This window comes from Vibrio sp. YQ_11 (assembly GCF_043103065.1).
Classification (GTDB): Bacteria; Pseudomonadota; Gammaproteobacteria; order Enterobacterales; family Vibrionaceae; genus Vibrio; species Vibrio parahaemolyticus.
Genome location: NZ_JBICJM010000005.1, coordinates 288358 through 346028, shown reverse-complemented (window position 1 = coordinate 346028; position 57671 = coordinate 288358). Strand labels below are relative to the sequence as shown.

Genomic DNA, 57671 nt, shown 5'->3' with positions numbered 1-57671 from the left:
TAAATAGCTATATATTTATCCGGCAAATCGATTGAATTTTGCCTTTTCGTAACGCTGCGCCGAGAAGTAAGGAAGTCTCTATGAATCTAACCATAAGAAAGCGACTGTATATTCTTTCCATCATTCCAGTGCTCACCATTGCACTAGGTATGATGTGGTTCACCTACCTGCAAACTAACGCTTATAACCAACAGCAAATTGATCAGACCCACACCACCATGATGGCGATGAAAAAAGCCGAGCTGAAAAACTATGTTCAGATGGCTCGCTCGGCGATTGAACCGCTACTCAAGAAAAATGCGACATTAGAAGAAGCTCTTCCCGTTTTACGAGAGCTGGAATTTGGTGAGACGGGCTACATCTTCGGTTACAACTCCAAAGGCGTCCGTGTTGTGGTCGGCAAGAACGACAAAGGCATCGGTGAAAACTTCTATAACCTGCAAGACAAGAAAGGTAATTACCTGATTCAAGATTTGCTGAAAAACGCCAAAACGGGTGAATTCACTACCTATTACTTCCCGAAACTAGGACAAACAGAGGCGCTACCGAAATTGAGCTACTCAATGTTCATTCCTGAGTGGGATTTAATGATCGGTACCGGCTTTTACACCGATGACATTGATGCCGTCATTGCAGAAATGGAAGCTTCAGCCCATGACGCGCTCAACACGACTCTAGTGGCCATTGCGCTGTTCTGTGTTTCTATCGCTGCCGTGGTTGCTATCTTCGCCGTGTTTGTGAATCGTAGCATCATGCGACCAATCGAACAGTTTGATGCCTCGATCCAATCCTTCGCGCAAGGCGATGCCGACCTTACGGCGCGCATGCACGAGTCCAACGTACCTGAGTTCAAACAGTTAGCGCACAACTTCAATATCTTTGTTGAAAGCCTACAGGGCATCATCAAGAGCGTGACTCAAGTCGGTGAAGAAGTCGTCGCAGAAACCAACAACATGTCGCAACGCGCCTCTCAAGTCGACGAACTCGCTGGCGGTCAACGTGAAGAAACCGAGCAAGTTGCCGCAGCGATGACGGAAATGACAGCCACCGCGCATGAGATTTCGAACAACGCCAACCAAGCAGCAGAATCAGCGCGACACGCCGATGAAAACGCTCAACAAGCGAAACACATCGTCGATTCCGCTGCGAATTCTGTCGAAGAGCTGGCAAGCGAAGTTTCAGAGGCGAGCACTGTGATTGCCCGTTTAGAAAGCGACGTTCAAAACATCTCATCGTCTTTAGAAGTGATTCAAGATATTGCCGAGCAAACTAATTTGCTTGCGCTAAACGCCGCGATTGAAGCTGCGCGAGCTGGCGATCAAGGACGTGGATTCGCGGTAGTAGCAGATGAAGTCCGCAAGCTGGCAAGCCGCACTCAAGACAGTACAGGCGATATCCATAAAATGATTGAGCAACTAAAATCTGGCTCAGATGCCGCTGTACGTGCGATGGAATCAAGCCAAGCGCGCGGTGAAGCAACGGTAGAAGAGGCGCGCGCCGCCTCGGTTGCGTTGCAAGACATTCAAGCAGCGATTGCCAACATTATGGACATGAACACGCTGATCGCCACTGCAACCGAAGAACAGAGCCAAGTGGGACAAGAAATCTCTCAACGTGTTGAGGTCATTTCGCAACAAAGTAGTCAATCGGCAAGCCTTGCCAACCAAAACCGCTCGGGAAGCCAAAACCTCAATCACAAAGCCAACGAGCTCTACGACTTGGTTGGTCGTTTCACGGTTTAATCCAACAGGCTAACCGACAAATAAAAACAGCGACGTCATAGCGTCGCTGTTTTTGTTACGGCCTAGAAACGACTTCGCTATAATGCCGCCAACTTAGCACCCACAAGGGCAAATCGACATGATTATTATGACCACCAATTTCGGTGACATCGAAATTGAACTGAACTTGGAACGAGCGCCAGTGAGCTCAAAAAACTTCAAAAAATACTGTGAAGAGGGCTTCTACAACGGCACGATTTTCCACCGCGTTATCGACGGTTTTATGATTCAAGGTGGCGGTCACACTGAGGACATGACAGAAAAACCAACCCGCGCATCAATCGCAAACGAAGCGAACCGTGGCCTAAAAAACACCGTCGGCACAATTGCGATGGCACGTACCGACGCGCCGCACTCAGCAACTGCGCAGTTCTTCATTAACTTGGAAGACAATGATTTCTTAGATCACACCGCCACCACCAACTTGGGTTGGGGCTACGCGGTATTTGGAAAAGTGACAGCGGGCATGGATGTGGTTAATCGCATCGCGAAAGTGAAAACGACATCAAAGCAGGGTCACGATGATGTGCCATGCGAACCTATCATTATTGAAAGAGTGACGATCAGCGAATAGTCGCCTCTATCCGCTCCAAGATAAGAAAAAGCGCCTAACCTCTTCTGAATTAGGCGCTTTTTTTGTGTTGATGATTAGTAGGAATTCTTGGATTAGATAGAATTATTGATAGAAAATCTCGGCTTTGGCACCGACCAAATCGAGTTCAGAACCATGAAAATTAGCTAGGTATTCCGCGACTAGGTTATACCCCACCCAATACCCCATGTACTTCGGCCAACGGCTTTCATCGCTTCCCAAAAAGTAAGCATCAAAGTTGTAATCCAAGCTCGTTAACTTATCTTTCATCTCTGTGTAAAACGGCCGCCAGTCGCGGTCTTTTATCAACTCAAACAAACTCGGAATGATGCCGCCGTTGACCTGACGTTCAAAATGGCAAGCCAAGCCTTCCATGATCAACACCTCTCCCAGAGTGAGCCCATTTTCTCCCGATCGCATCCGAAACAGATGATGCAATTCATGCGCGAGCACTACAGCTAGTTCGTTTTCAATGACGGTTTTAATATCCGTACGCTGGGTGTCTAGCAAGACTTCGACTCGGTAAGGGCTTAAGCAGTAACCACCAATGCCACTTTGCGGCGCATCACCATGACCAAATGGACTGATGGTGACATCAATATTGGTCAGTTCAAAATGATCGGCGAGTTGCAGACTCAGGCTATTCAGCTGTTCATACAAATAGTCAGCAACAAGAGACAACGCTCCCGTCGCATTCAATAAAGTCACACGATAACTCATTTATCTTCCTTGATAATTTAGATGATGAGGGGCGAGTTTACAGTGTAAAGAGTGAGCAGTAACGGATTAGGGAAAAGTTACATGCCTTTAAACAAACTTTGAGAAGCGCGGCTCACTGGCAACTTAGTTTCACCAACATAAACAAACATTCTTCCTGCAAAGTCTTTGTTTACTTTATTGATTTTAGACACTTGCACCACGCTTGAGCGATGCACTTGCCAAAACTGCTCTGGGTTTAGCTGCCCAATCAACTCTTTGAGCGATGTGCGGATCAAATATTCTTGCACTTCCCCCAGCCCTTGCTGCGCATACACCGAAACGTATTTTTCTTCCGCTTTGAAATACAGCACATCAGATGTCGCGATGAGATGAATATCGTCACCTTGCGTGGCTTTAATCCACTGTAAGTATTGCGGTGTTTGAGGCGCAGACAACTGTTGAAGTTGTTCCAACAAACTATTCATCTGAACATGGCTGTTGTCGCTTCCTCGTTGGCTGAGTCGTGCTTTGACTCGTTCACAGGTCGTCTGCAAACGAGCGTCGGAAATGGGTTTGAGCAGGTAATCTGCCGCGTTTTGCTCAAACGCTTTAATGGCATAGTCATCATAAGCAGTAACAAACACGATCAAAGGCGGGTTGGCCAAACGATTGAGTTTTTGCGCCAAACTCATGCCATCTAACACGGGCATACGAATATCGAGAAAGGCAATATCAGGTTGGCTTTGCTCAATGGCGAGCAAGGCTTGTTCGCCATCAGCTACCTTGGCAACGATGTCCAACTCCGGCCACACTTCCGCGAGGCTTTTGTCGAGATGATGCCGCAATAACGGCTCATCATCGGCGATAATGGCAGTAAACCCTGTATTCATTTCACTGTTCCTTACTTGTCATTGGCCAACTCAAACGCACACTCACACCACCTTCGGAAGATTCACTGATCGACACCTGACCTTTGCCTGAAAATAAGGCATCCATGCGCTGTTTAAGGTTACTCAGCCCAATCCCCGAACCAGAGTGATTGCTGACGTGACTCAACCCCACGCCAGTGTCTTTCACTTCAATTTGCAACAGCTGTTTCTCTTGCTTTATCAGCAATTGGACTTCACCACCTTCACGTTTTGGCTCGATGCCGTGAATAATGGCGTTCTCTACCAAAGGTTGTAGCATCATCGGAGGCAACTCTGTATTTCCTAACCCTTCTTGCACCTCGATTGTGTAGCTTAATCGCTCGCCTAAACGAATTTTTTGAATACCCAGATAAGCGTCAATCAAGGCGATTTCATTCTCAACCGTGGTGTGCTCTTCACGCGAGTTTTTTAGCGTTGCACGCAATAACGCCGTGAGTTGATCCAACATTTGTTTGGCTTTATCGACGTCTTGCGACATCAACGCGCTGATATTGGCAAGCGTATTAAACAGAAAATGCGGCTCAATTTGGCTTTGCATCTGCTTGAGCTGGCTGAGTAAAAGGGCTCGTTCTTGTTCGGCATTTTCACGTTTGATGCTCTCTAGCTCACGCTGTGCAATGGCTTCTTTTTCGCGTGAATGGAAATAAAAATAACACATACCGCTAAACAGCAGGCCCATCAGCAAGACAGGCAACATGCCCGAAATACCGAAGTATTCACCGAGCCAAAACTGCGCATTAATTACACCAAACAACAAACACGCGGTCAGTGAAAGCGCAATTTCTAGCATGCGTGGGATGGTCGGAAACAACTTGTCGATCAACCACGAGAAGAACAGCGCAGAGTAGCCAAAACCAAAGCTCACCAGCACATGCACGTAGTACGGACCGCCCCAAACTGAGAGCGTCATTCCCGAGATAAACAAACAAAACAACGTGGTGACAACCACACTGCGCTGCCATCCACTTGCTACCATTGACTTAGCTGAACACATTTAAAATTTCCCTTTGATGTTAAATACAATCATATGCTTATCGTTGATTTGTGCGTAAGCAGAATGGTCGTCTCCGGTTAAAAAGCGTGCGGCAACTTCCACTTCTACACTTTGATCACCAGTGTCAATCCATTGATAATTCAGCCATTGCGTCACAATCACACCGCCATCTTGCGGCGAGTACATGACGTCCAACGTTGGAGTGACATTGCTAAGCAACTCCAAATCCGATCTTCCGCGCCACGCAGTCCACGCTTCAAGATCCCAGCGCCAATGCAACATGAGATTGTGCTGAACAATATTGGCGTGTTGAAACCCTTGGACGTAGCTAGTAGCAAGTAGAGTCGTATCCGACGATTGGGAGAGCCATTCTCCACGTGCGATTGCTTGCTCCCATTGGCTTTTCGACCATGCTCGGCTGTCATACCAATATTCGGCGATCACATTGTGTCCGGCTTGGTTCGCCCAGTTCAATCCCACCAACGCTTGGAAAGCGTTGCCCTGTTCTTCCACCGTCACGGGTTGATAACGATCGCTCGGCTGCCCTTCATTTTTAAACTGATAGCCAACGCTCTGCTTTTGCCACAGCAACGAGCTGTGCATGGCTAAAGATTCATCCAACACGGCAATGGCACTCACACCCAACAAGCCCCGACGCACATCATCGTAATAGCCTATGAGTTGGTACTCCGTATCGCGCACCAGCGCATAACGGCGAATCCCAAACCCACGCTGTTCTACGGCTTGATCAAGCGCGCTTTGATCCTGTTGTCCCCAACTTGAGTCTGTTGCAATCACCGTCCATACACCTGACATGTCGTAATACGAAAGTGAAAACACACCCGCTCCCTCCTCTGCCACCAAGCCGACCGGATTTTGTCGATATGGTTTGAACAGATCTAAGGGTCGATAGCCATAACCTACGCCCCAATCAACGCGCAACTTGCCTGCGCTGACATCCAAAGTGGTATCACCAACTTGCCATTCGCCCTGCCACGCCAGTTCTCGGATAAGAAGTTGATTATCCGCCTCACCCCACCATTCATGCTCATCTTGCTGATTGAGATACAAACCTTGGCTGTACAAGGTGAATAAGCCACTGATGTTTTGATAATTCACTTGCACATCAAGTAGAGCATTGAGCGAGTCACGCGCGCTTCCTTGCGCCTCCATAAACGCGCTATCTCGCAGCTTGGCAGTTTCGTAACTTACCGCCCAATCCCATTCAAAACTCCACTCATCATTGGCCGCAACAGGTGCAACCATCCAGAATGAAGCGGCAATGAAGCTAATCGCAACGCTGTTTACATTAATGATGGCGTTAAAGAATCGCACTTTCATAAAACATCCTTGATGGCGTTAATAACCTTAAATTACAGCTCCGATGTATTGGCTTTCGGCAAATAACTCGGGTTGTAGAATTTGTTATCCAACTGCCACGGGACGATTTCTTGATACTCAATCACCGTCTTTTTGCTCGGTTGAATGCTGTCGAGCAGGGTCATCTCACTGACGTAATCTTCGCCGCGGTTGGTCGCTCGTCCGTATTGCGCTTGCTTGGCAAGCTTGCCCGAACGCAAATAAAGATCCGCTTTGATCGGGAACGCATCTTGCTCAGACAACCACAAATCGATCTTCTGATAACTCGCCCCCTTGGTCTTGGCCGTTAGGGCAAGGCGATAAACCGCGATGCTCTGTCCATTTATCGTGAGGGTTTCCGTCGCTTTCCACTCGCCTTGGTAATCCTGGCTCCACGTCAACGTTGAAATATCACCAATTGAGGCTTCACCAAGCAGCTTTTGCATTGGCGTAATACGAATTGGGCGGCGGCTCTTTGGCATTTGCAGCCAGTAGTTATCGCCCATCATCAGCATCTTCTGCCCCGCTTCGACCGCCGATTTGAACACCACCAGCGATTCACGGTTTGGCCGCGTGTACACATGGTAGAGACGCGTTTTATCCAACTCTTGGTCTTGATACAAACGCACCAGCGACACCACTTTAGAAGAATCATCTTGCAAGCGGTAGCTGTCGGCTTTCTCAATCAATTGCGCGACTTGTTGTGCATCCAGCGCTTGTTCAGCAGCACTCGCAACGCTGCTGACAACCAATAGTGTGATGGTTAGCAATGGTTTGAAATTAAACATAAATCAGTGCCTCCGTAATTGGCTTGTTCACGCCTTTACGCGCCGAGAAAAACGCCGCGACCAAACAAATCAGCAATACTGATAACCCCGCAGCAGCCACCAGCTCCCAAGAAAAGTAAATCGTCAATGGATAGCCTTCTGTGCGTCCTGGCGGTGGCGGCATTTGTACGTCCACCACCATCAAAAAAATGGTCACCAGCGCGGTAAACAAGGCGCCGATTAAACTGCCAATCACCGCGAGTAAACCCGCTTCGCGTAAAAATCCGGCGATGATTTCTCGGGGATAACTGCCCAATGCGGACAAGGTGCCGATTTCACGAGTACGCTCGGTCACAGACATAGTCATGGTGTTGAACAACGCGACAAACACGACCAGAGCCATTACGGCGCCCATAATGCCGAAAATACGGTCGTACAAATCTTTCACTTTTAGATAGAAGAACGCACGCACTTGCCAAGGCGTAATTTCAACCTCTTGATCGCCAAAGCTCGGTTTTTGTTTGTTTAGAATCGTCGCGACTTGCTGTTCAACCTTGTTGGTTAAGCTGGTGTCGAACAGAAATACTGACAGCGCACTGACTTTGTCCGCCCCCAGCAGAGACTGAGCACTGTTGATGTGTACGTAAAGTTGGCGTTTATCCAGCTCAGGAACGCCAGTTGAGTAGATACCGCGAACTTTAAAGTCGTAAGCGTTCAAAGCGCCATCTGTCGTAGTAGCAAGTAAGGTAATCCAATCACCCACGTTGACGCTCAGATTATTGGCAAGATCCACCCCAAGCATCACTTCTGGCTCAGAAGCGTCGTAGCGAGAGGCATGAATGTTGGAAAGCGTCTGCCCATCACGCACGTCCAAAAACGGCCCTTTCATATCGAACTCGCGTTCGTTAACGCCGATGCCAATAAAAATCGAGGACTTGCTGCCGTTAGAGATCAAACCGCTGAATTCCACTCGAGGCTGTACGCCTCGCACCTCTCTCAAGCCAATCAACTGTTTGGTGATCGCATCGGCATGGCTCAAACCATTGCTCAATGGCATCTCTTCTTCTTTAGCGAAATAGCCCGGCGTGGTTAATGTCAGATGCCCCGTGTCACGCGCTGTGGATTCTTTCAAGCTGTCGTAGGTATAAAGGCCAAAACCACCTGCGCTGGTCAGCGCAAAAACTGCAATGGCGATGATCAGCATCGACAACAAACTGCGTCGGCGATTACGTTGTAGGTTCAGCCAAGCAAGGCGAACCGAAACGGGGATTAGCTTGCCCATGAAACCTCCTCCACACTGGCGTGCGTTTGGATGATTTTGCCGTCCACCAGCTCGATGGTGCGATCGCAGCGTGATGCCATGCGAGGGTCGTGAGTAGCGACAATGAAGGTGGTACCAAACTCGTGCCCAAGCCCTTTCATGATATCGATGACTTTGTTTGCGGTTTGGCTATCGAGGCTTGCTGTTGGCTCGTCGGCAATCACTAATGCAGGTTTGTGAACCAAAGCGCGAGCAATCGCTACCCGTTGCTGCTGACCACCAGACAAGTTATCGGGCATGTGATGGATAAATTCGCCCAGCCCCACATGTTCCAGCATTTGTGAGGCAAGTTCGGTTTGTTCAGTTTTTGAAAAACCGTTGAGATGCAGCGGATAAGCGACGTTCTCCAAAGCCGTCATCACTGGCACCAAGTTGAATTTTTGAAATATAAAACCCAGCTTTTCACGGCGCATTTTCGCAGCCTGCATTTGTCCACTCGGGTAAGGTTGACCAGCAAACGTTACCTGACCTTGATATTGAGAATCCAACATGCCAAGCACATTGAGTAAGGTACTTTTTCCTGAGCCGGAAGGCCCACACAGCGCCACCATTTCACCGGCAAACACCTCACCAGAGACTTCTTGCAACGCGCGTACGGTCTGGCTGCCAAGAGTGTAATCGCGACTAAGTTGACTGAAAACGATCATGACGCCTCCTTAATGTTTAGCCAGTAACGCTTTGGCTGTTTGCGTTTCTAAGTGAGTGCTATCGAAACTTTCCATTTTCGCCAACCATTTCTGCGCTTGCTCCATGTCCTCTGCACGCAGCGCTGCTTCAATGGCGTAAAGGTAAACCCAAGCCGTTGCCGCGAACGGTTGTTGATTGAAGCTCGGGTCATCAAGCAGAGTCAGGTACAGCTCGTACCCACGCTCAAAGTGATTAAACATATCCGGAAGCGAAGTGTAAGTGGTGGCCGCCATCGCAGTAGCCAATTGATATTCTGGTAGCCCTTGTAAACGCTGCTGCTCTTGAATCGGCATAGGTTGATTCGCCATTAAATCCAAACCTTTCTGAATGGTGGCAAGCCCGCGCTCAGTGAACTTCATCTTGTTCCATGGCATAAACGCATCGCGCCCTTGCAAGGTTTCACTGCTGCCAAGGTAAACCAATGTCACAGGCGTAGCGCCTTGCTTTTGAACTAATTGTGAAAGCTCGTCATGTACAGTATCCACCAAACCCGTGTCGCCCTGTGCGGCTTGGTTAAAGCGAGTTAGTAACTGCTCAGTAGGGTTTGCCAACGCCAAGCTGCTACTCAAGGTAAACGCTGCCAATGCCGCGCCGAGCAAGGTTGTGGCTCTGGATAAATGAAGATTGAAAACCATCATGGTGACTGTCCTTAGTTGAACGTGATTTGATGGTTTCAGATTACGCCATCGCTTCATAGCCAACTGTAGGATGCGACCAATGGTATTTTTAGGGAGTAAATAGGCGTGAGTGGCGATAAATGGTTTTGAGTGAAAACACAATAACATCCGAGCGAGTTATCAATTATTGCTGGATTCAACACTAAGTACGATAAAAAGAGTGGCGAAAATATCAAGGCTGGTGTATTTATCCTCTTCACAACATTCCCAGTCGACGTACCACAACAGATGATGCTGCACCTCCTTTCTCGCACTCCTTTGCGCCGCATCTGTGAACAGGCCTGTTGTGCTTTCACTTTCAACAAATCTAAGAAAGCCAACATACCCGACCTATTGGATTCTTAGCATCGGAATAGTTTGAACTCTCTTGAGTTCTGGTTGTTTTCGCTCTTTTGAGAGCGTTTTTAGGTTGTAGTAAATGAACAAGCGTTTCTTTCCAAGAATCGATTTGCCACTTTTGATGGCGATAATTCCGATCATGTTATTGAGCTCGCTGACGCTATGGAGCGCCAGTGGCTTCGATGAATCCATGCTCTTTAAACACTTAGCCCGCTGCGCACTGACACTGATGTGTATTCTGGTGATGTCATCCATTCCAGCAGCCAGTTATCAACGCTCGGCACCGTACTTGTATTTTGTCGCCGTGTCGTTACTGCTGGCCGTCGCGCTGTTTGGTGACAGCACTAACGGTTCACAACGATGGCTAGATGTCGGCTTTTTTCGTTTTCAACCTTCGGAATTAATTAAGCTGTCGATTCCGCTCATGATCGCTTGGATGCTGCACCTGGAAGGCGGCAGACCTGACTTTCGTAAAATCGCGCTTTGTTTGATGATTACCTTGGTTCCCGCAGGGTTGATCGCTCTGCAACCCGATCTGGATGGTGCGATCTTTACCGTGATCTACGCACTATTCGTGTTATTTTTCGCGGGTATGAGCTGGAAAATCATTGGCGGATTTGTGGTGAGCGTTCTAACGCTCGCACCAATTCTGTGGTTTTTCGTGATGGAAGCCTACCAAAAAAGCCGTGTGACTCAGTTCTTACACCCAGAATCTGACCCACTTGGCTCTGGTTACCAAATCATTCAGTCGCTGATTGCGATTGGTTCGGGCGGTATGAAAGGCAAAGGTTGGATGAATGCCACACAAGGAACACTGGGCTTTATTCCAGAAAGTCATACCGACTTTATCTTTTCAACCTATGCGGAGGAATGGGGGTTCATTGGCTGTGTGGTATTGCTGACGCTATACCTATTTATTACAGCACGGGTGATGTTGCTAGCATGCCAATCTGAGCACTTTTTTAGTCGCTTAGTCAGTGGCACCTTGGCGATGAGCTTCTTCCTCTACGCCTTTATTAATACTGGAATGGTGAGTGGATTGTTGCCAGTGATGGGAAGCCCGCTTCCATTTTTTAGTTACGGCGGAACGGCCATGCTGACACAGGGCATCTGCTTTGGCGTAATCATGTCTCTGTGTTACTCCAAATACCGTAATACTTAGCGCTGCTCGCAACCATCAGCACGATCAAAAAAGGCTTCCCTCGGGAAGCCTTTTTTACAACAACGAAAGCTAAAAATTATAGCTCAGCGTTGTGGTATACCTGCTGAACGTCGTCGCAGTCATCTAGAAGGTCTAGGAACTTCTGGAATTTCTCTGCGTCTTCACCCGCTACTGGCGTTTGAGTTTGAGGAACGAAAGTGATTTCTTCCACATCAATTGTCAGATCAGGGAATGCTGCGTTTAGCGCTGTTTTCGTTTTGAAGAACTCAGTGTGAGGAGCAAATACTGTGATCACACCATCTTCTAGTTCAACGTCAGTTACGTCTACGTCTTCCATCATTAGCGTTTCAAGAATCACTTCATCGTCTTCGCCTTTGAATTGGAATACCGCTTGGTGATCGAACATGTGAGACACAGAACCTTCCACACCAATTTTCGCGCCAACTTTTACAAAGCATTGGCGAACATCTTGGAAAGTACGGTTGCCGTTGTCTGTTAGACAGTCGACGATCACGCTTGTGCCACCAGGACCAAAGCCTTCGTAACGTGCAGGTACGTAGTCTTCACCACCGCCGCCGTTTGCTTTGTCTAGTGCTTTTTCAATAACGTGCGCAGGAACCTGGTCTTTTTTCGCTTTTGCGATTAGGTGTTTCAGAGACAAGTTCATGTCTGGGTCACTACCACCGTTTTTCGCACACATGTAAATTTCTTTACCGTATTTGGAATAAACTTTAATTTTTGCGCCTGCAGTTTTCGCCATAGAGGCTTTGCGCACTTCAAAACTTCTTCCCATCGGGATGTCTCTCTAAGTTCAAATTTAATGCGAAGGATTTTAGCAAAGAGTGAAACATTGTCCATTTCACTCTGCAAAGGAATGGGGAGGAAACCTCATTCGCCGCTACGGTTTACACCGAGCCACGGTTCGCATCATGCGACACCCATTACTCGTTTATACTTTTCGACTGCCTGTTGAAAAAAGACTTTTTCATCAGCATCGTTAATCTTAGACAGCTGTTCTTCTATTGCTTCAGGGCCAGATTTGGCCTCTCTGAGTTTCCAAACCAAAAACGACGCTTGTTTATCCAGTTCGATCTTGTTTTTTTCATCAGGCGGCAACAGGGATAGATTAAACGACATTCACAGCCTCAAGGTACTTTAAATACTAGCCGCGCACTATAGCATACAGAGTTACAATTGCAGAATAGAAACGCACTTAACTTGATCAATTTCAAGTTACTCGCTTGGGTGTGGCGATATTTTTGAGGGCTTTTGGCAAATATTGTTCAAAGATTTGCTGTAATCGCGCCTTCGTCACAGGCTTAGCAACAAACGCGTTCATGCCCGCTTCAAAGCAACGCTGCTGATCTTCTTTCACTACATTGGCAGTTAATGCGATGATCGGCACGTGAGCGCCCCACTCATTCATGTTACGGATCTGCTCTGTCGCAATAAACCCATCCATCACTGGCATTTGGCAATCCATAAAGATGAGATCAAAGGCGTGCTCGCGGCATAACTGCAACGCTTCTTCACCATGGCTCGCGACACTGACTTTAAGCCCTAGCACCTCCAGCATAATGCGAACAACCCTCTGATTCACTTCCGTATCTTCGACAATCAAAACCCACGGCTTATCTGGATTTTTGTTCGTTGCCTCATTCGCCTCTGTTCGAGGAAAATCGAGCACATTGAGCGGATCGGTATATGTTGGAAGACCGCTCACCACCGTTAAAGGAATGGTGAAATCGAAACAGCTTCCCAAGCCAAGTTCACTGGTTAGCTTGATGTCTCCACCCATGATGTGGACGAGTTGGGCACAAATCGCCAAACCTAACCCTGTACCACCATATTTGCGAGTTGTACTGCCATCGGCTTGTTGAAAGCGTTCAAACACCGCTTGCTGGTGCTCTTTGGCAATACCTATCCCCGAGTCCACAACGCGAAAGCGAACTAGGGCGATATCGTTGTTTTGCTCGTGCAATGAGACAAGTAATTTGACATGACCACGCTCGGTGAATTTGACCGCGTTGCTAAGTAAGTTATTGAGCACCTGCTTCAGACGTCCTTCATCTCCTTGTACTTCAGCGGGCAACTTAGGGTCGATATCACTGAGCAATTGCAAATTCTTTTGCTGTGCTTTTACGGTGTGTAAGCTGATCACATCATCCAATAACTGACGAAAATGATACGTCTCGCTGGCGAGTTCCACCTTCCCCGCTTCAACTTTGGAGAAATCGAGGATGTCATCAATAATGGTCATGAGCGATTGCGATGAGTTATCGATGATCTCCACAAATTCTTTTTGCTGCGGATCGAGCTTAGTATCACTAAGCAGCGACGCCACACCAATAATGCCATTCATAGGGGTGCGGATCTCGTGGCTCATGGTCGCGAGAAACTCACTTTTCTTGCGATTGGCGACTTCCGCCTTATCTCGCTCTGCTTCTAACTCGGCTTGATGCTCTCGCACTTTTTTCACGCTTCGATTGTATTTTTGCGCCAACAAGCTGACTTCATCAAAACACCAACGTTTGGGCAGCGTGACCGTACTCGGCGCATTACCGCCGCTAAAATCACTCACCGCACCGGAAAGCAACTGCAAAGGATTCACCAATAAACGGAAGGCAACCCACAACACCCCAACCATCAACAGCAAAATTTTTATCGCTTCTGTCGTGAGTAGAAAAAAGAACTGTTGCCATAAATCTTGATAGACGGCGCTAAGGTCAGATTGCACAGTCAGCTCTGCAAGCTCAAACGTTTTTTCACCCACACTAAACTGCATCGGCCAACGCCTCTCAACCACATCTTGCGTGATTTCTGTTCCGAGCTCGATGATAACTTCGTCTTTGGTAGCAATGCGTAGGTAATCCACCGAAGGCAAACGCATCGCCCCCAGCGCTTGGGTGAGTAACAGCTCACGGTCTTCAACCCACAAACTGGCTGAAAAGCTGGAGAGGTAGCTCGACTCCACTTGTTTTAAGTCGGTGTCGAGATGGGACAACTCTTCTTGAAAATCACGATATAAACTGATGGCAGAAATGACTAACGTAAAGCTCAAACTCAACGTTAAAACCGCCAGCATAAGCTGGTTACCGATACTAAACCGGCGTTGAGTTCGCTCTTTTACATCCATATGAAATCACTCCGATAATCTTGCGCTACTCTAAATATAGTCGTGAGCAAATAATAATCGAGGATAGGATGAAAGGACTTCTACGTGTATTGGCTTTTAGTTGTATGGCAGTCAGTGCAGCGACCGCCGCTGAAGAGGTGAATTATTACGTTATCGCCGACCAAGCAAGGCCATTTCAAATCGAACAACAAGGACAACAACACGCCGGGATCGTGACGGATATTGTGAACGCGATTTTTGCCAACTCAGGTTATAAGGTGAATTTTCACACCTATCCGTTTAAGCGCATGATTTCAGTATTAGAAACGGGTGGGGAAGAAAACTGGCTGACATACGGCAGCCCTGATTGGGGCCGAGTTCAATCAGAAAACTTATCTAAAGAGCCTATTTACACTGTAAAACACGTGTTGGTATCCAGCAGTGATGCGCCTTTTAAATTCAATACCATGCAAGACATCAAAGGTCGTTCCATCGTATTGCTGCTAGGTTTCGACTACCCAAACTTAATGCCGTTTTTTGAAGATAAAACCGTCAACGAGATGCGCGTTAAAGATTACGACGCCGCATATCGCGTAATTCAGAGAACGCCAGGCGATACGGCGTTTGTCGAGATGGAATCGCGGGTGATGTACAACTTAAAACGTCTGGAGCTGCCAGTCGAACAATTTGAGATTCAATCTTTTAGCGCTGTGATCCCCGACTATTCGATCTATCTGGCCTTTTCTCCAGAGATGAAACCTGAAGTGCAACACTTTATTAATCAACGCCTGTCGGATCTAAAAGCCTCGGGAGAGATCGATAACATCGTCAAACACTATCTTTAACGCGCCTAGCCCTTTTACTGGTGCAGCTTTTGAGATCCCCACTAAAACGCCAGCCTTCTCAAGCTGGCGTTTTTGTCTATTCGATTTGATACACGCCAGAAACGATCATTCCGTTTGATCAACAAAATTGGGATCAAACATGTGCCCTAATTTGTTTGCTTTGGTTTTTAGATAGTGTTGGTTGCTTGGATTGCGACCTTCTTGCAGTGGCACACGCTCAACGACATTGATGTACGCGTTTTTCAAAGCCGCAAGCTTACGGGGGTTGTTGGTCATCAGACGCACTTCGTCAATCCCTAAATGCTCTAACATCCCTTTGCAAAACGCATAGTCTCGCATATCAGCAGCAAACCCTAAACGCTCATTCGCCTCAACGGTATCCGCACCATCATCCTGCAAGTGATAGGCGCGAATTTTGTTGATTAAACCGATGCCACGTCCCTCCTGACGCAAATAGAGCAGCACGCCGCAGCCCTCTTCGACGATGTTTTGTAACGCACGATTTAACTGAAAACCGCAATCGCAGCGGGTGCTAAATAGTGCGTCCCCAGTGAGACATTCAGAATGGAGCCGAATCAATGGCGCAGGCTGAGACGTCGGGTCGCCATACACCAGCGCGAGATGCTCCTTCCCTGTAGCCGTCTCGATGAAGCCGTGCATCATGAATGTGCCCCACTGAGTTGGCAGCTTAGCTTTGTCGATGAACTTAACCAAATTGTAAGGCTCGACATGTCGCAGCTCTGCGCGTACGTTCATCAGAATTTCTCCTAGGTGGTTCAAACCTTTACCGTCTCCCCCATCTCCCCAAAATGCGTCCTTGTGCGAATGCTCAGTAAGGCAAGCATTGCCCGTGCGCATCAGTTTCTGAGCAAGTTTCGGGTTTTGGAGGAATTTTTCTCGCACAATGAATGCCATGACTGAGAGCTTCATTTTGTCCCAATCGCTGCGAACGAGATGCTCGTACTGACGGCTTAACGCGAACGCTTCATCCGGCGATTGGGCATGCTGAATTTTGGTTTGCAGTTGGGCATCAACAAATTTCTGAGCTTGATAGTAGTGTTCGCTGGTGGGCCAAGATTGGGAAGATATTTCGACGGGGGCATGACAGAAGTTGGAGAGGAAGCCGTGTGGCTCATCGGGCTCGTAGAAAAGGATCTGATCAACCATATTCGCGCTCCTGCTTAGATGATATGGATAGTCAACAAAAGGCATATCCTACTGATATATCTTTTAGTAACGCCTCTACCATTTGTCAAACCATAGTAAGCAAGCAAAGTGACTTCAGACTGAATAAAAATAAGGTTGGAGAACAAACAAAACGAGCAAGAAACTTCGGTTAAATGATGGGGTTAGCAAATAAAAAGGGCAGCCAGTTGGCTACCCTATAGAGTGGTACACCGAATTGAGAGAATCAGTGAATCAAGCCAAGTTCTCTTGCTTCTTCAATGCTTAACCCGCTTTCGCGGATTTCACGCAGTGCCTCAATGCGACGTCTGGCTTCTGCTGATTTCATTGTTTTCTCTGGCTTCACAACGGTTTCTTCTTCTTCGGGTAATTCCCACTTGTGAGCGATGTTGGTCATCTCTTCATGGTCGATAGAATTAATGGACATATTTCCTCCGAACACACCATGTTTTGGACAGCTAATCTATAGCAAACCCACTGTGCGGAGGTAAGAAAAACAGTGGGGAAATGTGACCCCTCCCGACCTTTCATCAACTCGTTAATAGATTCATCACTTACCTTTTGCCAAAGGCCAAATTTACGATTAAATTTGAAAAATTCCCCCTAAGAAAAGTGTGCTGATCCAGCTCTCACTTTTGTCTTTTTTTATCACACACTCGTAACCAAAATTCGACTTTTTCTTTCATTCAAGTTTCGAGTCACTTCACCTATTCGGTCGATTACGCTTTCTTCTCATTTGCACATACGATAATGATAATAATTATCTTTTGTATTGGTTGGGTATTTTTAATGAGTGAGATTAATTTAAGTCACGCCTTTCACAGTGATCCGGTCATCCAGATCCGAGATTTGTGCGTGGACTACATCACCGACAATGGTGACTTTAATGCGGTGAAATCGGTCAGCTTTGATATTGGAAAAGGCGAAGTATTCGGCCTTGCTGGGGAATCTGGATGCGGAAAGAGTACCATCGCTTTTTCGATCAATCGCCTGCACAAGCCGCCCGCGTTTATCTCTGGCGGACAAATTCTGTTCCAAGGTAAGGACATCTTACGTTTGTCCGATAAGGAGCTAAGCGCGCTGCGTTGGAGCGAAATCGCCATGGTATTCCAAAGTGCCATGAACTCGCTTAATCCGGTACTGACCATTCAAGAGCAGTTTGCAGACGTCCTACGTCATCATCAAGGCCTCAGCAACGAACAAGCCAAAGATCGCGCCGAAAAACTGCTCGATTTGGTGAACATCCCTCGAGATCGACTGGGTGAATATCCGCACCAGTTCTCTGGGGGAATGCGCCAGAGGCTGGTTATTGCCATCGCGCTGTCTTTAAACCCTAAGCTCATCATTATGGATGAACCAACGACAGCGCTTGATGTGGTGGTGCAGCGAGAGATCCTGCAACAAATTTATCAGCTGAGAGAAGAATTTGGTTTCTCAGTTCTTTTCATCACCCACGATTTAGCCTTGATGAGCCAATTGTGCGACCGCATCGCCATCATGCGCCATGGTGAGATCGTAGAGGTCAATCACGCTTACGAGATCCGCAATCACCCACAACACCCTTACACGCAAAAATTGTGGGCCTCGTTCCCCAATATTCACGATGTTCACAAGCAGCCAGAGCAACAAGGAGCACCAGTATGAGTCAACCGATCATTCAAATGAAAAACGTGATCAAAGAGTTCACTGTGGGCGGTGGCTTTGCCAAAGAAGAGACTTTTCGAGCGTTGCAAGGCGTCAGTTTTGATCTTTACGCAGGGCGAACATTGGCTCTCGTTGGCGAATCAGGCTGCGGTAAAAGCACGTGTGCAAGGCTAATCACAAAGGTTTACCCGGCGAGCGAAGGGGAAATTCTATTTAACGGCACCAACATCAATGACATCACCTCACGACACGATATTCAAGATTATCGCAGTAAGTTACAAATGGTGTTTCAAGACCCTTTTGGATCGCTGAACCCGACCCACACAATTCGTCATCATTTAACTCGCCCGTTGAAAATCCACAAGCAGGTGCAGCATGACCGCGAGATCCCGGCGCGATTGGACGAACTTCTCAAGCTGGTGGAATTGCCAGAAGAGACGTTAAACAAGTACCCGCACGAACTCAGCGGCGGTCAGCGTCAGCGAGTAAACCTCGCACGCGCACTGGCCGTCGGTTCACAAATAATTTTGGCCGATGAGCCAACATCGATGCTGGATGTGTCAATTCGCTTAGGCGTATTAAACTTGATGCAGCGTATGAAGCAAGAGCTTGGGATTGGCTTTTTGTACATTACCCACGACCTCGCCACCGCGCACTACATCGCTGAAGAAACAGCGGTGATGTATAAAGGGCAAATCGTTGAATGGGGTGACACGCACGCGATCTTGAAAAATCCACAGCACCCATACACTAAGTTGTTGATCTCAGCCGTACCCGATCCTGATCTGCCATTTGGAAACTTGGTGAAAAATGAACCAAACTACTCAATAGATGCCGATGAGATCCGTCATCGCAGCAGTGTTGTGGTTGATGAATATGATCAAGTTGGTCCGAATCACTTTGTTAAACAATGGATTGAGGCTGCATGATGGAACTGACCTCCTGGCAAGATCAAATCTCGGATTGGTATGAAACTAGGAAGCATGATCAAGTAGACGTGTTAGAAGCGATCTTGTACGAAGCTCCTGATACCGTGTTTGGTCCTGAGCTGTCTGATCAACAAAGTAAAGCCATCGCCTGCTGGCTAGATGGATGTTTGAGAGTATTTGAACACGCCAGGTATCAAGACCATCACAAAGCTTACCAAACTCTGCTCTATGCAAGCGCGAAGCTCGAACAAGCGGCATGCCACCCCATGAGTGATATTCTACTTAAAGATTGGTGCTTAAAACGTTTACAGCATTTGACCGTATTAGCGTTGGAATTTTGCAATCAACAGCAAGATCAAAACCAATGGCAACAACAGGCCAATAACTTGATCGAATCACATGTCGCCTTAATGCGATCACTTAACTGGAACGAGGCAGGGAAACATGATCAAGGACTGCGCCATTAATACGGAAGAATGATCAAGAGTGTTCAGGAAAATTAGGCAAAAAAAAGCGAGTTTCTTGAGGAGAAACTCGCGAAGTCTATTCAGAATGAATGTAACAATATGAGCCAATCTATTAATCATCAGAAAGGACAAAAGGTTGTCTATTCGAGATAAATCTTAGTCTTCGCTCAGACATCTAATGTCAGTGGTTTGTTAGAGTTGAGTCTGTTTTCTATCATCGAAAGACATTGTTACATTTTAAATCAATCAGTCACGGCTATTACTCACCCCTGCTTGCGCGAGATCATATTAAATCGCCATTTCATCCAAAGCACGGAACACCATCTCATCCATGTGACCATCAAACACTTGTCGGCAAACTTTACGGCGCACCGCTAAACCAGCAATCAAACGTTCAATCGTGAGATGTTTAACCTCGTTTTGAGTGTTAAACAGCTCTACAGTTTTGCTCAGAGTCTCATAAGGAATAGGTTCATCCCCTACTCTCAGCCAATCTAGCTTCTCAATGTACTCAGAACACTCTTCTTTGATTGAGGCATACGAGTGCCCTGTCATTGCAGACAACGCCGTTATACTGCGTTCTAGCGCCTCTGGAGAGGTGTATTTCGACAGAGTAATGGTGATCTCATCTGCGTTGATCTCGACAAGGTGCTTTCTTTGCTTCACTCGACGCCCCAAATTTCCGCGCGGAGACGGGGCTTTTCGCTGAATAGGCTCAAATTCGCCGTCAATGATGCCTGAGAGCGCTTCAAGCTGCTGTCGGGTTACCATCTCATTACGAAGCGGGTTTGGCAGCGTAGGCGCCATGTTGCGCTTGCCTGCGTTGGTTGTACGAGCACGTGAGTAACGCAGTACCTCTTCGACGTCACATTTGATGTCGATCTGGTAATCCATCACTTTATCATTCTCGATCATAGTTTCGATCGTTAAGTGATAGCCCCATAAGTTCACCACAAAAAGATCGTCTGTCCCTTTGCCGTCTGACAAGCGTTTCAGCTCACGGATCAGATCCATTGAGAACCGACGCCATTCAATGTTACGTGCAAGCTTCTGATTTAACTCGCTCAACAGCATGCAATCTGTGTGTCGGCGCACCATACGACTACGGAAAAACGAATACAGCTGGAACACCAACGTATGTTGTTTCAGGATTTCTGGTGGGAACAAGAAGAAATAATCGCGTGTTAGTAGTTCTTCGTAGAACGACGGTTCCCACACCAAGATGTATAAGTTGGGTTTAATACGAATTTCGCCATCACTGCCTTCAACGGGCGCTTCTTCTGAAGCCGTGATGGTACGGGCTAAGAAGCGGAAGCGGTCACTCTTAAAGCCTTCGGGCATATTTTCACTGAGCCATCGGCCAGTGAGTTCATGCAGTTGGAAATCGGTAAACTCGATACGATCGATACTGTCACGGATGGAATCACGCGCTGGGCCACTGTCTTTTTTGCCACGTAATGACAAAATATCGGTGATGTAGAGCGGCGTTTTATTCGGAACGTGCGCGGCATCCATTTGATATTGATCTTTATGATGATCATGGTATTGCACTGTCAGAGTAAACAACGCAAACAGCGTCATCAGATCATCGACTGTCATGATATTTTTGGAAGATCGCGTTTCAATCACCGCTTTGGTGCCTGAGATCGACACCATGGATTTCTGATAGCTTTTACGAGTGCGAGGTGGTGCGAGTGCTTGGTCAATGATCCCAGCCCAATTCGTTGGTGAAACGACAAATTGATCCGCTTCATCCTTCATCATTGGTGGCGTATTTAAGCCGTGCTCATTCAACAAGCGCTTGTTCACTTGGGTTTGTGCGAGTGCCTTAGAACGTTTTTGCTTTTCATTCTGACGAACTTTGTCAGTGACTAAGCTTGTTGCCCCCAAAACCGAAATGAGCTGGTTTGGGTTTACAAACTTATGCAGCATGGTTTTACCTGCTAGGCCTTCCTCAAAACGTACTGGAGTCTGGGTAAACAAGCCAATATTGACAGCCGCTCGTAAACGTTGCTGAAGTGCAGCACGAGTCAGTTGACCGTCTGTGGCTTCAACAATCTCTGTTGTTGAAACAAGTCCATCTTTGCTGCTGAAACCTCGCAATGAGATCAGATTAAGCAACTCTAAGATGCTTTTGGTCACCCCTTTGAAATGTTGGTACTGCTCTACCCAATCAGCAGAGGATTCATGTACCTCAAAAAGATGGCCATCCTTATGGCTTCTTGGTGCTTTAATCAGAATTTTTTCATCAGCCGTCATTTTAGATCCAGATCACACTAGCCGTAGTTGTGCTATGGTTCCGAAGAATAAAGAAAAACAGATCATAAATAAAGAAAAAATCTTGTTTTTTAAATAACTGATCTTTTTGATTATTCTGATCTTAATTGATTATATGATCTATTGATCTGGTTATTTTTGCGAGCATAAGTTGCTGTTATTAATGAGTATTTTTTGAAGGTGTTTCGGAACTATGATCATAGCTTTACCGAAACGATGATCAACAAAACCTTGAAAGCATGATCACTTCATTCCGCAAGCATGATCATTAAGTTCCTGAAAAGATGATCAAAACAATCATGAAACGATGATCATGATGTCTGTACCGGTTATCCACAGAAATCCGTGATTGCCTCGATCTTGATTTGTCGATCCTATGCTATTGTGAGTGTTTCGAGGTTGCGGATCAATGATCAAGCTAAGGTTATTTCATCTCTCTTTACCTTCAATTGTTGCCAAATTAGCCAAACGATTAAAATGACGTCAATTTGGGTCCTTCGCCTCAAAGATTGCATGATTATCAGAATTAACGGAAGCATGATCATGAAAGACACTATGTCTTGTTTGCCGATACTGTATTTCATCGTTCCGAAGGTTGAGAGGCGCATTTATGCGTCAATCCCCCATTCCGTCTGCATTCAGCCGTAAATTGCGCATTAAAAAGCATGCTTCCGAGAAACCTACTTGCTTGATCATTTTTCCGAGAAATGGATCCATGTACTCAAGCCTTGATTTACCTTCATTCGTCCATTATCTGCCATGATCATGCTTTCGTATTTACAGTTATCTTCGAAAACATGATCAAGAGTCTTCCTTGATCATGGTTCCGTTCTTATTCGTTGTCTTTTCGCTGATTTTGCTTCGGATGCATGATCAAGGTCGTGACGCGACACTATTTTCTCTCTTTTCCTCCACAATCAGTATGTAAAATGATTTAAGTCGATTGAAATCACATAATCCGTAATTTAGCCCACTTATATAATCGTTCCGGATAAAATAGATTTACATTGTAAATAAGTGACAATGTAACACTTTTAATTTTGATAAGAACTAACCTCTTTTATTTGGAATAAATCGATTAAAAATTGATATATTTTTCTTCTTAAATCATAAAACAGCCAATTTTGATGGTTTTTTATGTGATGGTTGTTCAAAATGAATGTGCACCTTTTTGTTGTTTTTGAAGTCTACTGCTGTACAATTGGATGCAGATATCCTTCCAACGGAATTTGGCATGAAAAGAGAAAAAACGATTGAAAATCTTCAAGAGTTAGCTGAGCTGACGCAACAAGTTCAAGCTGACCGTATTGAGATTGTTTTGGAAGAGCGAAGTGACAACTACTTCCCACCAATGTCTAAGGCGATGATGGAGACTCGCTCTGGTTTAACTCGTCGTAAACTGGATGAAGCGATCGGTAAGATGGAAGCCGCAGGCCACCAATTTACTAAAAACAACGCGAATCATTACTCCATTACGTTAGAAGAAGCACACATGCTGATGGATGCGGCTGAAGTGCCAAAATTCTATGAGCGTAAGAAGAATAACGGCAATAAACCATGGATTATCAACGTACAAAACCAAAAAGGTGGTACGGGTAAATCAATGACGGCCGTACATTTGGCTGCTTGTTTGGCGCTTAACCTAGATAAACGCTACCGCATTTGTTTGATTGACTTGGACCCTCAAGGTTCATTACGTCTGTTTTTAAACCCGCAAATCAGTGTGGCTGAGCACGACAACATTTATTCAGCGGTGGACATCATGTTAGGCAACGTGCCTGATGGAGTAGAGATCGACCGCGAATTTTTACACAAGAACGTGCTGTTGCCGACGCAATATCCGAACTTGAAGTCAATCTCCGCATTCCCCGAAGATGCTATGTTTAACGCAGAAGCGTGGCAAACGCTGTCTGAAGACCCATCACTTGATATCGTTCGTCTATTGAAAGAACAGCTTATCGACAAGATTGCGAATGACTTCGATATCATCATGATTGATACCGGTCCGCACGTTGACCCTCTGGTTTGGAATGCGATGTACGCGTCCAATGCACTGTTAATTCCTTGTGCGGCAAAACGTCTAGACTGGGCATCTACGGTTAACTTCTTCCAGCATTTGCCTACGGTTTATGAGATGTTCCCAGAAGATTGGAATGGCTTAGAGTTTGTTCGTCTAATGCCAACCATGTTCGAAGACGACAACAAGAAGCAAGTCTCGGTATTGACGGAAATGAACTATCTGCTTGGTGACCAAGTGATGATGGCAACCATTCCACGTAGCCGTGCATTTGAAACGTGTGCAGACACCTACAGCACTGTGTTTGATTTAACCGTAAGTGATTTCGAAGGCGGCAAGAAGACACTTGCAACTGCTCAAGATGCGGTTCACAAAAGCGCATTGGAATTGGAGCGCGTATTGCACTCTAACTGGCCGTCATTAAATCAGGGGTAAACAGTAAATGGCTTTGAAAACGTCTGAATTAAACGCGAAATTATTTGGTAAAACGAATAAACGTCGAGTAGCGACTCCACAAGAAGCGCAAACGGCAGCAAAAGAAAAAGCGCAAACCATCGAGTTGGCAGTGGCGGGTGAGGGCACGGTTCAGTTTGAATTAGTTCGTATTCCCGCAGATAAAGTGGCAAGCGAGACGCGAGTATTCGCGGACAACGCCCGTGAACAATCTTTCTTGAATGAGCATGCTTTATCTGATGTTTTGGTGACACTGAAAGAGCGTGGTCAACAGTACCCAGCTGTTGGTCGTCGCACTGACGATGGCAAAATTGAAGTGCTAGACGGTAGCCGCCGTCGTATGTCTTGTATCTTGGCGGGTAAGGATTTCTTGGTTTACGTTGGTGATGGCATCAACACTGAACACGCGAAATTCCTATCTGACGTTGCTAATGCGCACAAACCTCTGTCGCTTTACGAAAAAGGCAAAGAGATGCAGGCTAAGCTGGAAAGCGGTGAAGCTGAAGACCAAAAAGCGCTAGCGAAAATGTTCCAGTGCAGTGAAGCATTGGTAAGTGGTGCGCTTAAAGCCGCGGCATTGCCGCTAGAATTGCTACAAGCGTATCCAAATGTTGGCGATTTAGGTCGTCCAACCATCGTTAAACTGCACAAACAGTTCTCAACATTGACCGCTGAGCAGCAGCAAAACTTGTTGGATAAATGCCGTACGTCGGAAGGTTACTTGTGGCAACGTAGCAAGGCACAAGGCGTGGCTCGTTTGACCAAAGAAGTGACGGAAAGCATCGAAAGTTGGATCTCTGAGTTAGCACCAGCTAAACCTGCGAAAAAATCTGAAAAAGTTGACCTTGTCAAAGGTCGAGTAAGCTACAGTCGTAAAGGAAGCAATCTTGCTCTCAATCTGAAGAAAGTCGATGACAGCTTGATGGAAGAAATTCTTGCTTTTGTTCAAAGCAAAATGCAATAAAACTAAGCTTTAACGATAACCGCCTTCGGGCGGTTTTTTTATGTCTGCGATCTTGAGCGTGTGGAAGCATGCTCCGTATAGCAGATGTGATAACATGGCGGCAGTTCAACATCGGATAGACCCCATGCACGCACAATCTGAATTTCTATCTTCACTTCAACGCCAATCTCAACATGCTTTTCAACGCTCAGGCATTGTTTTGCAAGGAGAGGCCGGTTGGCAAGAGGCCATTCTCTCTGCATTTCTTCAAACTCAAACCACACAACGTTGGTTCTGTGTTGGGGATTGGTCATTCGAGAATGCCTTTTGTGTTGGAATGAGGCAGGGAAATCGACTACTAGGAAGAGAATGTGATGTGTTGCTGTTTGACGCGCGAAAAGAGTTCGATGCCAATAGCTTTACGGCGGCAATTGGCTCTCTCGTTGGCGGTGGAATGCTACTTGTTGTGACAAATACAGCTCAACCACAACACTTCGCTGAGCAATGGATGCAGACCCAATGGCAAAAGCTGATAGTGCTTGAGCAGGGGAAAGTCATTCCTCAGGTTTCTGAGTTTGCTATTGCGCAGAGAAATACAGAATACATAGAGCAGACTCACGCTGTTTCATTAATCGAGAAAGTGGTGAGTGGGCATCGTAAGCGTCCTTTAGTGCTCACGGCTGATCGCGGTAGAGGTAAAAGCAGCGCGTTAGGTATCGCTTGTGCTCAGTTGTTGCAACACAAGCCGCTGCGTATATTACTTACCGCGCCTTCTATTAACGCTGTTGAGCCAGTCTATCAGCACGCGCAGCGTTTACTTACGGATGCCAAACAGATGAAGAAAGACCGTTTGGAAGTCGGCAATGGGTATATTCAGTTTATTGCGCCTGACGAATTGTTGTCTTCGCTGCCTGAGTGTGATTTGTTGCTAGTTGATGAAGCGGCTGCGATTCCCGTCCCGATGCTCAAACAAATCACCGAGCATTATCATCGTTTGGTCTTTTCTAGCACGATTCATGGCTATGAAGGCTGCGGACGTGGCTTCACGTTGAAGTTCATTGAATGGTTGCAACAACAACGACCTGGCATGAAGACGTATCACATGCAGCAGCCAATTCGTTGGAGCGTAGATGATAAGTTAGAAACGTGGTTGTATGACGCTTTTATCTTGAACGCGGAATTATCGCCGCAATCCATTGAAGGCATGGCGAACGTATCGTTGAACAAAGTGGACAAGCAAGCACTGGTTCACCAACCCAACTTACTACGCGAATGCTTTGCTTTACTGGTTAATGCTCATTATCAAACCTCACCGAATGATTTGCTCCATTTACTGCGAGATGACAACAGCTCCGTTTATCTCGCGATGGATAAACAAAATATCATCGGAGTCATTCTCACGGTTGAGGAGGGCGGTCTTGATGACGAGTTAATTGAAGCCGTTCAACTTGGTCAACGTCGTCCTAAAGGGCATTTGACGCCAATCACCATCATCAATCAACTTGGTTTGGTAAAGGTAGGCAGGCTTATTACTTCACGAGTGATGCGAATTGCGGTGCATCCTGATCTACAAGGTTTGGGCGTTGGCAAGCGCATGCTAACACTACTCGAGGAAAGTGTTGGAGAACATGTGGATTATCTATCGACAAGTTTTGGTGCGACGGATGAGTTGATTCAGTTTTGGCAACAAGCTGGCTATCAATCTATTCGTTTAGGAACTATGCGCGATGCCGCCAGCGGTTGTTATTCATTGTTGATGGTTCGCCAACTTGCGAATAAATCACAAACTTGGATTGATGACGCACAAGCATTGTTTCATGAGTTTTTGTCTGCGAGCCTTTCCCTTGTTTATCCTAAGTTAGAGCCGAGTCTGGCTAGAAGCTTGTTGCGTCAACCGATTCAACATCAAACCTTACATCCGACTAAGCGAGTATTGCTTCAAAGCTATGCGCAGGGTGGTGCAAGCTATGAATCGATTTTTGTGTGGTTACAACAGTTGCTGCGTCAACATGGTTTAGCGCCTGTTTCTGATTTGATGATAAGTAAAGTGTTCTTAAACCATGATTGGGTCATTTGTGCCAAACAATTTGGATTATCGGGAAGAAAGCAAGTTGAGCAACAGTTAAGAAGTGAGTTAGAAAAGTTGTTGAGTCAATTTACAGTGTAAACGCAACGCCTTATGGATTTACACTGTAAATAGAGACGAGCTGAGAGGAGTGACTTTACACTGTAAATTCACTCCTTTTTTGTTTTTGATGAATGATAAAAAGCAAACTCATGACCGACAAAGTTCAATGTTGAGCTGTAAACAAAATCGCCAATAAAAGGGAAGGAGTGGCGTCGCCACTTCTATTGTATTGAAGCACTATAACTACAAGCTACAACTTTCTCATGCTGTAGAGTGGAGCATGAAGTGAAACGAGAGTGGAATGATTTACGCGGATGAATCACCATGCCTAATACTTTATTTACTCAATAATACCAAGGCTTCGACCTTTAGTGACCTGAGCCCTATTCTTCGAAGTGCGAGGTTTGTTCAGAAAATGTTTTTGGTTAGACTGAAAGTGTTGATGGGAAGCAAAGTGGTAAGGGTATGTGGAAGCTGTGTCTTGAGTTATCTGAAGATAAGACCAAGGTGATAGCCCGTCTTCCGGGAGAAGTGGACCTTGGTGGTGAGCTAAATCAAAATGAATTAAACGAGCAGCTCGTCGCAATGAACGCTGAAAGGATGTTTGTTGTTGAGGGGGAAGTCGTGAGATTCATTAATTGCGCCAAAGAACGTAAAGCCGAAGCTTACGAAGGCATCGTCATTGCGGAAAAACGCAACGCGCAAGTTGAGGTCGAATTATCGAATAATGACATGCTCGCCAGTATGAACGTTGTCGGCGCGTACGGAGGCCGAGGTTTACGTGGCCCCGAGATTGTTCAAGCCCTTGCTCAAGCGAGAGTTTCGAAAGGCATCAACAAACTGGCTTTGAAGAAAGTGTTGGTTGTCAGCACTCAGCTCAAACCCGGCGAAACTTTTTCTCAACCTGTAGCGGTTGGTAAGCAACCTATCAAAGGCAAAGACGCTCTTTTTACTCCTCTCGTTAAAGACATCACCAAACGCATCCTCAAACCCAAAGACGGCCAATCTGCTAGCGACAAAATTGATTTACGTAACCTCGGTGAAACTATCGCGGTTGACGTAGGCGATGAGGTGATGCGCCGCACGCCTGCGACCAAAGGTACGCCAGGCTTTACTGTTCAAGGGCGAGTGATTCCTCCACAAGCTGGAAAAGACAGCCCAATGAAGCCAGGCAAGGGCACCGAGATAAGCAAGCACGACCCAAACCTATTGATTGCATCGGTATCCGGTACGCCTCTGATTAAAGACAAAACCATTGAAGTTGATAACGCACTTTGCCTCAATAGCGTTGGCGTGAATACAGGTCACGTGAAATTTAAAGGGAATGTGATTATCGGTGGCAACATTGAATCCGGAATGATTGTTAAAGCGACGGGCTCTATTACTGTAGGCGGCTTCATTGAATCGGCTGACGTACAAGCGCAAGACGACATCCAAGTCGGTAAAGGGATCATTGGCCACACCGTGAGTGATGGCCAGCCAAAGAGTTGTCACGTCAAAGCCAAAGGCTCGATTCGAGCCAGCTACGCCCAATATTGTGATTTGCAAGCTGGCGAAGATATTGAGTTGGCGGTGCACAGCATGAATAACGATATTGTTTGTGGGCGCAATCTGACGGTGCTGGATGCGAACGGTAGGAACGGTACGCTCAGCGGCGGAGATGCAAAAGTCGGTGACAAAGTGGTGTGCTTACAATTGGGCGTAGAAGGCGACACCGCCACTAAGGTAGAAGCGTTCGCGCGCTATTCTGCATTTAAGGAGCGATTAGCAGAGCTCAAAGATCAATACAAACGCGCTCAAGAAGGAACGATGGATGTGATTCGTAAAGAGCTCGAATTTAAGAAACGTCCTAAAGCCGAACGTACCGACGAAGAACAAGCTCAGATTGATGTGATGAAAACACAAAACAACGAGCAGCTTGAAGCGATAAAGCAAAAGCTAGAACAAACGGAACATGACTTTGAAGTCGCGTTAGAAGAAAATATTGTCGAAGCCAAAGAGCGTGTCTTCACTCGCGTGACGGTGCAGTTTGGCGACGAGCAAGTAACGACAAAGCGTACTCATGGCGGTTGTTCGTTCCGTTTCAATCAATACGAAATTAAAGTCTCGGCGAACTTGGAAGAAGAGGACGTCGCTGCGGTTTAAGCTTTCTTACTCACTGAGCCCACACGTCGCAACAAGATGTGTGGGCTTTTGTTTATCTACAAATCGACAATGTGCTCTTGATAGTAGTCCGCAAGCGCACCGACTTGGCTGCTACACATTACTTTCATTGCTTGTTTAATGTGTTCTATTGGCCAGTTCCACCATTGGATATTGAGTAGAGTTTCAATCTCTTTATCGCTGAATCGTTGACGTACGACTTGGTTGTTTCCAACCACCACCGAATAAGGTTGCACGTCTTTCGTCACTACGGTGCGTGCTCCGATGACGGCTCCATCGCCGATGTTTACTCCGGGCATGATCATCGCCTCGCTGCCAATCCAAACATCGTTCCCCACCACCGTGTCTCCGGCACGCTCGAAACCGTCTTGCACGCCTTCTCCAAATTCTTCAGGAGAGAAGGGGAAGGCCGAAATCCAGTCAATGCGATGACCTTGGTTTCCTGCCATCATAAAGGTGGCTCCAGAAGCGATGGAACAAAACTTGCCAATGATTCATTTGTCGATGCTATCGGGTTCTCTACTTTGCCATTCTTGAAGTGTGACGGGGTCACCCAACAAGTAGCGTACTGCTTGCTCTTCGAAGCTTTTTTGATGATAGAAGCCCGAGTAATAGCTGTAATCGCCAACGATGATATTGGGATTAGTGATGTGATCTTTAATGACTTGACCTTTTAACCACGTGTCGAAAACACTCATAACTCATCCTTTCAAATTTAGGTTGTACAGAGTTTAGAGGCTTTCTATTATTTCCAGTAGTTTGATTTTAGAGATTCAGAATTACTGTATGGAAATAAAATGGCTCAGCTACGTACCACTTTACGTCGCTTTGTGCGAGGAGCGAAGTATTGCTGGCGCAGCAAAGCGACTGAATTGTTCGAATGCGCATGTAAGTCGGCAACTTAAACAGCTTGAAGACATATTGTCGGTGCAGCTTATTCAGCGAACTACGCGCCAGTTTAATTTGACCTACGATGGTTTGCGGTTTTATCAGCAGGTAAAGCAACTGCTCGAAGGCGCTGAGCAGATCAATGAGCAAGTCATGGCAAACGAGATCGTATCGGGAAAATTGAGAATAGCGGCGTCCGCTTCTTTCGGAGCCGCGTTACTCAGCCAAACATTGATCGAGTTTCGATTGCAACATCCACAAGTGAGCGTCGAAGTGATCTTCACAGAGACACCTCTCGACTTGATTGAGGCTGGGTTTGATATCGCATTCTACTTTACCGATACTCCTCCAGAGGGATACGTCGGCCATCAGCTACGCACTTTACACTGTAAACCGATCGCTCATCGCTCGTATTTAGCGGATAAACCAAATGTAAGTACGCCAGAGGATCTTGGTGACTTAGAGCACATCCTTTATAAAAGTCGCGACTTGGTGTTAGATAAGTGGACGTTTACGCATAAGCAAACTCAACAGCAGTGCAGCATTGAGTTAGAAAGTACGCTGAGTTTTAATCTTGTCCAGTCCATGTTGGATGCTACTTTGGCTGGCTGTGGTGTATCCATGTTAGATGAATTTGCACTGGCTAAACTCGAATCTGCACAAAAAGAACAACTCGTGATCTTACTACCAGAATGGCAGACGGATGCGATTTTGCCGCTTTATCTGCTTTACCCAAAACGTGAGCACTTACCAAGAAGAACGCGGGCGTTCATTGATCACTTTAGGAACATATATTCTGTCGGCGAATAGCGACAACAAACTTAGCAACAATTGAGGAAGCAAAGGAATGCGAAAACACTGTATTGCGATTGGTGGTGGTGGCTGGATGATGGGAGAGAATCCGAGTCCGCTCGATCAATACATTTTGTCTTTGTCTGGTAAGGAGAATCCAAACATTTGTTTTCTACCGACAGCCACGGGAGACGCTGATGAAGTTATTGAACGTTTTTACAATGCGAAGCTTAGTGAAAACCTAACCCATTTTCCGTTGTTTAAGTTTGATGCTGGTTGGAAAGAAACGCTATTTGAACAAGACATCATTTACGTCGGTGGCGGTAATACGCGTTCGATGTTGGCCATTTGGCGCGAATGGGGAATCGATAGAATACTCAAGCAGTGTTATGAACAAGGCATCATCATTTGTGGCATGAGCGCTGGTGCAATTTGTTGGTTTGAGTTTGCGGTGACAGACAGTGATCCCGAAGCATACCAAGTTATGCGTTGTCTTGGATTAATTGACGGTTTGGCTGCGGCGCATTTTTCCCATGTTGGTGAGAAGTTTGAGGTTTTCCAAGCCTTTGCTCGTTCTCAACCGAGCATCACTTGTTATGGTATTCACGATTATGCGGCATTGCACTTTGTCGATGGAAAATTGTTAGCTACTGTCACCAGTTTTCCTGATGCAGGCGTGTTGGTCAAAACAGGTAACGAAGAAAACATATTACGAGGGTGAGCTTCTTCAAATCAGCATTAAAGGCAATAACTACTGACCGGACACAGAAGAAGCTCATGGATTCAGCTAACTTACATTAAGTATCGTGCTTACAGCTCGTAACGCAGACCTAAGTGGTAGTAGCTTTCGTCTGCGTGCACACCGCCAAACGAGACTTCTTGTCCATTGCTGTAGCCACGCGAACCGTTACGATCAACGTAGTTTGTGTAGATAGAAGAACGAGGCGTCAGTTTGTATTGCACTTCTAGCGTTGTATCTTTCAGCTCTAGCTCGTCACCATCACTGTTTTCTAAAGAACGATAACCAGCACGCAGTGCCCATTTGTCATTTACACTGTAAACCGCCGTCAGTTCCATCACTTTGTCGGTACTAGTTTGTGAGTAATAGCCCTCAAGTTCATCTTCCGAGTACAACGCACCCAACATCAAATCACCTAGGTAGTAACGCGTACCTGCGCCCCAGAATGTGTAATCGGTGTCGTTGCTTTCACGTGCATCACCTTTATTTTTCTGCATCGCCACCACTGGCGCCAAGGTACCCAAATTCCCCATGTCTAGCGTATAACGCAGTGCAGCGTTGTAACCGTAGTCGAGCTCAGAAGTGTTGTTTCCTAAAATGTACGCGACAGAAAAGTCGAAATTACCTAGGCTGTTTTGATATTGCAGCGTGCCATCTTGACGGAAAACTTGCGTCGCGGTTTTGTCGACTTTATTCGCTTGGCGCGCAATAGAAACATCGGAAGAGGCGAACACATCACCAATGTCGGTAAACATAATCAATCCAGATGCCACGCGACCACCAGTAATGCGACCATAATCTTTCGCATCAATACCCGCCCATACATAACGTGCGGTCAGAGACGGTTTGTCGTTTACTTGGTTTGCGTATTCAGCGGCACCCACTTGGTATTGCGCTTGGCCGATGATCGACGCGTACTCGTTGATGGTTTGTGAACCGTTTAAACCAATACGGCCATCAAACTCGCCATTTGCATCGCCGTGCTCGTCATTTTTACTGGTGACATTGAAACCAAGACGAGAGTAAATATTTAAAACTGACCCATCTTCCGCTTGATACAGCTGCGCTGCCATTGCGTTTGATGCCATCAACGTAGGGAGAAGTAGAGTCAAAATGTGCTTTTTCATGATTAACGACCTTTCATTTCTATTGTTTTAGGTACGACAAAGCCCCTTCCGAGTAACGGAATAAGAAAAATTGTCGTGAAGTAGAGAGGGGGCGCCCTTGTTTGCCAAGGGCGCGAGCTAGTCCATTCCTATAGGGGAAGAATGATTTAGCTTAAATCGACGTCTTTGCAGCCAAAGAAGTAAGTCGCGAGGAAGCCGACGATGTAAGAGATAAGCAGGCCAGCAACAAACACCATCATGCCCGGGAAGATGCCATTTTCAGATGTCATGAGAGGAATCGCCACGATACCGGATGGGCCAAACACCGTATTAAGACCAACTGGCAAGCCAAGGTAAGAAACTAAGCCGATAAAGAAGCCGCCCGCAGCGCCACCAATACAAGCGGTAACGAATGGTTTTACGCGTGGTAATGTCACGCCGTAAATCAATGGTTCGCCAATGCCTAGAAGACCCGGAATAATAGCGCCTTTAACTTGAGTGCGCAGTAGAGCGTCTTTTTTTGCTTTGAAATACAGCGCCATTGACGCGCCAACCTGACCGCCACCAGCCATCGCCAGGATAGGGAATAGCGAGTTAAAGCCCTGTGCTTCCATCAATGCGAAGTACACTGGAACGAAACCTTGGTGGATGCCAAATACCACAGAAATTAAGAACAAACCTGCCAAGATTGCAGCGCCTAATGGGTTATCGTTCAAGTTGAGGAACAACCAAGACATCCCTTTAAACAGCTCGCCGCCGATCGGCATGATGATCAAGAAGGTTACCGCACCCATGATCAACAGAGTGATAACGGACGTTAAGATCATGTCCAGATCATCTGGCATGTATTGACGAACCTTACGCTCGACTTGCGCACCGATGATCGCCGCCAAAAGTACGCCGATAATGTTGCCGCGCGGATCAATCGCAAAGCCGAAAAACTCGTTCATGCCAGAGTAAATGCCGGATGTAGCCTCTGGGTTGTAACCCAGCACAAACAAAGAGGCGAGAATGGCACCATTAACACCAGAGCCGCCAAACGCTTGCTGCGCGTTGTAACCAATCAGAATACTTAGGAAAGCAAACAGACCCTTACCAAAGACTTTCATGTAGGCGATCAAATCCAACATAAACTGGCTTGGTGTCTGGTCGAGAACAAACATCTGTTCCAATAACGTCGCAAAACCTAGCAACAAACCAGCGGCAATAAAGCCAGGGATCAACGGCGTAAAGATGGTGGCAAACTTGCTTAAAAAACGCTGAACTGCACTGGTTTGTTTGCTCTTCATCTGTTTTTTCTGCTCGGCCGCGACGGCAGAAAGATCTTGTTGCGGCATATCTGGTTCTTCACTATCACCAGAAGTTAAGCTGTCGATCAATTGATTCATCATCTCAGCCGCTTGTTGAGCTTTTCCGGGACCGAGAATGATCTGAAATTGCTCATCGCTTTCCACCACACCCATTACGCCGGGAATTTGCTTGATAACAGACTGGTCAGCCAAGCCATTGTTGGCGAGCGATAAACGCAAACGCGTCATACAGTTACCACATTTGCTTACGTTGCTGCTGCCACCCACTGCGGACAGCAACTGCGATACTGTGTTTGAAGTTATTTTTGCCATAGGGTCTATCCTTCAGAACTCGGATTATTTAGTTATTATTTAGTGCTGCGCGAATAAAACCGTTGTGCGCGGCGAGGCGTGATTTGGCTTGTTCGGCATCCAAATCGGCCAAAATCATTAAGATGGCAGTTTTGCAGTGGCGATCGCAGGCATTTAATGCTCGCTCTGCTTCTTCTTTTGATGCGCCAGTTGCTTCTACAACAATGTTGGTTTGGCGTTGGATGAGCTTGGCGTTGGTGGCCTCTACATCCACCATTAAGTTGCCAAATACCTTACCGCTACGAATCATTGCACCTGTCGTGAGCATGTTTAACACCAGTTTTTGTGCGGTGCCGGCTTTCATGCGAGAAGAGCCAGTGACAACCTCTGCGCCAACAATCGGCAGAATCGCGATGTCGGCCGCTTTTGCCATGGCACATTCTGGATTACAGGCGATAGATGCGGTCGTAGCTCCGATGGATTTAGCGTACTCCAAACCACCTAGCACATAAGGCGTGCGGCCACTTGCAGCTATGCCTACAACCACGTCATGCTTGGTGAGGTGAAGCGCTTTTAAGTCGTCTTGACCCATTTTCACGTCGTCTTCTGCGTTTTCTACCGCTTTCAAAATCGCTTGGTGTCCACCAGCAATTAAGCCAATCACCATGTCTGGATGCGTGCCGTAGGTAGGAGGACACTCGCTCGCATCAAGAATTCCTAAGCGGCCTGATGTGCCAGCTCCCATGTAAACCAAACGGCCACCATTGGCGAACGCTTGAGTAATTGCATCAACCGTCTTTGCAATTTGTGGTAGCACTGCTTTGACCGCGAGCGCGACTTTTTGATCCTCTTCATTAATGACTTGCAGCATCTCGATGGTCGAAAGCGTATCAATCTCTGCACTGGCTGGATTACGGCTTTCTGTCACCAATCGGCTTAAATCAATTTTCATGTTTTACACTCTTCGTAATGTTCAATCTGAGGGCGATTCTATGGAATAAAATATTCTGTTTTGGTGATAAAAATCACACTTGAGGTTATTCTTTGTGCAGGAGAAATTTGGAATAATGAGAGAAAATATACGTCCATTACATCCGGTATAAACTGGCTTGGTTAGAACAATCATGGAGTTAAATCAAACTCCAATTATTTTTGTTTTGGAATAATTTATTTAAATTTTTTGAGGTTTTTGTTGTGTCAGTTGTCAATAAGATAGTCGCGAGGCGTACTCAGCTTTCGCAAAGTGGTCGTTTGGCCGGCGATTGGATTGTTGAAAACGCAGAAAAGGCGGCGCTGCTCACTAGCCAAGAACTTGCGGTGCAAGTAAAAGTGAGTCAATCGAGCATTGTGAAATTTACTCAGCGTATTGGCTTTAAAGGCTACAGCGAGTTTAAGTTAGCTCTGAATGAAGAGATTGGCCGTAAGCATGCGATGCAGTCGACACCGTTGCACAGTGATATTTTGGCAGATGATCCCATCGCGGTTATTTCACAGAAACTGGTGAAAGCAAAAACAGATGCTATGTTTCAAACCACCAATGCGCTGTCTTATGAAGCGTGTCACCAAGCGGTGAAATGGTTGAGTGAAGCGCGTCGAGTGCAAGTGGTCGGGATTGGGGGCTCAGCCCTGACCGCGAAGGATTTAAGCTTTAAACTGCTTAAACTCGGTATTACGGCGCTTTCTGAACAAGACAGCCACGTGCAGATTGCTGTTGCTCGTACCCTCTCTTCAGAAGATGTGCAGATTGCGATTTCGTATTCGGGCGAACGCAAAGAAATTCTCGTCGCGGCAGAAGCGGCAAAAGAGCAGGGCGCGAAGGTGATTGCGTTATCTGCTCCTGGGAGAAGCCGCTTGCGTGGTATTGCCGATATTACGTTTGATACGATTGCCAATGAAACGGAACATCGCAGCTCATCCATTGCTTCGCGCACCGCGCAAAACGTGATCACCGATTTGCTGTTTATCATCTTGGTTCAGCAAAGAGACGAAAGTGCACGTCAGTTGATCAGCGATATCAGTACCGACATCAAACAGATCCTCACATGATCGCTTAACCAACAGCGTACTAAAGATCCGGATCGTGCATCAGTAAAGCAATAAAAGCGGACAGATGCTTTTCAATGGTGAGATCGGCAGAAATCGCGGGCAATTCCAACGTGATGCAAGGTAAATCACGTTCACTACACCAAGTGCCGAATGAGCCGGGTGTTTCGTAGTCGACATCGTCCACGATTGGCAGCTGAAACTGCTCGCCGAGCCATTTGGCAAGGTTGGAATGTTTGGGATCATCTACAAACGCAAGCGGTTCATGAAATGACACCACAAACTTTGGCCTGCGCAGTTCAATCAAGTTAATTAATGCGTCAACTTCTGGCTCTAGCTGGTTTTTAGAGCCTGTTTTCACCTTTACGTCTCGAACGGGTGTGTGAGAGCTCCATCGATATACGGTGCCATGCTCAGTCCAATTTTGGGTTGGAAACGCGCGATTGAGATCCACTTGGTTTGCATTTGCGCGCGTGCCTAGCTGGTTGCCGTCAGGATTCATTGACAGAATCACATCATGTCGTAAGCTTTCAGCTGGCAAGCTTCTTAGCGCGCAGGACAAACCTGCAATCGAGGCCGTCTCATCCCCGTGAGTGCCTGCCAAAATCAAACCTCGCGAAGCACTTTCGACTTGTGCCGGAAAATACAGTAATGGCGCACCAAGCACGGATTGACCGTATGTTGTTGGCCGAATTAAAAATGCCGCTCTTTCCGTTCTTGGAATTAGACTCACCGTAATCTCCTGATTGATGAAGTAATATCAATATCTAAGCTAATTACACCTAGCTAAACTGAACCGTTTAAACTCGTCAACGGTTGAAATGTTAATTGTGGCGCTTGCTTCACAAGACGCGTTAGGAGAACGAAAAACGATATGGATTTTAAAAAACATTCAACGGCGTTGCTGATTTCCTCTTTATTCACCCCTTTTCTTTCTGCATCTGTTGTTGCGGAGACCTTACCTAACGGCGTTCAACTCGCCGCAGAGCAACATTTGGTGCGTGCGAATGACGCAGAGGCAGCAACGCTTGATCCGGCAAAAGCCGAAGGTCTGCCAGAAATGCACGTGATTCGTGACTTATTTGAAGGGCTGGTGATTCAAGATCGTAACGGAAACATCATTCCCGGTGTGGCGGAGTCGTGGGAAACCAAGGACAACCTAACCTTTGTTTTTCACTTACGCAAAGACGCGAAATGGTCGAATGGCGAGCCTGTGACGGCGGATGATTTTGTCTATTCACTGCGCCGAGCGGTGGACCCGAAGACCGCTTCTCCAAATGTTTGGTATCTCAAACTCACCAAGATCAAAAACATCGCCGATGTGGCAGAGGGCAAAAAGCCTTTGGACGATCTCGGTATCACTGCGGTGGATAAATACACCTTACGTTTTGAGTTGGACAGTCAAGTTCCGTACTTTGTTGCCATGACCGGGCACACGTCCATGATGCCAGTGCATCAAGCGACAGTGGAAAACCGCGACAAGCCGTGGAGCGATCCAGACCAATTTGTTAGCAACGGTGCATTCACATTGGATAAGTGGGTCGTGAATGAGCGCATTGAACTGATCAAGAACCCAAATTACTGGGACAGCGCAGATACGCATTTAAACAAAGTGACTTACATTCCGTTTGAAAACCAAAACGCGTCGATCAATCGCTATGCGGTAGGTGAGGTGGATATCACGTCAGATGTGCCGACTCATATGGCACAGAAGCTTAAACAAGATTACAAGCAGGCTTACACGGTGGTGCCATTGCTGTGCACGTATTACTACGCGTTCAATACCACTCGTCCACCATTTGATGATGCGCGAGTGCGTCAAGCGGTATCGTACTCCATCATGCGCGATGTGATCACGACTGGTGTCACTCAAGTCGGCAACCTTCCTGCTTATACTTTTGCGCATCAGTACACCGCAGGGTTTGATGCAACGCCGCCAGCATACAGTAACTGGAGTCAACAACAACGTGATGAGAAAGCACGTGAACTGCTGAAAGAAGCGGGATACGGTGATGGCAAACCTTTGGATTTCAAATTGCTGTACAACACCAGTGAGGCAAATAAATCTATCGCCGTTGCAATAGCCTCGATGCTACACAAGAATCTCGGTGCAAACGTTGAGTTAGAAAATCAAGAGTGGAAGTCGTACTTAGTGGCGCGTAAACAAGGCAATTTCGATGTGATGCGTGCGTCTTGGTGTGGTGATTACAACGAAGCGTCCACTTTCTTGAGTTTATTGCGTTCAGGTTCTTCGGGTAACTTTGCACGTTACAGTAGCCAAGCGTACGACAACGTGATGAACAGTGCATTGGCTGCAACCGATGAGAAAGCGCGCCAAGGATTTTATGACCAAGCAGAACAGTTGCTGGCGGCAGATATGCCCATTGCGCCAATCTATTACTACATGCAAGCGCGTTTGGTTCGCCCTACGGTTGGCGGTTTTGCCAAAAACAACGTAGAAGGGCGCATCTACTCGAAAGATCTCTACATCAAGAAGTAGCGCTCAAAACAAGCGATAAATACGAAGCCCCGAAGATGTATCTTACGGGGTTTCTTTTTATTGTTAGCGAGTGGAGAGCTTGTCCACTAGCATTGCGACTCGTTTGCCAAGATACTCCGCCGTTGCAACATCAGAGGCATGCAACTGACCATCTTCACCACCTTGTGCAACAATACCGCCTTGTACACCATAACGATTCAGGTTTTGCTCCCCAGAATTACTGATCTTATCCAACCCGACCCACATCATGCCGTGCTGGTAAGCGAAGGTTTGAAGGTATTGCAGTGTGCAAGATTGATCGCCATTCAACGCTCCTCCGCTAGTAAAACCTGCTGCCACTTTGTTTGCCCACTTCTGGTGGTACCAAGATTCACTGCTCGCATCGGCAAATGCTTTAAACTGCGCAGCCACTCCACCCATGTAGGTCGGAGAGCCAAAGATAATCGCATCACACTCAGCAAGTTCATCCATTAGGTTAGGGTTCACAAAACGTCCCTCAATAATCTCACTGCCTTCAATTCGGTGAGAGAGGATTTCACATTCACCTTGCTGCTTAATGCCTTGTTGTTCAACGCCTGCGGCAATCGCGCGAGCAAGTTGGCCAGTAACGTCGGTTTTAGAGAAATAAATAATCGCAATTTTGGACATGAAAGATTCCTTCTTTTTTCTGAGTAATGTGTAATGTTGAGCATGCTAAAACCTCAAGTTTGGTTTAGGTCAACACTAAAACTTAAAAAGAAGTGCATTAAAAAAGCCGATGTAGATACATCGGCTTTTTAGTGGATTATTTCTTTCTTCGAGTATAAATCCGAGATTTTGTTTTACTTGGCTCTGGCTTATTTTTCGCCAGCTTTAGTACCGCTTTTTGCAAAATCTGGTTGTTTGGGTAAGTGATCAAGTTTCCGTTGTCGTGCTTAATTAACACGTGAAACATGCTGATTTCTTGAATCTCGCCACTGATGTCTTCGTCTTTGTCTACGACTTTAATACGATCGCCCACTCTGTATGGGAAGACAAAAAAGATCAAAAAGCTGGCGGTGATATTGCTCAGAATTGACCACTGCGCGATAAACGCCACACCCAATACGGCGAAAATGGACGACAGGAACAATGACACATCGCCATAACCAATGCCGGTGATAATGGCAAAAACAGAGGCGGTCAAAAACAGCAGCGCGACATTGAAACAGCGCTGAATAAAACTCAGGCGGGCCTTTTTTACGCCCTTTGAGGTTGCTAAGTTTAAGATGGCTCGATTGACGATTCTCTTCAGGATACGATAAGCGATCAGGACAAAAATGCCCATCAACACTTTGTAACCGAGGGAGCCTGTAGTGAAATACTGGCTCACTTGTTCTAATTGGATCCAATCATTCATTTCTTCAACTCGACGATATTTAGAAAGCGGCTTTTATAGCTGATTTTCTGCTGTAAGTAATCACAATTTTTCTACTCTGTTTACCCTGTATCGGCATTAAAACGCCTTACATGTTACTGAAATAGCATAATGAAAGACTGCGATGGGTAGTATTTCGTTACCATACCTAATATTCAATCAGAGTCGTCGTATCTTTCATGTGCTCAATGTTTGAGCTTCATCCCATATCCGAAATTACGCCAAGTGAAGCGCGTCATAAATTTGATGAATATGACCTTCGTCCTGCTAACCTAGTAGTGGTCAAAAGAAGTCTGTAGGAGAGGCGCGGGCGTATGGAAGAAGATGAAAAGGCGATCATGATGCTGGTGGTGATCGTGGGGTTCGTGCTTATTTGGGTTGTGCTTGAAGAGCTGAACTATCTTGGTTTGCCGATCAAATAAGCCCCGTGAAACATTCGATTCAACGGGGCTTTGTATTTCAATAATGGCTTTCTTGATTTCAGAGAATTAGCTAACTGCTCTAACCTTACCTTGCTTCAAGTCGTTCAGCACTTGAGATTTTGGACCGTCTGCAATTACGCTGCCTTTCTCCATTACAATCACGCGGTCTACGATGTCGAGCATCGACGTTTTGTGTGTAATCAAAATCAGCGTTTCGCTCGGTTTTAACTGCGCCAATTGATGCTTGATGTGCATTTCTGAGCGGTTGTCCATTGCACTGGTTGGCTCATCCATCAAGAGTACCGGAGGACGTCCAAGGAACGCGCGAGCAATCGTCACCGCCTGACGTTGACCGCCAGAAAGCATTGCGCCCCCTTCACCAACCTGACGCTCCAAACCTGCTGGGTCCGATTGCGTAAAGGCGGTCACACCCGCACGATTGGCTGCATCCATCACGTCACGGTCATCGGTTAATGGACGGCCTAGCGTGATGTTGTCGCGGATGGAGCCAAAGAACAGATTGGAATCTTGCGCTACACACCCGATATTGCGGCGAATATCGACATGATGAAGCTGCGCGATGTCGGTGTCATCAATGCGAACATGACCTTCTGTCGGTTGGTATAAGCCCATGATGAGACGCTCTAACGTGGTTTTACCCGAGCCGATACGGCCGATAATCGCCACTTTCTCGCCAGGATTGATCGTCAAACTCAAATCTCGAATTGACGCGACTGGTGAGTCTGGGTAGTGGAAGGTAACGCGTTCTAGCTCAATCTTACCTTGTACAATAGGGCGGTGAATGTAGCGTTTGCCTTCTTCTTGCTCGTCCGGCATTTCCATCACTTGGTTGATGATGGTCATCGACGATTTGGCTTGGTTATAACGCGTTGAAAGTAGCGATAGCTGAACCAAAGGCCCAATCGCACGACCACTTAGCATGGTTGCGGCAATCAAACCACCCATGGTTAAGTCACCTTCTGCAATCAAGTAAACGCCTAAGATGATCATCCCGACGTTACTACTTTGCTGCACGAAACCCGCAGCGTTTTGGATGCTGTCGGTAATGCGACGGCTCTTGATGTTCCAGTTTGCCATGTGCGCCACCGCTTCTTCCCAGCGGTATTGGAACTGGCTTTGAGCACTCAACATTTTCACCGTTTCTAAGCCTGCCAAGCTCTCAATCAGGTTGGCGTATTTTTGAGAAGCCAGACGTGAGCCTTCCTCGATAGAACGGCGTAGAGGGCCTTGGATGAGCAGTGAGTGGATAATCAGAATGAGAACACCTACCATCGGCACAAATACCAAATTGCCCGCCATCAACCAAATGATGATTAAAAACAGAATCGCAAATGGTAGGTCTATCAACGCGCTGACGGTAGCGGAAGTGAAGAATTCGCGGATGGATTCAAACTCCTGCAAGTGACGTGCAAATGCACCCACTGACGGCGGTTTGGATTCCATTCGAATCCCCATTACTTTGCTAAACAGTTTAGAGGAGATCAGAATATCCGACTTTTTACCCGCCACATCGATGAAGTAGTTACGAAGTGACTTGAGAGAAAAGTCGAAAATGAACACGACGAAGATACCGCTTGCCAACACCCATAAGGTTTCAAACGCGAGGTTTGGCACCACTTTGTCGTACACCAAACGAGTGAACATTGGTGCGGCAATGGCGAAGATGTTGATCAAAAGAGAAGCGATAAGCACATCGCGGTAGATGCGTTTAGATTGCCACAAGGTTGACCAGAACCAGTGACCTTCTTTGGTTTTGAGCACTTCGGGAGAGCGCTCATCGAAACGGAATTGCTTTTTAACTAAAAAGTAGCGACCAGTGTACTGCTCAAGTAGGTCTTCTAATGGAATGGAGATTGGCACCATTCCACTTTCTAAGGTTGTGACTTCTGCTTCGCGTGTCTCCATATTGATGCTATTGAGAACGCAAGAGTCACCACCTTTAAGAACTAAGATTGCCGGCAGAATCAGGCTGGAGATTTTCTCCAGCTCTGCACGGTTTTCCTTGGCAACCAATCCGGCCCTTTCCGCCGCTCTTGGTAGCAGGAACGGGGTCAATTTACCATCTGACAGCGGAAGCCCATTCACAAGAGCTTCCGGCGAGTTGGCTAACCCATAGTAACGGCTAACGTAGATGAGCGAATTCAGTAAAGGGTCTTTCATCGTTGGTGAACCTTATTATTCCTTGTCGACGATGAATCCTTGGAATACCTCTACGAAGTGCTCGGTGAGGAAATCCAATTGGATCTGAGTTTCAATACGCGATGCAATCGTAGTAATGCCCAAGTTGTGAGCGGTACGAGAGATCGACGTGAGTGTGAACTTCTGTTTTTCGTCGTGTAAGTTGTGTGTGAACAAGTAATCCAGCTTCACATAGTTCGGACGGAACTCTTGGATGTATTCCAGCGACTGGAAGTTACGACCATAGTTATCGACACCAAACTCAGCACCAGACTGACGAATTGCGTTACAAAGCAGTGCGGTATGGTGCGGATGATCAATGAAGCATTCTTCAGGAATCTCAAAGTGAAGTTTAGACGCCACTTTTGAGTGTTTCTCCAACATGTTGGTTGTCCAGCGAATGAACGATGGCTGAGACAAGCTGCTTTGCGCGATGTTAATCGCGACGGGATCGTTAAGCTCGCCGCTTTCTAGCATCTTAATCATCGACTCAATCACGTATTGGTCGAAGATGTTGGTCGCATCCAACTGTTCCAATGCAAATAAGTATTGGTTAGCACGGTAAGTCTCGCCATCTTTTTCGATGCTTGAGAACACTTCGTTATGGAACACTTTGCCCCAAGTATTCTTCGCAGCTTGGAAGCGGAATTTCACCCAATCGCTGTGGATTGCTTCTTCAACCAACGCTTTCCATTGCTGTTTACCCATCAAGTTAGATGGCGTATCGCTACCAATGAAGCCGTATGGTTTGTCTGGCTGTGCTTTAGCTTTCGATAGTGCGTTATCCACCATAGAAAGGACTTCAGAACGCGTTTTCTGATCTTTGCTGTGTGCCACACCAAGCGAGGCTTTTGGTTTTGCTAAGCCAGTTGGATCAGTGTTTAGGCCATTGACACAGTTGACGATGCTGTCCGCGAGAATGCGCAATTCGCTCTCATCCATGTGCGGGAAAAGCAGACCGAATTCATCACTAGAAAGACGAGCAATGGTGGCTCCCGGAACATCAATGGTGTTTTTCAGACGTTGAGACAACTCTTTCACGTGGGCATCAGCGCGTTGGTAGTCTTTTGTCTCGTAAATGTCGCCAATATATTCTGCATGGAGTAGCGCGATACCCCCTTGCGTTTGTTCTGCCAACCATTGGTCAACTTGGTTGATGTAGAACGAGCGGTTACCTAGTTTGGAGATAGGATCTAGGTATGCTTGAGCACGTAGACGTTGTGCTTCTTTGGCCTGTTCTTTAAATGACAACTCAATCTGTGCCGACATCATGTTGATGCCATCCACGACCGCGATCAGGTCTTTGGTTTTAGGGCGAGTGAGTGGCTCACCAAACTGGTTGTTTGCGATGTCGTGCATTTTCTTCACGATAGCAGCCAGTGGTTTTAGAGAACGACGCAGAATGTAAGAAATCGCAATCAATCCGGCTAGGAAGATGACGCTAAACGCAGATAGCAAACGGATAAAACCTTGCCATAGTTGTTCATACGCCGCGCCTGGGTGGCTGATTATTTCGACTTCGGCCAGTTGCATCCAACCACTGGTGACCACGCGTTTATCGTGAATCGCTTTGAACAGATTCATGTCGATAAACCATTGCGGAACGGTGCTTGGTTTTACTGGGTAAGAGCGTACGATCTGGTAATCAGAATCTAACGCGGTGAGACGCACCACTGAGTAGGTACTGCCGTCAAATAATGCATTGATTACCGATTCAACGGCAACCTTGTCTTTATCTTTTAGGTAAGGTGCTAACGCCAAACCCACGGTGTTGATGGTGTTGTTGACCTCTGAACGTTGCTGTTGTTCCAAGCTCGTTCGAGTAGTATTGAATTCGATTACGAATACTGATGCCATCAAGAGTATAAAGACCGTAACCATTCCCACTACAAGCTTCTTATATAGGGTCATGTTTCTCACTCGTCATAGTTAATTTTAGGTTTATTTAACTGCAACTTACGTTCGCGCGAGCGTAAGTCATTCCAAAGGCTCAAACGTGATGCTTTCCCCGCTAGCTCTCCAGTGCCAGCAGAGGACTTCATCAACCACAGGTTTGTACCATTAAAACTGTATATCGGTAGCAAATCGCTACGTTTAGAGGCTCGGACAATTTCTGGATTGATATTGTCGAGGATGAGCGGCTCAGAACTTGGGGTCGGGTAGTAGGCTAATACCATGTGAAACTGATTCAGTTCGATGGCTTTTACGTAGATCAAACGCATCTTTGAATCTGGTATTCCTAGCTCGAGTAACGAGAAGTACTTAGCGATGGTGAAATCCTCACAATCGCCGCCGTTGCTCCCTAAAAATTCGAGTGGCGTAGCCCAATAGTCTGTCTTTCCCCACAGTTTTATGTCGTCAACGAAATAGAGTTGGTTGAAAAAATCGTTAACGCCCACGAGCTGTTCATGAGTCTCCAATTGTTTAAAAAGGTCGATGTTCTGTCGCCATGTATTTACGCGCAATCCGGCGCGTTCGCCATACACCGCTGTGACCGCATCGACCCATCGTTGTTCTTTTGTGCTTAACGCACCAATTTGGAACGAAAAACAACTTAAACTGATTAATAATGTAACTTTACGCTTCAAATTGGATCGCATATTCGACTCACATCACAAGTGTACTCTTCCAATGGGCTCGTTGGTGAGAAATAAGTGCTTTTTATTTAACCACTTATCGAGCTTAACTGCACATTGTGAGTGCCTTTGTATCAGTTACTCCTTCAAGGCGTTGGTTTTGGCGCTTAAGATCGGCTTAAGCAGATACTCCAAAACGGTTCGCTTCCCTGTGATGATATCGACCGATGCAGTCATTCCTGGAATGATTGGTAAATCGGCATCCTGACCAAAGCTGGTTTTTTCTGTGCGCACGCGCACGATGTAGAAACTGTTGCCTTCCTCGTCTTGGGTGGTATCGGCACTGATGTGCTCCAGTTCACCCACTAAGCCGCCGTATTTTGTAAAGTCATACGCGGTGAATTTTACGATGGCATTTAGGTTCGGACGTAGAAAAGCGATGTCTTTCGGGGCGATTTTCGCCTCAACTAACAAGGTGTCTTCGGTTGGTACGATTTCAACGATGTCCATACCCGGTTGGATAACGCCGCCAACGGTGTTGACGTTCAGCGTTTTGATTTTGCCTGTCACCGGAGAGACAACCACCGTGCGGTTTACGCGGTCTTCCAAGCCAACTGCCGATTCAACTAATGCAGACAGTTGGTCTTGAGCATTATTAAGTTTCTCTTGTTGTTCGGAACGGAACTTCAACGCCACATCGATGCGATTGAGCATGGATTCTTTGATGGCGGATTTGATCACTGGGATTTTCAGTTCGCTAGATGTCATTTCACGGCGAGTGTCGTTCACTTGGCGCTGCAATTTGAGTAGCTCAATGCGCGGAACAACGCCTTCATCCGCCAACGGTTGGGTGATATCCAGTTCTTTCTTCGCGTATTGGTAGCTTTGGCGTAAGTTGCGCACTCGCGCTTCAATCTCGACCAAGTCTTGCTGTTTTTGCTCAACTTGTTGATCGATCACCGACAGTTGGTTGCGTAGGTTATCCAAATCTTCGCGGTATTCCGCTTTCTGACGCTGAGTTAATTGTGGCTGCGTCTCTTCCAATACCGGTGGGAAAGTCAGTTTGCCGTAATCGAGAACGACGCTTTTTTCCCAATCTTGAATATTAAAATCGCGATTGACGGCCACGCTGTTGATAGAAGCAGAAAGTTGTAATACCGAGGCGGTCAGGTTGGCAACTTGTTGTTCACGTTCGCGGTAGTCCGAGCGAAAACGAGTATCGTCGATCAACAGAAGTTGCTGGCCTTTTTTCACCAGTTGTCCTTCCTTCACCAGAATTTCTTTGACGAGACCACCTTCCAAGTTTTGGACTACTTGGATTTGAGAAGAGGGAATTACTTTACCTTGACCGACGGTGACTTGGTCGATCTGTGCCCACGATGCCCAACCAATGGCTGCAACAAAAAACAACACCATAACCCACAACATTAGTCGGGCACTATTTGGGGTGTTGAGAAGCAGTGCGGCAGTTTTGTCATCGACAAAATCCAGCTCATCATTGCTGAGTTTGTTGTAGTTGTCTCGGCTCATCACATTCTCTGCTTATATAAATACGGATTATCTTTTTGATCTTATTATTATTACCCGATCATGTCAGCATTCCGGCTAACAAAAATAAGTAACAGAGGACATTCGCTCTGGTTACCCGTCTGGCTTCAGCCTGTTCTTGCTGAAAGGCTGAAGAGATCTTGAGGTATTGCTACTGAGCCTTAAACTTCGATTTGTCCAACTGATGTTTTTTTAGTTTGTCGTACAAGGTCTTGCGTGACACCTGTAATTCTAGTTGAACCTCTTTAAGTCTGCCTCTGTGTCGCTGCAATGCATCAAATAACAGACAATATTCAAAGTGTTCTGTGCGTTGAGTCATGCTCTGAATTTCGATGCTCTTTTCACTGTCCCAATCTTCCATGCGAAAAGTCTCAGGTTTGAGAGCGCGCAGCTCCGCAAATTGGCGCAGTTGTTTAACGTTTTCTGGCCAAGAAAGCTCTGTAATTCGGCGTACTTCTTCCAAACTGATGTGCGGTGGTTGCAGCTGATAACGGCTTGCTGCATGACGTACGAAGTGTTTGTAAAGTGGGCCAATATCTTCTTTGCGTTCATCCAGCGTTGGTAAGTGGATGAGCGTTGCGAACGCTTTAACATCGGCATCAACCTTGGTCGTCGCACCAAATACGCGCTCCAATTTCGGGTGGTTAAACAGGCATTGCCACTGTGCGAGCGAGATATGTTCTGCGCTGTGCAGATACAAACTGCAACGATTTGAGTCTTCCGTCAGGTGGTCAATGGCTTTGTCGAGTGCATCTAGCGACAGTTCGTAAAGGTCTTCACCTGATGCGGCAATCAGCTCGCTGTCTGGTGTGGCGTGAATATCGTGAGCAAATTGCGCAGCTAATCGGCGGCCAGTGCCGTCTTGTCCCACGAAAATCAGAGGTTGGTTCGTCGGTGCGCTGATTAAGGCTCGGCGAATACTCACCATGACTTTACTGTGACCAATCATTTTCGGGCCAACATGGGTTTGCATGTCGAGCTCTTTCTTTAGCCAGATGTTTTCTTGCAACAAGTTCAGCTTATCGCTGGCGTTGTTCAGTGATTTCATCAGTTGATCGGTTGAAAATGGTTTTTCCAGAAAGTCGTACGCGCCGCTTTTCATCGCTTCGACCGCCGTTTTAACGTCGCCATGCCCAGTTAGAACGATGAATTGAAAGTGGTGATTTTTGCTCAGCAGCGTGCGCATAAACTCTAAGCCATCCATGACCGGCATGTGAATATCCGTAATGATGATGGCTGGAGAATTGGCATCGATAACTCTGAGTGCTTCAACGGCATTGGGAAAGCAAGTGACTTCAATGCCCTCGATAAGTAGTGCTTGTGAAACGGCATCACGAATGTGTGGTTCGTCATCAACAAAGATAACTGCGTTATGCATGGTCGTTTTCCGTTGCTGGTTTGGTGGTTCTGGTGTTTGCCATCGGAACGGTGACAACAAAGGTCATGCCGCCTGACTCACCCGATTGCGTCCCTTGGTGGTTATAGGCGCTGAGCGCTCCGTGATAGCTTTCTAAAATACGTTTTGAAATGGTCAAACCCAGTCCGAGCCCTTCTGGTTTGGTGGTAAAAAACGGGTCAAAGATTTTCGCCAATGCCTCGTCAGACATCCCCGGGCCGTTATCTGACACCAGAATATCGCAGCTCGAATCGTGGCATTGAATCGCGATGGAAATTTGCGGATCAATACAATAGCCATCCATCGCTTGCGCAGCGTTGTGGAACAGATTGATGAGCACTTGTTCTAGTTCAACGCTGTGAATGGCGAGCCTCACCTCGTGGTCGATCGTCGGTACTTTGAGCGTGACGCCTTGCTTGATCAACTTATTGCTCAATATGCTGGTGGCATTGTGCACCGCATCGTGGAGTATCGACACTTCATTATGAGGTTCATGAGAAGTTTTACGGGTGAAGACTTTTAGCCTAGCAATGACCTCGGCAATAGTCTCGTTCAGCGAGAGCATCTTGTTTAAGTTGTATGCGACCATCGGATATCGTTCCATCGACAACAAGCGCTGGGAGTTTTCGGTGTAAGTTCTCAGCGCGGCAAGTGGTTGGTTTATCTCGTGGTTGATACTGGCAGACAACTCTCCCAGCAAAGCAAGTTTGGCGGCTTGAGTCAGCTCTTGCTGAGTTTGCCTTAGCTCTTGCTGGCTTTGTTCATACTGACGAACCGTTTGCTGCAACTTGTGGTTTGCTTCACTTAGTACAACCGTGCGTTGCATGACTTTTTCTTCCAAGCTCACATTGAGATTGGCAAGACGTGCCTTGTTTACCAGCATCTGAAACCATGCCAATGCGATCAGTGCAATCAGCGCATATAAAATCAAATAGACTACATCGGCCTGCAATACTGCCGTCAGTACGGTGTGGTGATTGATTAACGCTACAACGCGAAAACCTTTATCCAACAAATGTGTCGCGTACGCGAGGTAGTTTGGTGACAGCAACAATTGGTTATCCGCAAACTCACTTTCGTCACTTTGCGCGGTAAGTTCGCCGTAATATTCAGGCAGTGTGTCACCGTATTGGCGAGTTTCAGTCAGTTCATTGATGGCCGTTGGTGAGAGTGGAAACAGCGCGCGATAGCGCCAATCGGGTAGGTTGCTCATAAACACTACGTTGTGTTTGTCGGTCACCAAAACGTCTGCGCCACTTTGTGCAAGGCGCTGTTCCAATTGCTCCAAATTCACTTTTACCGTGATGACTCCGATGACATCGCCGTTCAACCATAGTGGAGAGGAAAAGAAGTAACCCCGTTTGTTAGAGCGTACACCTAACCCCACGTATTGAGCAGGCTCACCACGACGGGCATTTTTAAAGTAAGGGCGATAACTAAAACTCGAACCGACAAACGTATCCGCCTGTTGATAGTTACTCGAAGCGATAACCAAGCCGGTTTTATCGTGGACATAAATGGTATCGGCCAAACTTTGCTTCAGCCATTGCGCCAACAGTAAGTTCAGTTCTGTCGACGGTGCACCTTTCTCAACGGCTTCAAGCAAGCGTGGGTCATGGCTAAGCAAATTGGGAATTTGTTCAAACTTCGCCAGTTCGTAGTCGACTTCTTGTGAGACTTGAGCCGCTTGGCTTTTGAGCTTTTGTTGCCATTGATCGTGTTGATAGCGAGTTGCGTAGTGATGCGTAAGAGCAAGCCCTAAAATGCCGATAGCAAACAACAGCAATAGAAAATGACGCAGGGCTTTAGGATTGAGTAAGTTCACAATTAGCTCACCGGAGTTTTTAATGCCATGTTATCAAAAGGTATTAAACGATGCTGTGAGCGGTAACGTTAACTAGGAATCGAACTGCATTTTAGAAGTAGTATTCCGTACTAATAAATACGTAACGGTTGTTTGCCAAGTAAGCGATTGGTTCGTTGTGTGGCATAGTGGTCAGTTTATGCTCACTTGAGGTCAAATAGTCAATCTTGTCCTGTTGGAGAGCAAACGAAGCGAAGTTGTTTTGGAATGACTTCACGTTACTTTTCGTCGCTTCAATCTTATCATTTGGGTGGAAAAACTTGCCCAGCCGTTGGCCTTTGGTCTCGTTAGAAGTGTTGCCTGGCCTCGCTTTTTGCTTGAACCTAGAGGTTACCATCGGTTTTTCAACATCTATGTTTGCTGTCCTTGTATTTCAGTAGCTTCGGGAGCACAATCGACAAAAACGAGTGAAGGAGTAAAGATGGAACTTGCTGATATTCGTCGTGAGTACACGAAAGGTGGCCTACGTCGTAAAGATTTGAAAGCTGATCCAATTGATCAATTCAACCTTTGGTTGGAGCAAGCGATTAAGGCGGGGTTGACTGATCCTACTGCGATGACAGTGGCGACCGTGGATGAAAACGGCATGCCATTTCAACGAATCGTTTTATTGAAAAACGTCGATAAAGATGGCTTCGTGTTTTACACCAACTTAGGTAGTCGCAAAGCGCAGCATCTTGAACTTAACAGCAACATCAGCCTGCATTTCCCTTGGCATCCATTAGAGCGCCAAGTTCACATTACTGGTGTGGCTGAAAAGCTGACTGCGATGGAAAACATGAAGTATTTTACTTCCCGCCCTAAAGATAGCCAGTTGGCGGCCATTGCGAGTAAGCAAAGTAGCCGTATTTCTGCTCGTGGAGTGCTGGAAGGTAAGTTCCTTGAGCTCAAACAGAAATTTGCCAAAGGTGAAATTCCAATGCCAACTTTTTGGGGCGGCTTTAGAGTTAAACCGCAAAGCATTGAGTTTTGGCAAGGCGGTGAGCATCGTCTGCATGACCGTTTCCTATTCTCTCAACACGATGGTGAATGGGATATCGACCGTCTCGCGCCATAGGGCATCTTATTTAACGCCTAACAAAACACCGCCACTTAGGCGGTGTTTGTGTTTATAAAGATAAAGCGGCGTGGCGTTAGCGCTCTCCATTCAAAACAACAGAAAGCTGATGTTTAAGCAGCGTTTTGGGTACAACAGAGCCATAGCCTGCCTCCATTGCTTTATCGATCAGCTCGTTCTTACTATTCGCTTCAAACTTGTTTCTTAGACGTGCGACGTGCCCTTCTACCGTTTTTGTGGAGATGCCCATCACTTGAGAAATAAACTGAGGTTTTTTGCCGTAAAGCAGTAAAAATAGCGTTTCTTGCTCGCGGCATGTGAGCTTTTCTGGTTTCGGGTTCAGATTCGAAAAACGGAAAATGGATTGATGGTTTAAGTCTGTACCGATGGCTCGACACACCCAGTAGCCCACTTCAATCACGGCGGTGTCGGTTAACTCTCGGCCATAAAAAATGGTGCCGAGGATGTTGCCTTGTTCATCTCGCCAAGGGGTTTTCGTGAAAATATGTGCGCGCCAACGCCCGTCAGGGTAAGGATGAATATCAAGGATCTTCAACGATTCGCCTGTTTCGATCACATGTTTATCTTGGCGTTGAAATTCTTGTGCGCATTCAGTGGTTGGGCTCGACATCTCGAAGTCAGTTTTACCAATGCACTCTTCTGGTGAGGTATGGCCCAATAATTCGGCGTATTCCTGGTTCACATAACGGAATACCGAATCTTTATCTTTGCATCCCCAACAACCCGGTAGCTGTCGGAGGAGCGACTGTTCTATGGTATTGACTGGAATATTCACAAGAGGACTCACTACTGCTATTTGGCCCCAAGCCATCTCTCCATAAGCTGTGTTTACACCAGCATTCAGACATGACTTGGATACATTGCCTGCTTTATGCAGGTCAGTATGCTCACTTCATGGATTCTTTCGTCATCTACGCAGTGCTATTCCTTGATCATGCTTTCGGTAAATAGCACCAGATGGCACTGGGAGCGGAGAAAAATGGATCAAGAGTACTCAGCGTGGTGATTGACGTAAGGATACGGTGAGATGGCCGATATAATATCAGCTTATGCCATTGTTTTCATTTTTGAGATACAAAAAAAAGCCAGCCTGAAGACGGGCTGGCAACACAAGATATAATCTTGTCGACGTGTAGAAGAGGTTCTAAATTACATAGCGAGGGTCTGCTAAGTAAGTTAGAGGTATCAATCAGATACCGAGAGCTCAGGGTCGTATGCATCCTAGAGCTCGAGGTCTAATGTATTGAATCAGGGGCATATTAGTAAGGGGGGAAATCCCTCTATGTGGTTTATATTCAATCGATTAATGCGTTTTTAGCCATTCGCGGCAGGAATACATAGAAAAATACGAGACTTTTGTAGTGAAGATCTTTAAGAACTTAGCTTGTTGCCAATGCCCGCCTTTTCTATCTCCCCGTTTTTGTTAAGAAAGTTGGTTGTACATTGACCGTAAGTTAATCTCGCATGATCATCGTTCCGGAACTATGATCATGTGGTTGGGGTTGATCTTGTTGGTTTGATCTTGCGCGATTGGCTCCGTGGAGATTTGCAAGGCAACCGAGAAGGTATATCATGCCTCGATGTAAGCCGAACGCTTAAGATGACCGTGTGAAATGAGTGACTCAGATAACCCGAAAGCCCCACCATATAAAGAAAGTATGCTGCCAAAACCAGCAGAACTGATCACATTGCCATCTTATATGGATTGCCATGATCATGCTTACACGCAGATCGTGATTGGGTTGAAAGGTCAAGCGGAATTCGAAGTCCGTGGGCAGGGTAATTTAGTCGGTCCTGGGCAAGGTTGTGTGGTAACAGCATGCTCTGATCATGCTTTCGGCGGCGTGATTCATCAATCGGATATTTTAGTGCTGAATATGCCGAAGCCGACCAATGATGACCCTGAGATGCTTCAGAAGATCAATAACCTAGAGCGTTCCCACCTTTATTTTCAACTCGATGGTCAAATTCAGAAGCTGATTCAGATGCTGGTACAGGAAATGCGTAACCATCCTGACGATCTGCTGCTTAGTCGAGCGTGTAATGACACCGTGATTGCATTGATGCAGCGCCATATCTCTGCATTTGAAACTAGCCGCAAAGATTCGCGCTTTGATCTAGAAGCAATAGACCGCTACATCGAACAACATCTCAGCCATAAGATCAGCGTTGCTCAGCTTGCGGGGCGCGTTTTCTTGGGTGAAAGCCAATTCCACAGCTTGTTTAAAGATCAGATGGGAATTACTCCGCATCAATACGTATTAGGTAAGCGCATTGATATGGCTCGTGAGCTAATCGAGCAAGGTCACCTCTCTTTAGGGCAAATCGCCGAGTTTACCGGCTTCTCAAGTCAAAGCACTTTTACTCATACCTTCACTCGATTGCAGGGACTTTCTCCCTCTCAGTATAAGAAACAGGTTGGGTAAATTTACCCAGAAAAAGACAAAACCATGCTCTATGCATGGTTTTTTTTGTGCTTTTTTACCTGTGATCTATTTCTCAATTTTATAGATTTAAGGCCAAATTGACGGTTTATTGAGCGTTGTGGCCTCCAATGCTCAAAAGAAGGTGTTGCTATAAGAATAATCTTATTGATATTCCTAACATTTTGTTGTTATTAAAATGCAAAAATTAAAATTTACAACACAAAATATTATCTATTTGAATGTGACTATGTGGATGTTTTGTTATAAAAGCGAGTTTTTGGCAAAAATATCGTAGTTTTTGACAAGTATTATTATCGGCCTCAAAATACACTGCCAGCCATTGATGATCCTCGAAGCGGTTTTCGAGGAGTGAGATTGAGGAACACACATGTTTACAGCTACGAACGTGTTGACACCGGAATTTATCGGGCAGCCGCTTGATAAGTTGTGGTCACTGATCTCGCCATTGTATATGGTGGACGAGTCTCAATGGCTAGAGCAATTATTGCCACTAGCGACGCCGACAACGGAAGAAAAATCGGCGATCACTAACCAAACAACCAAACTTATTGAAGCCATTCGTGCCGATAAGAAGTCAATCCAGATGATTGATGCACTTTTGTTGGAATACAGTCTCGATACTCAAGAAGGTATCTTGCTGATGTGTCTTGCAGAAGCGTTAATGCGAATCCCGGATGCGGCAACCGCAGACGCGCTGATTAAAGACAAGTTAAGCGTTGCGGACTGGAAATCTCACCTGAAAAACTCAGACTCTGTTTTCGTTAACGCGTCAACATGGGGCCTAATGCTGACAGGTAAAGTGGTCGGTCTTGGTGAGCAAGGCACCCAGAGCCCAAGTCAGGCTGTAAACCGTCTGGTTAACAAATTCTCTGAACCTGTGATTCGTAAAGCCATGTATCAGGCAATGAAGATCATGGGTCACCAGTTTGTTCGCGGCCGCACGATTGAAGAAGCACAGAAAAATGGTCGCCCGATGCGCGACAAAGGTTTCACTTACTCATTTGATATGTTGGGTGAAGCGGCGCTAACAACAGCGGATGCAAACAAATACTTCAAAGATTACCTAATGGCGATCGAAGCGGTGGGTCGCGAGACTTACGGTAACGACACTAGCCCTGCGCCTTCGGTTTCTATCAAGCTTTCAGCATTGCACCCTCGCTACGAAGTGGCGAACGAAGAGCGTGTTATGACTGAGCTGTACGAAACGCTCATGCAACTACTAAAACGCGCGATTGAAGTCGACGTTGCGATCACGATTGATGCAGAAGAAGCTGATCGCCTTGAGCTGTCTCTAAAGCTGTTCGAGAAGATTTACCGCAGTGACCTCGTGAAAGGTTGGGGCAAGTTTGGTCTTGTTGTGCAAGCGTACTCGAAGCGTGCTCTACCAGTATTGGTTTGGCTCAATGCCCTTGCGAAAGAGCAAGGTGACTTGATCCCACTTCGCTTGGTAAAAGGCGCGTACTGGGATAGCGAAATCAAATGGTCACAACAAGCGGGCTACGACAACTACCCGGTGTACACACGCAAAGAAGCGACCGATGTTGCTTACCTTGCATGTGCGCGTTTCTTATTAAGCGAAGGCGTACGTGGCAATATCTTCCCGCAATTTGCCAGCCACAATGCGCACACAGTTACTGCGATTGCAGTGATGGCGCAGCATAAGGATTTTGAATTCCAACGCCTACACGGCATGGGAGATTCACTCTACAACCACGTGATGGAGAAATACGGCCAACCTGTTCGTATTTACGCTCCAGTTGGTAGCCACGCGGATCTACTGCCTTACCTTGTTCGTCGTCTGCTAGAAAATGGAGCAAACAGCTCGTTTGTACACCGTTTGGTTGACGCGCGTTGCCCAATTTCTGAACTGACACATCACCCTGTGGATGCGCTAACCAGTTTTGCGACGCTGAATAACGATAAGATCCCAATGCCTTCAGGTATTTTCCCTGAGCGTAAAAACTCTTACGGCGTCAACATCGATATCGAAAGCGAAGCAAAACCATTTGAAGCGCAAGTTGAAAGCTTCCTAAACAATAAGTGGATTGCGGGCCCTGTGATCAACGGTGAGCGTTTTGCCGAAAGCATGATCAAGGAAAACCTCGCTGAGATCATTACCGCGCCTTACGATCGTCGTGTTGAAGTGGGTCAAGTCGCTTTTGCAACTCTTGATCATGTTTCCGCTGCGATTGAAGCGGCGCAAGCGGCATTCCCAGAATGGAAAGGCACTGCGATTGAGCAAAAAGCGAAGTGTTTAGAAACACTTGCTGACCTGATGGAAGCAAACTTGGCGGAGTTGGTGGCGATTTGTCATCAAGAAGCGGGTAAAACCATTCACGACAGCATTGATGAAGTTCGTGAAGCGGTTGATTTCTGTCGTTACTACGCAAAACAAGCGCAAAACCTACAACCATTTGAACTGGAAGGTTTCGATGGTGTGAAACGCATTTCAAGTCGTGAAGGTCTCGGAGTGTTCGTTTGTATTAGCCCTTGGAACTTCCCTCTGGCGATTTTCCTTGGTCAAGTAACCGCGGCGCTTGTTGCGGGTAACACTGTGGTTGCTAAACCGGCTGAACAAACCAGCTTGATTGCTGCTCGCGCGATTGATTTGATGCTGGAAGCTGGCTTCCCAGCTGGCGTAATTCAATTACTTCCTGGTCGCGGTGGTGAGATTGGTCATGCACTAACCTCTCACGACGCCATCGCAGGTGTCGCATTTACGGGCTCTACTGCAACGGCACAGCGCATCAACGTAACGTTGGCAGAGCGTACCGCGAAGCCAGTACCGTTTATCGCGGAAACTGGCGGCCAAAACGCCATGATCGTCGACAGTACTGCACTGCCAGAGCAGGTGGTTCGTGATGTGATTCGCTCTGCGTTTGCATCGGCGGGTCAACGCTGTTCTGCGCTTCGTGTGCTGTTTGTTCAAGAAGACGTTGCGGACCGCATCATCACCCTTATCCAAGGCGCTATGAAAGAGCTACATGTTGGCTTGCCTTACTTGCACAAAACCGATGTGGGTCCGGTTATTGACCGCAATGCGAAGCAAAAACTCCTTGCTCACCTAGAACAGATGAGCAGCACGCAGAAGAAAGTTGCGCAGCTGCAACTGGAAGAAGCGTGTCAGTATGGCGATTTTGTTGCGCCAAGTGCGTTTGAAATCTCAGGCATTGATGTTCTGAAAGAAGAGCAATTTGGTCCTATCTTGCACATTGTTCGCTTTAAAGCGTCTGAACTGCCAAACGTGGTAGAGCAGATCAACCAAACAGGTTTTGGTCTAACAATGGGCATTCACAGCCGTAACGAAACCACTTATCGCTGGATTGAAAAGCACGCTCGCGTGGGTAACTGCTACATCAACCGAGATCAAGTTGGTGCGGTTGTTGGCGTTCAGCCATTTGGTGGGCAAGGCTTGTCTGGTACAGGTCCAAAAGCTGGTGGTCCTCACTACTTGTACCGCTTTACACAACATCTTCTTGCTCAAGCAGAGAACGCATAAGGAGTCGCATTATGGTTCATCAGATCACATATTTTAAAGATGCATTCTCTGCTTGGGAGCAGTGGAATCTGACCGATTTTGATTACAAATGCGAACATGTGTTG

At 46.6% G+C, this 57671-nt stretch carries 47 protein-coding genes and 1 pseudogene (1 of these 48 running past the window's edge); 19 read left to right on the top strand and 29 right to left on the bottom strand.

The window, feature by feature from the left end; genetic code table 11:
* The first annotated feature begins 80 nt into the window (after positions 1 to 80).
* Positions 81 to 1742, top strand: coding sequence for a methyl-accepting chemotaxis protein (locus ACF8EG_RS02040; RefSeq protein WP_015312741.1), 1662 nt, complete (start codon positions 81 to 83; stop codon positions 1740 to 1742).
* A 118-nt stretch (positions 1743 to 1860) separates the two neighbouring features.
* The gene (locus ACF8EG_RS02035) at positions 1861 to 2355 is read left to right on the top strand and encodes a peptidylprolyl isomerase (RefSeq protein ID WP_069505610.1); all 495 of its coding nucleotides are present in this window, start codon (positions 1861 to 1863) and stop codon (positions 2353 to 2355) included.
* 102 nt (positions 2356 to 2457) lie between these two features.
* On the opposite strand, the gene ACF8EG_RS02030 is transcribed toward ACF8EG_RS02035, so the two are convergent.
* The 8 genes from ACF8EG_RS02030 to ACF8EG_RS01995 all read right to left on the bottom strand — a co-directional run bounded on the left by ACF8EG_RS02030 (position 2458) and on the right by ACF8EG_RS01995 (position 9767).
* Complete coding sequence (locus ACF8EG_RS02030) at positions 2458 to 3093, bottom strand: DUF2268 domain-containing protein (RefSeq protein ID WP_069505608.1); 636 nt, start codon at positions 3091 to 3093, stop codon at positions 2458 to 2460.
* A 77-nt stretch (positions 3094 to 3170) separates the two neighbouring features.
* Positions 3171 to 3962 (bottom strand): LytTR family DNA-binding domain-containing protein, encoded by a 792-nt coding sequence (locus ACF8EG_RS02025; RefSeq protein WP_069489663.1) that lies wholly within the window; start codon positions 3960 to 3962, stop codon positions 3171 to 3173.
* Position 3963: 1 nt separating this feature from the next.
* Positions 3964 to 4995: a sensor histidine kinase gene (locus ACF8EG_RS02020; protein WP_069505606.1), complete on the bottom strand. Its 1032-nt coding sequence runs from the start codon at positions 4993 to 4995 to the stop codon at positions 3964 to 3966.
* Complete coding sequence (locus ACF8EG_RS02015) at positions 4996 to 6336, bottom strand: hypothetical protein (protein ID WP_069505604.1); 1341 nt, start codon at positions 6334 to 6336, stop codon at positions 4996 to 4998. It lies immediately after the preceding gene.
* A gap of 32 nt (positions 6337 to 6368) precedes the next feature.
* Positions 6369 to 7142, bottom strand: coding sequence for an outer membrane lipoprotein-sorting protein (locus ACF8EG_RS02010; protein WP_025571127.1), 774 nt, complete (start codon positions 7140 to 7142; stop codon positions 6369 to 6371).
* The gene (locus ACF8EG_RS02005) at positions 7135 to 8403 is read right to left on the bottom strand and encodes an ABC transporter permease (RefSeq protein WP_069505601.1); all 1269 of its coding nucleotides are present in this window, start codon (positions 8401 to 8403) and stop codon (positions 7135 to 7137) included. The genes ACF8EG_RS02010 and ACF8EG_RS02005 overlap by 8 nt, the downstream gene beginning before the upstream one ends.
* Positions 8391 to 9089 carry an ABC transporter ATP-binding protein gene (locus ACF8EG_RS02000; RefSeq protein WP_021450414.1) on the bottom strand — a complete coding sequence of 233 codons (699 nt, stop codon included), beginning with the start codon at positions 9087 to 9089 and terminating at the stop codon, positions 8391 to 8393. Before ACF8EG_RS02000 ends, ACF8EG_RS02005 begins: the two co-directional genes overlap by 13 nt.
* Before the next feature lie 9 nt (positions 9090 to 9098).
* Positions 9099 to 9767, bottom strand: coding sequence for a hypothetical protein (locus ACF8EG_RS01995; RefSeq protein ID WP_029838604.1), 669 nt, complete (start codon positions 9765 to 9767; stop codon positions 9099 to 9101).
* Positions 9768 to 10224: 457 nt separating this feature from the next.
* Here ACF8EG_RS01995 and rodA point away from each other — a divergent pair, with 457 nt between their 5' ends.
* Positions 10225 to 11307, top strand: a complete 1083-nt coding sequence (rodA, locus tag ACF8EG_RS01990) for a rod shape-determining protein RodA (protein WP_069505599.1) — start codon at positions 10225 to 10227, stop codon at positions 11305 to 11307.
* Positions 11308 to 11383: 76 nt separating this feature from the next.
* Here the strand turns inward: rodA and ACF8EG_RS01985 are convergent, their stop codons facing one another.
* From ACF8EG_RS01985 to ACF8EG_RS01975, 3 genes are all read right to left on the bottom strand, one after another.
* Positions 11384 to 12100: a YebC/PmpR family DNA-binding transcriptional regulator gene (locus ACF8EG_RS01985; protein ID WP_005464874.1), complete on the bottom strand. Its 717-nt coding sequence runs from the start codon at positions 12098 to 12100 to the stop codon at positions 11384 to 11386.
* Between the two features lie 134 nt (positions 12101 to 12234).
* Positions 12235 to 12444, bottom strand: coding sequence for a DUF3283 family protein (locus ACF8EG_RS01980; protein WP_005464888.1), 210 nt, complete (start codon positions 12442 to 12444; stop codon positions 12235 to 12237).
* A 91-nt stretch (positions 12445 to 12535) separates the two neighbouring features.
* Positions 12536 to 14443 (bottom strand): ATP-binding protein, encoded by a 1908-nt coding sequence (locus ACF8EG_RS01975; protein ID WP_069505597.1) that lies wholly within the window; start codon positions 14441 to 14443, stop codon positions 12536 to 12538.
* A gap of 68 nt (positions 14444 to 14511) precedes the next feature.
* Between ACF8EG_RS01975 and ACF8EG_RS01970 the strand changes: the two genes are divergently transcribed.
* Entirely contained in the window at positions 14512 to 15267 is a 756-nt protein-coding gene (locus ACF8EG_RS01970; RefSeq protein WP_053340349.1) for an ABC transporter substrate-binding protein, read from the top strand.
* 105 nt (positions 15268 to 15372) lie between these two features.
* Here ACF8EG_RS01970 and ribA read toward each other — a convergent pair whose 3' ends face one another.
* Positions 15373 to 16434, bottom strand: a complete 1062-nt coding sequence (gene ribA / locus ACF8EG_RS01965; protein WP_139124718.1) for a GTP cyclohydrolase II — start codon at positions 16432 to 16434, stop codon at positions 15373 to 15375.
* Between the two features lie 244 nt (positions 16435 to 16678).
* Positions 16679 to 16879: a PA3496 family putative envelope integrity protein gene (locus ACF8EG_RS01960; protein WP_005477395.1), complete on the bottom strand. Its 201-nt coding sequence runs from the start codon at positions 16877 to 16879 to the stop codon at positions 16679 to 16681.
* A 362-nt stretch (positions 16880 to 17241) separates the two neighbouring features.
* Here ACF8EG_RS01960 and ACF8EG_RS01955 point away from each other — a divergent pair, with 362 nt between their 5' ends.
* Genes ACF8EG_RS01955 through ACF8EG_RS01945 form a run of 3 tightly spaced genes read left to right on the top strand, consistent with a single transcriptional unit; the run spans position 17242 to position 19492 of the window.
* Positions 17242 to 18096: an ABC transporter ATP-binding protein gene (locus ACF8EG_RS01955; RefSeq protein WP_065770102.1), complete on the top strand. Its 855-nt coding sequence runs from the start codon at positions 17242 to 17244 to the stop codon at positions 18094 to 18096.
* Positions 18093 to 19025, top strand: coding sequence for an ABC transporter ATP-binding protein (locus tag ACF8EG_RS01950; RefSeq protein ID WP_031854871.1), 933 nt, complete (start codon positions 18093 to 18095; stop codon positions 19023 to 19025). Before ACF8EG_RS01955 ends, ACF8EG_RS01950 begins: the two co-directional genes overlap by 4 nt.
* Positions 19025 to 19492 (top strand): hypothetical protein, encoded by a 468-nt coding sequence (locus tag ACF8EG_RS01945; RefSeq protein WP_053815598.1) that lies wholly within the window; start codon positions 19025 to 19027, stop codon positions 19490 to 19492. The genes ACF8EG_RS01950 and ACF8EG_RS01945 overlap by 1 nt, the downstream gene beginning before the upstream one ends.
* Before the next feature lie 288 nt (positions 19493 to 19780).
* Here ACF8EG_RS01945 and ACF8EG_RS01940 read toward each other — a convergent pair whose 3' ends face one another.
* Entirely contained in the window at positions 19781 to 21751 is a 1971-nt protein-coding gene (locus ACF8EG_RS01940) for a replication initiator protein RctB domain-containing protein (protein ID WP_020838338.1), read from the bottom strand.
* Between the two features lie 1252 nt (positions 21752 to 23003).
* Between ACF8EG_RS01940 and ACF8EG_RS01935 the strand changes: the two genes are divergently transcribed.
* From ACF8EG_RS01935 to ACF8EG_RS01920, 4 genes are all read left to right on the top strand, one after another.
* Positions 23004 to 24221 carry an AAA family ATPase gene (locus ACF8EG_RS01935; protein ID WP_005500197.1) on the top strand — a complete coding sequence of 406 codons (1218 nt, stop codon included), beginning with the start codon at positions 23004 to 23006 and terminating at the stop codon, positions 24219 to 24221.
* A 7-nt stretch (positions 24222 to 24228) separates the two neighbouring features.
* Positions 24229 to 25203 carry a ParB/RepB/Spo0J family partition protein gene (locus ACF8EG_RS01930; protein WP_069505595.1) on the top strand — a complete coding sequence of 325 codons (975 nt, stop codon included), beginning with the start codon at positions 24229 to 24231 and terminating at the stop codon, positions 25201 to 25203.
* Between the two features lie 124 nt (positions 25204 to 25327).
* Positions 25328 to 27349: a tRNA(Met) cytidine acetyltransferase TmcA gene (locus ACF8EG_RS01925; protein WP_069505593.1), complete on the top strand. Its 2022-nt coding sequence runs from the start codon at positions 25328 to 25330 to the stop codon at positions 27347 to 27349.
* Between the two features lie 426 nt (positions 27350 to 27775).
* Positions 27776 to 29455: a DUF342 domain-containing protein gene (locus ACF8EG_RS01920; protein WP_020838336.1), complete on the top strand. Its 1680-nt coding sequence runs from the start codon at positions 27776 to 27778 to the stop codon at positions 29453 to 29455.
* 56 nt (positions 29456 to 29511) lie between these two features.
* On the opposite strand, the pseudogene catC reads toward ACF8EG_RS01920, so the two are convergent.
* A pseudogene (gene catC / locus ACF8EG_RS01915) lies at positions 29512 to 30171 on the bottom strand (type C chloramphenicol O-acetyltransferase).
* A gap of 88 nt (positions 30172 to 30259) precedes the next feature.
* Here catC and ACF8EG_RS01910 point away from each other — a divergent pair.
* Both ACF8EG_RS01910 and ACF8EG_RS01905 read left to right on the top strand, forming a co-directional pair.
* Positions 30260 to 31171, top strand: a complete 912-nt coding sequence (locus ACF8EG_RS01910) for a LysR family transcriptional regulator (RefSeq protein WP_069505591.1) — start codon at positions 30260 to 30262, stop codon at positions 31169 to 31171.
* 37 nt (positions 31172 to 31208) lie between these two features.
* The gene (locus ACF8EG_RS01905) at positions 31209 to 31874 is read left to right on the top strand and encodes a peptidase E (RefSeq protein WP_017447105.1); all 666 of its coding nucleotides are present in this window, start codon (positions 31209 to 31211) and stop codon (positions 31872 to 31874) included.
* 89 nt (positions 31875 to 31963) lie between these two features.
* Here ACF8EG_RS01905 and ACF8EG_RS01900 read toward each other — a convergent pair whose 3' ends face one another.
* The 3 genes from ACF8EG_RS01900 to murQ form a co-directional block, all read right to left on the bottom strand.
* The gene (locus tag ACF8EG_RS01900) at positions 31964 to 33019 is read right to left on the bottom strand and encodes a porin (RefSeq protein WP_069505589.1); all 1056 of its coding nucleotides are present in this window, start codon (positions 33017 to 33019) and stop codon (positions 31964 to 31966) included.
* A gap of 146 nt (positions 33020 to 33165) precedes the next feature.
* On the bottom strand, positions 33166 to 34620 hold the full coding sequence (murP, locus tag ACF8EG_RS01895; protein WP_005500182.1) for a PTS N-acetylmuramic acid transporter subunit IIBC: 1455 nt from the start codon (positions 34618 to 34620) through the stop codon (positions 33166 to 33168).
* A gap of 28 nt (positions 34621 to 34648) precedes the next feature.
* The gene (gene murQ / locus ACF8EG_RS01890; protein WP_015313724.1) at positions 34649 to 35551 is read right to left on the bottom strand and encodes an N-acetylmuramic acid 6-phosphate etherase; all 903 of its coding nucleotides are present in this window, start codon (positions 35549 to 35551) and stop codon (positions 34649 to 34651) included.
* Between the two features lie 242 nt (positions 35552 to 35793).
* Here murQ and ACF8EG_RS01885 point away from each other — a divergent pair, with 242 nt between their 5' ends.
* On the top strand, positions 35794 to 36645 hold the full coding sequence (locus ACF8EG_RS01885) for an SIS domain-containing protein (protein WP_031853909.1): 852 nt from the start codon (positions 35794 to 35796) through the stop codon (positions 36643 to 36645).
* A gap of 19 nt (positions 36646 to 36664) precedes the next feature.
* Here ACF8EG_RS01885 and mpaA read toward each other — a convergent pair whose 3' ends face one another.
* Positions 36665 to 37375 carry a murein tripeptide amidase MpaA gene (gene mpaA / locus ACF8EG_RS01880; RefSeq protein WP_025631486.1) on the bottom strand — a complete coding sequence of 237 codons (711 nt, stop codon included), beginning with the start codon at positions 37373 to 37375 and terminating at the stop codon, positions 36665 to 36667.
* 141 nt (positions 37376 to 37516) lie between these two features.
* On the opposite strand from mpaA, the gene ACF8EG_RS01875 reads away from it, so the two are divergent.
* Positions 37517 to 39142 (top strand): ABC transporter substrate-binding protein, encoded by a 1626-nt coding sequence (locus ACF8EG_RS01875; RefSeq protein ID WP_069505587.1) that lies wholly within the window; start codon positions 37517 to 37519, stop codon positions 39140 to 39142.
* Between the two features lie 63 nt (positions 39143 to 39205).
* Here ACF8EG_RS01875 and ACF8EG_RS01870 read toward each other — a convergent pair whose 3' ends face one another.
* The 9 genes from ACF8EG_RS01870 to ACF8EG_RS01830 form a co-directional block, all read right to left on the bottom strand.
* On the bottom strand, positions 39206 to 39790 hold the full coding sequence (locus ACF8EG_RS01870) for a flavodoxin family protein (RefSeq protein ID WP_025532943.1): 585 nt from the start codon (positions 39788 to 39790) through the stop codon (positions 39206 to 39208).
* Between the two features lie 136 nt (positions 39791 to 39926).
* On the bottom strand, positions 39927 to 40520 hold the full coding sequence (locus ACF8EG_RS01865) for a mechanosensitive ion channel family protein (protein WP_020838327.1): 594 nt from the start codon (positions 40518 to 40520) through the stop codon (positions 39927 to 39929).
* 506 nt (positions 40521 to 41026) lie between these two features.
* Positions 41027 to 43141 carry a type I secretion system permease/ATPase gene (locus ACF8EG_RS01860; protein WP_005464845.1) on the bottom strand — a complete coding sequence of 705 codons (2115 nt, stop codon included), beginning with the start codon at positions 43139 to 43141 and terminating at the stop codon, positions 41027 to 41029.
* 15 nt (positions 43142 to 43156) lie between these two features.
* Positions 43157 to 45070 carry an EAL domain-containing protein gene (locus tag ACF8EG_RS01855; RefSeq protein WP_005500162.1) on the bottom strand — a complete coding sequence of 638 codons (1914 nt, stop codon included), beginning with the start codon at positions 45068 to 45070 and terminating at the stop codon, positions 43157 to 43159.
* A 5-nt stretch (positions 45071 to 45075) separates the two neighbouring features.
* The gene (locus ACF8EG_RS01850) at positions 45076 to 45759 is read right to left on the bottom strand and encodes a transglutaminase-like cysteine peptidase (protein WP_005464869.1); all 684 of its coding nucleotides are present in this window, start codon (positions 45757 to 45759) and stop codon (positions 45076 to 45078) included.
* 114 nt (positions 45760 to 45873) lie between these two features.
* Positions 45874 to 47265, bottom strand: a complete 1392-nt coding sequence (locus tag ACF8EG_RS01845; RefSeq protein WP_005464847.1) for an HlyD family type I secretion periplasmic adaptor subunit — start codon at positions 47263 to 47265, stop codon at positions 45874 to 45876.
* Between the two features lie 169 nt (positions 47266 to 47434).
* Positions 47435 to 48661, bottom strand: a complete 1227-nt coding sequence (locus tag ACF8EG_RS01840) for a sigma-54 dependent transcriptional regulator (protein WP_015313717.1) — start codon at positions 48659 to 48661, stop codon at positions 47435 to 47437.
* Positions 48654 to 50504, bottom strand: coding sequence for an ATP-binding protein (locus ACF8EG_RS01835; protein ID WP_069505585.1), 1851 nt, complete (start codon positions 50502 to 50504; stop codon positions 48654 to 48656). Before ACF8EG_RS01835 ends, ACF8EG_RS01840 begins: the two co-directional genes overlap by 8 nt.
* A gap of 91 nt (positions 50505 to 50595) precedes the next feature.
* Positions 50596 to 50880, bottom strand: a complete 285-nt coding sequence (locus tag ACF8EG_RS01830; RefSeq protein WP_069505583.1) for a hypothetical protein — start codon at positions 50878 to 50880, stop codon at positions 50596 to 50598.
* Between the two features lie 84 nt (positions 50881 to 50964).
* Between ACF8EG_RS01830 and pdxH the strand changes: the two genes are divergently transcribed.
* Entirely contained in the window at positions 50965 to 51600 is a 636-nt protein-coding gene (gene pdxH / locus ACF8EG_RS01825) for a pyridoxamine 5'-phosphate oxidase (RefSeq protein WP_069505581.1), read from the top strand.
* Between the two features lie 76 nt (positions 51601 to 51676).
* Here the strand turns inward: pdxH and ACF8EG_RS01820 are convergent, their stop codons facing one another.
* Positions 51677 to 52432, bottom strand: coding sequence for a PAS domain-containing protein (locus ACF8EG_RS01820; RefSeq protein WP_017447114.1), 756 nt, complete (start codon positions 52430 to 52432; stop codon positions 51677 to 51679).
* 802 nt (positions 52433 to 53234) lie between these two features.
* Here ACF8EG_RS01820 and ACF8EG_RS01815 point away from each other — a divergent pair.
* From ACF8EG_RS01815 to ACF8EG_RS01805, 3 genes are all read left to right on the top strand, one after another.
* Positions 53235 to 54047, top strand: a complete 813-nt coding sequence (locus tag ACF8EG_RS01815) for an AraC family transcriptional regulator (protein WP_005468852.1) — start codon at positions 53235 to 53237, stop codon at positions 54045 to 54047.
* 388 nt (positions 54048 to 54435) lie between these two features.
* On the top strand, positions 54436 to 57567 hold the full coding sequence (gene putA / locus ACF8EG_RS01810) for a bifunctional proline dehydrogenase/L-glutamate gamma-semialdehyde dehydrogenase PutA (RefSeq protein ID WP_025521473.1): 3132 nt from the start codon (positions 54436 to 54438) through the stop codon (positions 57565 to 57567).
* An 11-nt stretch (positions 57568 to 57578) separates the two neighbouring features.
* Positions 57579 to 57671: the 5' end (the start) of a 1-pyrroline-5-carboxylate dehydrogenase gene (locus ACF8EG_RS01805; protein ID WP_005467523.1), read on the top strand. The gene runs 615 nt beyond the window's last position; only the first 93 of its 708 coding nucleotides appear in the window; the start codon lies at positions 57579 to 57581; its stop codon lies off the right edge, out of view.

Excerpts from the sequence above, each read along its gene's own strand:
- ACF8EG_RS02040 (WP_015312741.1), top strand. The coding sequence starts at position 81 with ATGAATCTAACCATAAGAAAGCGACTGTATATTCTTTCCATCATTCCA.
- ACF8EG_RS02035 (WP_069505610.1), top strand. The coding sequence starts at position 1,861 with ATGATTATTATGACCACCAATTTCGGTGACATCGAAATTGAACTGAAC.
- ACF8EG_RS02030 (WP_069505608.1), bottom strand. The coding sequence starts at position 3,093 with ATGAGTTATCGTGTGACTTTATTGAATGCGACGGGAGCGTTGTCTCTT.
- ACF8EG_RS02025 (WP_069489663.1), bottom strand. The coding sequence starts at position 3,962 with ATGAATACAGGGTTTACTGCCATTATCGCCGATGATGAGCCGTTATTG.
- ACF8EG_RS02020 (WP_069505606.1), bottom strand. The coding sequence starts at position 4,995 with ATGTGTTCAGCTAAGTCAATGGTAGCAAGTGGATGGCAGCGCAGTGTG.
- ACF8EG_RS02015 (WP_069505604.1), bottom strand. The coding sequence starts at position 6,336 with ATGAAAGTGCGATTCTTTAACGCCATCATTAATGTAAACAGCGTTGCG.
- ACF8EG_RS02010 (WP_025571127.1), bottom strand. The coding sequence starts at position 7,142 with ATGTTTAATTTCAAACCATTGCTAACCATCACACTATTGGTTGTCAGC.
- ACF8EG_RS02005 (WP_069505601.1), bottom strand. The coding sequence starts at position 8,403 with ATGGGCAAGCTAATCCCCGTTTCGGTTCGCCTTGCTTGGCTGAACCTA.
- ACF8EG_RS02000 (WP_021450414.1), bottom strand. The coding sequence starts at position 9,089 with ATGATCGTTTTCAGTCAACTTAGTCGCGATTACACTCTTGGCAGCCAG.
- ACF8EG_RS01995 (WP_029838604.1), bottom strand. The coding sequence starts at position 9,767 with ATGATGGTTTTCAATCTTCATTTATCCAGAGCCACAACCTTGCTCGGC.
- rodA (WP_069505599.1), top strand. The coding sequence starts at position 10,225 with ATGAACAAGCGTTTCTTTCCAAGAATCGATTTGCCACTTTTGATGGCG.
- ACF8EG_RS01985 (WP_005464874.1), bottom strand. The coding sequence starts at position 12,100 with ATGGGAAGAAGTTTTGAAGTGCGCAAAGCCTCTATGGCGAAAACTGCA.
- ACF8EG_RS01980 (WP_005464888.1), bottom strand. The coding sequence starts at position 12,444 with ATGTCGTTTAATCTATCCCTGTTGCCGCCTGATGAAAAAAACAAGATC.
- ACF8EG_RS01975 (WP_069505597.1), bottom strand. The coding sequence starts at position 14,443 with ATGGATGTAAAAGAGCGAACTCAACGCCGGTTTAGTATCGGTAACCAG.
- ACF8EG_RS01970 (WP_053340349.1), top strand. The coding sequence starts at position 14,512 with ATGAAAGGACTTCTACGTGTATTGGCTTTTAGTTGTATGGCAGTCAGT.
- ribA (WP_139124718.1), bottom strand. The coding sequence starts at position 16,434 with ATGGTTGATCAGATCCTTTTCTACGAGCCCGATGAGCCACACGGCTTC.
- ACF8EG_RS01960 (WP_005477395.1), bottom strand. The coding sequence starts at position 16,879 with ATGTCCATTAATTCTATCGACCATGAAGAGATGACCAACATCGCTCAC.
- ACF8EG_RS01955 (WP_065770102.1), top strand. The coding sequence starts at position 17,242 with ATGAGTGAGATTAATTTAAGTCACGCCTTTCACAGTGATCCGGTCATC.
- ACF8EG_RS01950 (WP_031854871.1), top strand. The coding sequence starts at position 18,093 with ATGAGTCAACCGATCATTCAAATGAAAAACGTGATCAAAGAGTTCACT.
- ACF8EG_RS01945 (WP_053815598.1), top strand. The coding sequence starts at position 19,025 with ATGGAACTGACCTCCTGGCAAGATCAAATCTCGGATTGGTATGAAACT.
- ACF8EG_RS01940 (WP_020838338.1), bottom strand. The coding sequence starts at position 21,751 with ATGACGGCTGATGAAAAAATTCTGATTAAAGCACCAAGAAGCCATAAG.
- ACF8EG_RS01935 (WP_005500197.1), top strand. The coding sequence starts at position 23,004 with ATGAAAAGAGAAAAAACGATTGAAAATCTTCAAGAGTTAGCTGAGCTG.
- ACF8EG_RS01930 (WP_069505595.1), top strand. The coding sequence starts at position 24,229 with ATGGCTTTGAAAACGTCTGAATTAAACGCGAAATTATTTGGTAAAACG.
- ACF8EG_RS01925 (WP_069505593.1), top strand. The coding sequence starts at position 25,328 with ATGCACGCACAATCTGAATTTCTATCTTCACTTCAACGCCAATCTCAA.
- ACF8EG_RS01920 (WP_020838336.1), top strand. The coding sequence starts at position 27,776 with ATGTGGAAGCTGTGTCTTGAGTTATCTGAAGATAAGACCAAGGTGATA.
- ACF8EG_RS01910 (WP_069505591.1), top strand. The coding sequence starts at position 30,260 with ATGGAAATAAAATGGCTCAGCTACGTACCACTTTACGTCGCTTTGTGC.
- ACF8EG_RS01905 (WP_017447105.1), top strand. The coding sequence starts at position 31,209 with ATGCGAAAACACTGTATTGCGATTGGTGGTGGTGGCTGGATGATGGGA.
- ACF8EG_RS01900 (WP_069505589.1), bottom strand. The coding sequence starts at position 33,019 with ATGAAAAAGCACATTTTGACTCTACTTCTCCCTACGTTGATGGCATCA.
- murP (WP_005500182.1), bottom strand. The coding sequence starts at position 34,620 with ATGGCAAAAATAACTTCAAACACAGTATCGCAGTTGCTGTCCGCAGTG.
- murQ (WP_015313724.1), bottom strand. The coding sequence starts at position 35,551 with ATGAAAATTGATTTAAGCCGATTGGTGACAGAAAGCCGTAATCCAGCC.
- ACF8EG_RS01875 (WP_069505587.1), top strand. The coding sequence starts at position 37,517 with ATGGATTTTAAAAAACATTCAACGGCGTTGCTGATTTCCTCTTTATTC.
- ACF8EG_RS01870 (WP_025532943.1), bottom strand. The coding sequence starts at position 39,790 with ATGTCCAAAATTGCGATTATTTATTTCTCTAAAACCGACGTTACTGGC.
- ACF8EG_RS01865 (WP_020838327.1), bottom strand. The coding sequence starts at position 40,520 with ATGAATGATTGGATCCAATTAGAACAAGTGAGCCAGTATTTCACTACA.
- ACF8EG_RS01860 (WP_005464845.1), bottom strand. The coding sequence starts at position 43,141 with ATGAAAGACCCTTTACTGAATTCGCTCATCTACGTTAGCCGTTACTAT.
- ACF8EG_RS01855 (WP_005500162.1), bottom strand. The coding sequence starts at position 45,070 with ATGACCCTATATAAGAAGCTTGTAGTGGGAATGGTTACGGTCTTTATA.
- ACF8EG_RS01850 (WP_005464869.1), bottom strand. The coding sequence starts at position 45,759 with ATGCGATCCAATTTGAAGCGTAAAGTTACATTATTAATCAGTTTAAGT.
- ACF8EG_RS01845 (WP_005464847.1), bottom strand. The coding sequence starts at position 47,265 with ATGAGCCGAGACAACTACAACAAACTCAGCAATGATGAGCTGGATTTT.
- ACF8EG_RS01840 (WP_015313717.1), bottom strand. The coding sequence starts at position 48,661 with ATGCATAACGCAGTTATCTTTGTTGATGACGAACCACACATTCGTGAT.
- ACF8EG_RS01830 (WP_069505583.1), bottom strand. The coding sequence starts at position 50,880 with ATGGTAACCTCTAGGTTCAAGCAAAAAGCGAGGCCAGGCAACACTTCT.
- pdxH (WP_069505581.1), top strand. The coding sequence starts at position 50,965 with ATGGAACTTGCTGATATTCGTCGTGAGTACACGAAAGGTGGCCTACGT.
- ACF8EG_RS01820 (WP_017447114.1), bottom strand. The coding sequence starts at position 52,432 with ATGGCTTGGGGCCAAATAGCAGTAGTGAGTCCTCTTGTGAATATTCCA.
- ACF8EG_RS01815 (WP_005468852.1), top strand. The coding sequence starts at position 53,235 with ATGAGTGACTCAGATAACCCGAAAGCCCCACCATATAAAGAAAGTATG.
- putA (WP_025521473.1), top strand. The coding sequence starts at position 54,436 with ATGTTTACAGCTACGAACGTGTTGACACCGGAATTTATCGGGCAGCCG.